We start from the raw sequence: 57,671 nt of genomic DNA on the forward strand, positions 1-57,671 counted from the left end.
TAACTTTTCATATCATCAGGATATTTTTTAGTCGTTTTGGCATTTTTTCCTACATATTTTGATCAAATTTGTTTTAATACGCCTATTCAAAGACCTGTTAATATATTTTATTACGTATTTTTAGCTTTAAGCATCGGCTTACCATAAAGCTCTAGGATTTTTTATGCGTCACTTTCATTATATTTGGGCTAGCTTTTTATCTTTAGGATTAATATCTCCTGTATTTGCACAGGATTCAGTCGATCCTGCTGAGCCTCACGCAACATCGGAGCTAGATTCTACTACAGCGCAAACCTCTCCTACCCACCCTCCCCGTCTTGAAGCTCTCAAAGAATTAAAAAATATTAAAGCCAAAGATTTGAAAGTGGATGCAAGCGCAACTCAACCTGAAAACCAGAAAGATCCTTTACAACCTTTAAATAGACAGATCTTTGCTTTTAATGAGGTATTAGATCGTAACGTTGCCCGCCCTCTTGCGATTCAATATAAGGAAAAAGTCCCTAATGAAGTACGTGGCTCTTATCGCCAGTTTCGTAAAAATCTAGGGGAACCATGGAATGCAGTAAACCAGTTGATTCAAGGCCGTCCACTTCGTGCCGCGGAATCTTTAGGTCGCTTTACCATTAACACTCTAACTACCCTAGGCTTTGCCGACCCTGCTCGTCGTATCGGTTTATATACAGAAGAAGAAAATTTTGGTACCACGCTGGGTTATTACAGTATTCCTTCTGGTCCTTATCTAGTCCTGCCTGTGTTTGGCCCTAGCACTTTCCGTGATACTTTAGGTCTGGTTGTCGATGGTCAAGCCCGTCCCCAAAAGTATATTTTAGAAGATCATGATGAGCTGTACTGGAGTGAGCAAATACTACGCGGTATTGATGCGCGTTCCCAGCTTTTAGACATTGAAGATGTTTTACAAGGTGACAAATATGCTGCAATCCGTGATATTTATTTACAGCGTAAAAGTTTCTCCATTGCTGAAAAGAGAGGTCTAGAACCTGAAACTATGTTCATTGAAGACGATCAGGACAGCAATGAAGATCAAGATCAGCAAAGTAATCCTGATTCATCCAATGATGAAATCCAAGAAGATGACGTAGACACCACAACCAAATAAATCGTATCTATTTAATAGCAATATGATCAGTACAGCATCTTCCTTTGCTGATCATTAGATTGTTATAGTACAACTCTAGATGTTACCCATTTAAGGATCATACAATTTCTTTATGTATTTCATTCAACCGACTCGCAATATTCCTTATTTAGATCAGGTACTCAGTGCACTTCCCGGTGTGCAAATGATTCACATAGATGATATTAATTTATATGATCCGACAATTTTAGCAATTGCTGATGTACAAGACTATCTGACTTACCAATGGTCACTCCCGACCATCGTCCTGGCTTTTGAAAATGAAGGGACGGCATTGGCTCAGGCATGGGAATTGGGTGCTTTAGCCGGCTGGATCTGGAACAAGCTGCCACGTGATCCGGAAGATTCCTTATTAAAAATTGATGCTCAATACAAGCGTAATCAGGATAGTCGTGACCTGCCTTCAGCGGCAGAATTACAAAAACGTTTACTTCCCAACCCCCTAGAATTAATAAATTATAAGGTTGAAACCCTGTTTCAACCTTCTGCCTATCTGTCTGGTGACTGGTACGATTACTGGAAAATCAGCGATAAAGAAATCATGTTTTATCTGGCCGATGTTTCCGGACATGGTGTCACCAGCAGTCTACTGACATCCTGGATGGCGGCTTTTCATGGGCGATCCAAAACACCACGTGAATTAATTAAAAAGCTGAATGGCATGCTGGTTCAGGAAAACATCGAAAAGCACATCACCATGATTGCAGGCGTTCTTAATTTAGAAACCCATCAATTACGCTGGTCCAGTGCCGGACATTATCCACCCGCCATTATCTTTGAACCCAATCAGCCGCCTAAAATTTTAAACACCAGCAGTTTCCCTTTGGGGCTGACTGAAGACCTGGAAGTGGAAGAGTTCGAATGTGTGCTGAATCGACATGCCCGGTTTATTATTTGTTCAGATGGTGCACTGGAACCGTTTGATGGCGGACTAAATGAACAATTTGAAAAATTAGTCTTTCATTTGCAGAATCAATCCTTTCAGGCCCCTGAACATGTGGCAGATGACATTGCTATCTTAAGTTTACGCCGAATGAATTAATCATATAATCAATATGTTAACTTTCAACTAAGTAATATACGACTCTAGGCTACTTGAGTCTATAGTGGCCCTATGTGATAATTTTAGAATCCTTCTCTGCAAATGGCATTTATATGTCAACAGGTCATGTTGAATATGCAAGCTTGAATGGAACGCATATTTTTAAGCTTATTGGCGAAGTGCGTGCCCAATCTTGCATCAGTCTAGACAAACTCCTTAGTAAAATTGAACAGCAATCGAATGTCGTTGGGGCAATTGTAGATTTGACCCAAACCACATTCATTGACAGTACTGTTTTGGGCATTCTGGCCAAGCTTGGTTTAAAGCTGAAACAGACCCATCAAATTCAGGCTGTCATGTTATCTACTAATCCCGATATTAGTACCTTGGCCAATAGCATGGGCTTGGGACAGGTCTTCGTGATTTTAAATTACTGCGGTGATCCGAAAGTATGCACCCGTGAATTAATGGAAGAGCACATTACCCATAACGCCATGTTAACCACTGTTTTAGATGCACATAAAACATTGATGAAACTGAATGAAAGTAACCAAAACATGTTTGAACCTTTGGTGAAACAATTACAAAAAGAACAAGACACCTTAGAACAAGTGTCGCAGCAAAACGCATAAAAATGATGATTTAGAGCTCATACCATGACTTTACTCTCTGTTATACAAATGAATTCCCAGGATGATATTGAAGCCAATTTCATCGTGATCGAGTCATTGATACAACAAAGTAAAGCCGATGGTGCAGAGCTGATTGTTTTCCCGGAAAACTTCATCTGTTTTGCCGGTGGAAAACAACGCGAGACTGCAGCACAGTTTGAAACCCTTCAGCAACGTCTGGAAAAACTGGCCCATCAATATCAGATCTGGATTGTGGCAGGCACACTTCCCTGCCCATTCCGTCCGGATGGCTCCGTCATTACAGATGGTCGTGTACGCACCGTCAGTCTATGTATTAGCCCTGAAGGGACTGAAGCACGTTATGACAAGATTCACCTGTTCGATGTACAAGTGGGTGATGCTGTCGGTGGATATCAAGAATCCCGGTTCTTTGAACCGGGTACCGATGTAGTGGTTGCCAAAACACCATTTGGCAATATTGGGCTGATGGTGTGCTATGACTTGCGTTTTCCTGAACTTGCCTTAACTTTACGTCAGCAAGGTGCAAACATACTGACTGCTCCTGCGGCATTTACCTATACAACTGGACAGATGCATTGGCAATTGCTACTACAGGCGCGTGCGCTGGATAGCCAATGTCAGGTTTTGGGAGCAGCTCAACAAGGCTGGCATGGTGAAAAACGCCAGACTTGGGGTCATGCCGGTGCAAGCAATAGCCGCGGTCAGATTCTAGATATGATTACCCACGAAGGAGCAGGCTTGATTACCGTTCCTTTTGATCTGGCTGAGCAAGAGGCTATTCGTAGCTCCATGCCTTTAATTCAACATCGTAAACTGATCAATTATTAAAATCTCTCATCTTCTACACGAAATTTTTCTTCTATAAAAATTACAAAATCACTGCTTATTCTTTCATCAAAATCCCACACGATAACAGCTCAATTCACTGTACAGGGATCATAACAATGCCTTTAGAAAAAGCGGTCTATACAGCAAAAGCAAAAGCAACTGGCGGACGTGATGGGCGTGCCACTTCATCGGATGGAATTTTAGATGTGAAACTAGCCGTGCCTAAAGAAATGGGCGGTTCTGGTGGCGGCACCAATCCTGAACAACTGTTTGCCGCAGGTTATTCAGCGTGTTTTTTAGGTGCAATGAAATTTGTTGCTAGTCGCGATAAATTGAATATCAGCAAAGATGCCTATATTGAAGGTGAAGTGGGTATTGGCCCTATCCCGACAGGTTTCGGCATTGAAGTGAAATTAAATATTCATTTAGAAGGTATGGATCAGGCCGAAGCACAAAAACTGGTGGATGCCGCACATATTGTCTGTCCTTATTCCAATGCGACACGCAATAATATTAATGTAACGTTGAATGTGATTACGTGATTCAAATACCAATCTATCCTAAAATAAATCGGGTAATTTTAGGATAGAGTCTATTGTTCACCCTCGATTCTCTCATCTACATAAGCTATATCTACAGACCTGATTCAACCAGAAAAGCAGGGTAAATCTCAGGTAAATCTAGCCATTCAGGGTATACTTCAAACCAACTGAAATTTAAAAAATTTTATTAATAAATGCTTTGCTAAAAAAGTTTTAACAGCATCATTAACAGATATAAAAAGCTTAAAATCTAAGATATTTTTACTTTAGAGATGATTCGAACTTGGCAGAAGTTTTATGAAAATGAAACCCAAAGTAATCTGGGTAATCTGACTATCCTATTTCGTGCTCAACTGATAAAAAAATTGCTGAGCTTTACTAAGTTCAGCAATTTATCAAATCATAAACAGAAAACAGAGCTTGGTTTTAGTCCGCCGCTTCATTAGTAACACGCAGCACTTCTTCTAAAGTGGTTTTTCCTGCCAGTACTTTGCGTAAACCATCATCACGAATTGAGCCGGACTGTTTACGTGCATAGCTTTCCAGCTCATATTCAGCCGCATTGCCATGAATCAGACGGCGCATTGGTTCATCCACAGGTACAATTTCATAAATGGCGGTACGACCGATAAAACCGGTATGCGAACAATGATCACAGCCCTTAGGTTGCGGCAACTTCAGTTCAGCACCAACTTCTAAATGACGGAAAATTTCAGTTTCAAAGGCATCTGCTTCATGCCAAGTTGCACAACGTGGACATAAGGTACGAACCAAGCGCTGTGCAATTACTCCGATTAAAGAACTGGCCAGCAAAAACGGTTCAATGCCCATATCTTTTAAACGTGTCACTGCGCCAATTGCAGTATTGGTATGCAGAGTCGAAAGCACCAAGTGACCGGTTAAAGAAGCTTGCACTGCAATCTCGGCTGTTTCCAAATCACGAATCTCACCCACCATCACCACATCAGGATCCTGACGCAGCATGGCTTTTAAAGCACGGGCAAAGGTCATATCTACTTTGCTATTAACTTGAGTCTGCCCAATCCCTTCCAGTTGATACTCAATCGGATCTTCAGCAGTCAAAATATTTTGTGAGCCATCATTTAAATCTGACAAGGCAGCATAAAGTGTGGTGGTTTTACCCGAACCGGTAGGCCCGGTCACCAAAATAATGCCGTGTGGACGATGCACCAAATGAGTCAGTCGCTCATAATCAGCTTGCATCAAACCAAGATGAGTCATATTCAAACGTCCGGCTTGCTTGTCCAGCAAACGCATTACCACACGTTCACCATGCGATGACGGCAAGGTTGAAACACGGACATCCACCTCACGTCCTGCCAACCTTAAAGAGATGCGGCCATCTTGCGGAATACGTTTTTCGGCAATGTCCAGCTTGGCCATAACCTTAATCCGCGAGACCAAAAGTGGTGCCAGTTCACGACGTGGCTGCACAATCTCGCGCAGTTGACCATCAACACGTAACCGTACCGACAATTTTTTTTCAAAAGATTCAATATGAATATCCGAAGCACCGACCCGAATGGCTTCAGACAATAAGGCATTGATCAGTCGCACAATCGGTGCATCATCTTCCTGATCCATCAGGTCTTCAGCTTCCGGCACCGAATCTGCCAGACTGAGTAAATCCGGATGATCTTCCAGACCGGCTGCCACTTGTTGCGATTCACCGGTATCACCGGCAAAACTGGAACTGAGCAGCTGATGAAATTCCTGTTCAGAACACAACTGATGCTGTGCCGGATGGCCTAAATATCGGCGTGCTTCCTGAATAGCCAGCAACGGCGTATTTTCACGGCGCACAATAAAAGCCTGATCACCCTCGTATCGAAGCAACACGCCATGACGCTTGGCAAAACCATAAGGTATTTGTAATTGTTTAAGTATTTGCATCAAAGTTTATAATGATGAATAAATTGATTTGAGTGTACTCTAAGCATCTGGCAGCGTGAAGTCTGTTTTTACTGATTAAGCAATAAAGGAAATGTGCCGTTGTCTAAAAACAATGAATTGATTGAATCAGAACACCCCCATTTGAAATGGTGGGGTGAATATCACTTTGAATTAAATCAGCCCAAAGCCTGGCAATTTGGTTCATTGCTGTTTCGCCTGACCCGTGGTCTGCAAGAATGGCGTCTGGAATATCATCGTCCACAGGTGCAGTATGACTATGAACAAAAATGGCATGAAATTGAAGATCCCAATTTTGCCTTTCCGCAACCGGTGAAAATAGAACGTTACATGTTCAAGTCAACGCAGCATAAAATACAGCTGATGCCGCGTCTGGCTGATCGCTCGGTAGTGATTAAACCGGTCGATCCGATTTATATTCCGGCAGGACAGCGCGGTACGCTGTATATCAGCACCCCGTTATGGATTGCCGGTTTTGTCGAAAGCCAAAAAGACCCGCTGTTTGATATTCCGGTGATTCTGCCCAAAGACACCTGGTTCGGGCCCAATCATCGTCATGGGGAAATTTGCTATGCCACTGCGGTTGATGGCCGTACCGAGTTACATCAGCTAAAACCTCGCGCCTTTCGTGCGGTTACACCGATTGAGTTTCATAATACCAGTCATCAGCAGTTACGCTTTGACCGCATGAATGTACCGGTTTCTGCCCTACCGCTATTTTATAGTGAAAGTACCGGTCGTTTATGGACCTCACAGATTAAGGTACTGCATGAAGGTTTGGATAAACCTCCGCGCATTCGCATTGAAAACCGCACCCCTCCTCATGCGGGTGAAGTGATGTATGTCCATCCACCACGTGAACAGGCAAGTGCATTGTTCAACATGTTTGATTCATTTTTCTAGGGCGGCAATATGGCAGATTCGAATATCCCAAAAGAAATTACCAGCAGCCTCAAAAGTATTTTTACCAATATCAACACAGAACGCCTGACTGAAATTATCGTTGCCATCGTACTGTGTCTTATTGGTTTTTTAATTGCACGTTTTGTCTCCAACACCTTTATCCGCACTGTTGGCTCACGCTTTAATGCCCATCAAAGTCTGGTTTGGCGCCGTGGTATTTTTTATTTCATCTTCCTGATTTTTGTGATGGCGAGCTTAAAAGAAGCCGGTTTTAAACTGAGCGTGTTTTTGGGTGCGGCCGGTATTTTAACTGTGGCGCTGGGTTTTGCTTCACAAACATCTGCTTCCAACCTCATCAGCGGTTTATTCCTCATTGGCGAAGGTTCTTTTGAAATTGGTGACACGGTACAAATGACCTTGATTCGTGGACATACCATTGAAGGTGAAGTGATTTCGATTGATCTGCTTTCGGTGAAACTGCTGACTCAAGACAATGTCTATGTGCGCGTACCGAATGAACAGCTGATTCGTGCACCGGTCTACAACCTGTCCAAATTCCCGATTCGGCGTATTCCAATTACCCTGGCCATCAACTTTCATGAAGATATCATCAAGGTTCGAGAAGTCTTGCTGGATGTTGCCAATAAGTATCCGCTGGTTTTAGCGGATCCGAAGCCGGCGGTGACGGTTACCGCCTTCCGCGAATCATCCATTGAACTGTTATTTGCCATCTGGTGTAACCGTGAAAACTTCCTGAAAGTTCGTGATGAAATGCAGGAACGCATCCGTAACGGTTTTCTGGACAATCAGATTGAAATTCCAGTACCGAAAATGGGCTTTGTCGACCGGCCAGCACCTGCCCAGCCTTTAAGTGATGAAGATATTGACCCGTATGCCAATGCTAAAGAAGTGAAGCGTGAGGAGAGGTTAAAATAATAAAATCCCTCCTAACCTCCCTTTCTTGCACTTCATTTAAAGCGGCGCTTTAAATTTACTCAGGGAGGAAAGTCCCTCTTTTTCAAAGAGGGATTTAGGGAGATTTTATTTATTTGCATCTAAAGAAAAGAAGTTACCTCTCCTTCTCTTGCGCCATATATGGCTCAGGGAGAAGGTCGAGATGAGGGATTCGTATTTTCCCCCTCAGGAATCGGTGCAATATAAGAAATAATCAGCATCACAAAACCTGCGCCTAAAAATGAAATCACCCGGGTTAAGGTGCCGATATGCGACAGGTCGAACAGTACCAATTTCAAGGTCACCATGACCAGAATACTGCCACCCAGAATCCACACTGAACGCAACTGTTTTCGGCTGGCAATACTCATGGTTATAAAAGCCAAACCGACCCAGAGTAAGGTCAGACTCAGTTGAACGGTCGCATTTCCCCATAAAGCCAGTTCATTAAAAGGCGTGCCCAAATATATGTGTAATGCACGCAGCACAATATAACTGCTGAGCCAGAGCAGGCTAAGCACCATCAACACCGCGACAATCCCTTTATCGAGACCGGTTTTAATTTGCAAGGACAACATCCAGATAAAACCCGCCAGCATGGCAATACTGACCAGATCAAAAGGATTAATGATCGGCAAGATATAGCCCTGAAAAGCCTGCTGGGTAAACAGTTGCGAGCAGACAATCCAGATAGCCATCAGCAGCAAACTACTGCGTGCCTGCCAGAATATTTTCCAGTCAGGATTATTCACTTGCCAATAACACCAGGCACAAAAAGCTAAAGGCAAAATCACCACACTGATATAAGGCATGCTCGGTACAAAACTTAAACTGGCCAGCGCCAGACTGGTCAATGTGCCAAAACTCACCCACTCTTTTTCAGTTCGCACACCTAGTAGCGGACGCAGCCACAGCACCGTTAAGATCAAGCCTGATAAAGCAAAGCCAAAGCGGTCAAAAGCCGAATCCCAAACAATCATCCCGTGCTTGCTCTGATCAATCACAATAATCAGGGCAAAAACAAAGACCGGAATCAGCCCCAGCCATTTTGGAAATAGCCAGGTCCAGGTGGCTTTGCAACGCAGTATGACTTCATTCATCAGCAGATATACGCTACTCGCAATCAATAGCGTCATCACCAGTTGATCCGCACTGTCTATTGCATCCAGCAATAAAACCAGCAACATGGTGGTGGCCGAGAGCATTTGCAAACAGTGAAAAGCGATGGTTGAATTACTTAATTGCTGTCTAAAGGATTCCCGACTATTCGCCACCAAGACCACAGCAAAATAACTTAGGCACAATCCCCAGTACATTTCACGTGGAAATTCATTCAGCTCGACCAGGTAATAAAAGCTGGATAAACCGGCCACAATCAGTAAGCCCATGGCAAGATAGCGACTGATCTCCGACTGGCGATACAAGGCATAGAAAAAAATCACCAATCCTTCTACCGCCCAGCCAATCACGCTCCATTGCTCGGTTAAAAGAATAGGCGGAATTAAGGCCAGAAAAATCAGCATTAAACTAAAATAGCTTTGTGAAATCAGCTGTACCGCCTGATTACGTCTAGACAGTTGATACAGGCCTGCATAAACAGCGGCAAAGGCCAAACTGCTACCCGCTTGCCACCACCTTTCTTCAAAATGGATTAAGTAAATAAAAATATAACCAACGATGGGTGCGGCAAAAATCAGGGCAATATCCAATACCGGTTTGAGTTTAAATTGAGCCAGATCTTCTTTGGCCATGAGCTGGCTAAAACGAAAACTCAGCCAGACAAAGATTGCCGTATGCACCCAGACCAATAAGGTTAAAGCATTCTTTTCCTGTTCTTCAGCCTGATAAAATGCATATCCCCCTCCGACAATGATCGTCATTAAAAAGGCGATTTGATTCAGGATTTTCCAAGGACGCAGGGTACTTAACACCACCACAGCCAGATTAATCACCACATAATAAGTCATCAATTCAGTGGCGGTTGCATTACGGACCGGCAAGGTAAAAGGCGCAATATAGGCGATGATCATTGCCATGAGTGCCAGTTCTACCGACTGCTGTTTTAGGCTTAAGATCAAAGTTAGACCCATGATGAGGGCAAAACACAATCCGGCGATGGCTAGCGTCGGGATCACCGCATTGTAATAGGCAAAGAATAGGGTCAAGAACAAGGCTGCTAAACCCAGACCTTCCAAAGCTAGGGCAAAACTGCGATTTTTAGTCTGTAGCCTATAACCCAGTACAGTTACAGCCCCACTCACCCCTGCAACGATGGCCAGTTTCGCAGCAAGACTGAGTTGCCAATGTTCGGTGGCAAAACGTAGCAATAGCACCACCCCAATCACCAGCACCAGGATGGCCACTTTTAAAACCGGATTACCTTGAAAAATCCATTGCTGTAACTGATCCATCAGCCCAGATGCTGGAGATGGCATTTGCGTTGCAGGACGTTGTACAACTGGATTTTGAACAGGCTGAGAAGCTATTGTTTCCGTGGGCTCGGTTTGTACTGAATGAAAACGTGCCTGCACCTGATTTAATAAACCTTCTAAATGGCGTAGCCATCTGAGAAAGAAAAAAATCCAGACGGTAATGCCTAGACCGATAACAAAACCCCAATCCATAACACCGCCAACAATAGCGGTAATAGAAGCCAGATAGAGCGGTACTTTAGAGGTTTCCTGAACAGTCAGATCGGCATTTTCTGCAAGTTGCATTGCCGGTGTCTGGATGGCATCGACATATTGCATCAGGCTCATGGCAAAGGCCAAGCCACAGAGATAGGTCAATAGCTGTGCTTCCAAAAACCAGGCTCCAACACCCACAATAATCAATACCATCAGCCAAATCATCTGGATTTCGCTCTGCTCTTTCCGCATCTTATCTCGATCTCAGTCCCTGTTGATTTGATGATACAACAGCTCTGCCCTTGATTTTTAAGCATTCATCAGATATTCGGTAACATGCAACTTTGATCAGGTGTCTATGTTCAGGTGAAAAATCACGTACAATAAGGCCGATATTTGAATTAGGAATCTTTCAATGCCACCATTTGTTTTGGTCGATGGCTCATATTTTTTATTTCGTGCGTACCATGCACTGCCACCACTAACCACTTCTACGGGTTTACAGACCAACGCAATTCGTGGTGCCATTTCTGCTATTCAAAAATTGATGCGCCGTATCCAGCCTACACATATGGCAGTGATTTTCGATACGCCTGAACCGACGTTCCGTCATGCACTTTCACCAATTTATAAAGGTGACCGTCCGAGCATGCCGGATGAACTGTCGCAACAGATTCCCTATCTTCATAACCTGATTCGTGCTTTGGGCATTCCTTTACACACCCTTCCAGGCGCCGAAGCAGATGACGTCATCGGCACCCTGGCTAAACGTGCAGAAGCTAAAGGTTATCAAGTGCTGATTTCTACCGGCGATAAAGACATGGCTCAATTGGTCACCGACAAAGTGACTTTGGAAGACAGCTTTAAAGACAAGCCGATGGATGTCGATGGCGTGTTTGAGAAATTTGGCGTATGGCCAAACCAGATTATCGACTATTTGACCTTGATGGGCGATGCTTCGGACGGTATCCGTGGCGTACCGGGTGTGGGTGCGAAAACCGCTGCCAAACTGTTAACTGAATACGGTTCCATTGGTGGCATTTTAGAAAATGTCGATAAAATTAAAGGTAAAGTCGGTCAGAGCATTAAAGACAATGTTGAAGGTATTACCCTGGATCATCAGCTGGCCAGTATTGTCTGCGACCTGGAAATGGGTCTTTGTTATGAAGATCTGAAAATTTGCGATCCGAATGTGGAAGAACTGCGCCGACTCTATACCGAGCTTGAATTCCGTAACCAGTTACAGTCACTCGACCACCCCAACAATCCAAACAGTTCAGTTTATAAACAAACCTCTAAAGTGATTGAAAAATCTGCGCACTCAGAAGTCGTAATTGAAACTGAAGATGAGGCAGAGCTGACCAGTGTAGATGATCAACTCGGCAAAGCCACTTATCATACCGTTTTAACTCAGGCTGACTGGGATCAGCTTTTCCAGCGTTTAAGCAGCAGCAAACGTTTTGCCTTTGATACCGAAACAACAAGTCTGGATTATCGTGTGGCGGAAATGGTCGGCTTTTCACTGGCTTTTGATGCCAATGATGCCTATTACATTCCGCTGACCCACGACTATGAAGGTGCACCGGAACAGCTCAACCGTGAAAGCATCCTGGCGCAAATCAAACCGATTTTAGAAAATCCTGCGGTTGATAAAATTGGCCATCATTTAAAATATGATGCCCATATTTTGCAGAATCACGGCATTGAACTGCAAGGCTGGTATTTTGATACCATGCTGGCATCCTATGTTCTCAATTCTGTGGCGACCCGTCATGGCATGGATGATGTTGCTCGTGTGTATCTGAGCCATTTGACCACCACCTTTGAACAGATTGCAGGCAAAGGTGTTAAACAGAAGACCTTTAACCAGATCGAGATTGAAACTGCGGCACATTATGCTGCGGAAGATGCACATGTGACTTATCGTCTATACGAGGTATTGTCGAAAAAGTTACAGGCCATCCCTGAGCTAAACAATATTTTGCATAATATTGAAATGCCGGTAGCCCGTGTGCTGACCATTATGGAAGAAAATGGCATTGAACTGGATCTGAAGTTTTTAGATCAATTGAGTGTGGATTTTTCCAATACCATTCAGAATCTGGAAAACCAGATTACCGAATTGGCAGGTCAGCCGTTTAATGTCAGTTCACCGAAACAGGTCGGTGAAATCCTGTTTGATAAACTGGGGCTCAAAGGCGGCAAGAAAACTTCGACCGGCCAATACAGCACCAGCGAAAGTATTCTGGAAAAAATCGACCACCCGATTACCGATTTAATTCTGCAATACCGTGGTCTGTCCAAACTGAAAAGCACCTATACCGATGGTCTGCAAAAACAGGCCAATAATGACAGTGGTCGTGTGCATACCAGCTATCATCAGGCTCTAACTGCAACCGGACGTTTGTCTTCAACCGATCCTAACCTGCAAAACATTCCTGTGCGTGAAGAAATTGGCCGTCAGATTCGTAAAGCCTTTATAGCGCCTGAAGGTCGGGTTTTACTGGCTGCCGATTATTCACAAATTGAATTGCGTTTAATGGCACATCTTTCCCAGGATGAAGCCTTGGTTGATGCCTTTAAGCATGGTCAGGATGTACATCGCCGTACCGCTGCCGAGGTTCTGGGTATTGCGCTGGAAGATGTGACCAATGACCAGCGTCGTCAAGCTAAAGCTGTAAACTTCGGTTTACTCTATGGCATGTCTGAATTTGGTCTGATTCGTCAATTGGGCTTTACTCGGGAAGAATCACAAAACTATATCAAGCAATATTTCCATCGTTATCCGGGTATTTATGAGTATATGCAACGTACTCGTCAGGTGGCGCTGGAACAAGGTTTTGTGGAAACTATTTTAGGCCGTCGTCTGTATACGCCTGATATTGATGCGCGTAACATGATGGTACGTAAGGGTGCCGAACGTGCTGCCATCAATGCGCCATTGCAAGGAAGTGCAGCCGACATCATTAAACTGGCCATGGTTGAAGTGGATAAAATGTTGCCTAAAGACCAAGCCAAAATGTTACTGCAAGTACACGATGAATTGGTGTTTGAAGTCGATGCAGATATTGCCGATGAACTAGCACCGAAACTGGCTGAAGTGATGCAATCGGTGGTGAAACTTTCAGTACCATTAATTGTAGAAGTCGGTAAAGGCAATAACTGGGATGAGGCGCATTAAAGAAATAGAGATTTCCCTCTCCTTTTAGGAGATGAAGACTCTCGGAAATATATTTCGAGTCTGCAAGGGAGAGGTTAAATTTTATAATAGCCCTCTCTCTTGCGTAGCCGTGCTACTCATCTCCCAGAGGGAGAGGAACTGTCAATATTTTCCATAGCGCGTTTTAACAGACAATAAAAAAGGACTCAATGGAGTCCTTTTTTATTGTCTGGATTTTACTGTCTAAACTTTAAAGCCCAGTCAAAAGCACAATCGCCACTTCATTCATAATAATTTCAGCAATATACAATGCCAGGAATGCTACGATTGGCGACAGGTCAATCATGCCCATATTCGGTAAAATACGGCGGAACGGTGCCAATAATGGTTCTGCCAGTTCCTGAATTACTTCAATATAGGGTGAGCGAGATTGGGTAAACATCACCACCCAGCTTAAAATAATCGTTGCAAAAATTAAGTAACGACAAAAACGGATCAGGTCCTGAATCATGGTGACAAAGGTTAAAATCACCAGATGCACCGGACTGTTCGGCATGGCACCTGAAAGATACATCACCCCAAAAATTTTGAGTAAATATAAAATCACCACCAAGGCCAAGGCTGCCAAATTGACACGACCTTTTGCCACCGTGGGGAAAATACGCCCAAAAACATCGACAATTTTCGTTGCTTTCACCGTAGACATCACTACCGGATTATAAGCGTTCACTGCTGCAAGTTGCATGAGAAAACGGAAGAATACGAGCAAAATCGCTACGTTAATGATAATGCCAAAAATCAGCGCCGAGTTTGCACCCATACTGGAACTTTCCTAAATAAAAACGAGTTATTTGCTACTTTCACTTAGCTCTTGAGCAAGTTCTTGACTGCGCTTTTGGGCTGCAGCCAAAGCGGCCTGAATATTTTGAGAGATTTGCGCACGATCGAATACTTCAAGTGCAGCTTGAGTTGTGCCGTTTGGAGAAGTCACATTTTTACGCAATTCAGCTGGTGAATTTGCACTGGTAATCGCCATTTGTGCAGCACCCAAAGCTGTTTGCAGCGTCAAAGCAGTGGCCACTTTTTCATCCAGACCTAGGTTTTTACCTGCGCGAATCATGCTTTCCATCATATAGAAGAAATATGCCGGACCCGAACCAGACACCGCAGTGACTGCATCAATCTGTTCTTCGGAATTGACCCAAATGGTTAAACCTGTTGCCGCTAAAACCTGGCTGGCAAGTTCACGGTCTTGGGCATTCACAGCATCAGTCGCATATAAACCATGCGCTCCGGTTTGAACCAAAGCCGGTGTATTCGGCATCACCCGGACAATTCGATTTGTATCTAATAAATTGGCAATCGTGGCAATTTCAGCCCCCGCCACAATCGACATCACCAGTTTGCCTTCAAACAAACCTTTAAGCGGTTTTAATACACTCGCCAATACTTGCGGCTTCACTGCGAAAAGTACGATATCGGCATCACGAATGGCTGCAGCATTGTCATCGGTTACGTGTAGATCTTTTTCTGCTAATAAAGCACGTACTTTTTCTACCGGATCTGAAACTGTAATACGAGTTGGAGGCAAACCGCGCGAAATAAGTCCGCCAATCAAGGCTTGCGCCATATTGCCGCCACCAATAAAACTAATATTACAATTTAAAGCTGCACTCATTAATCATACTCGACTTAGAATTTTTTAACTAAGAGATCAAATTTGGTTGCCAACCACCGACTTCACAATATTCAGAGTGAGCTAACCAAAACCCTTTCGGTGTAAAAACACCAAGCATAACATTATCTATGCTTAATATTTGAATTCTATGACGCTGCCAAGGAAAAATTTGTGCTTCCTGAATGGCTTTTTTTAACGGCCAGGCTCCCACCCGCCCATATAAATGGATTTTTTCTCCACCTTGACGCATCACCAGATCCAGTTTTTTACCGAGCAATAATGCTGACAAGCCTATTGCTGCAGTTTCAGGAAAATATTGACCTGAGAGAACGTCAACCTTTTGCCCCAATTCCAGCTGGATTGTTTGTTCTGAAAGATGGCTTGCATTTTTTTCAGCCAGATATTCTTCAGCACTTAAACGGAAAAGTTTTTGCTGATAACGCACATAATAAAACTGGTTCCAGTGCAATGCAGCCTGTGCATCAGATTTGGATTTAATTACTTCTTGCAACAAGCGTTCCACCATCTCAAAGCTGGGGCGATAGGTATCCTGTCCTTTCATCCATACCGATAAAAGCTGTCTTTGCCGTGCTGTGGATAGTTGGGATAATTCTGTTAAATCCAGTTCAGTGGCCGATCCACAAGCAATTAAATCCTGCTGTAGCACATCCAGCAAAATGTCTTCTGCATCCTGCATTAAATAGCTAGTTCGGCTGAGTGCCTGCTGCATTTTCGGATAGCGTTTTTGCAACATAGGCCACAGCTCATGACGACACCAAGCCCGATCATAATGGGTATCTAAATTGGTGGGATCTTCAATATTTTGCACATCAAGCTGTGCCGCCCATTGGCAAATCTGCTCACGCGAAATATCCAGCAGCGGTCGCCAGATGGTGAATTGCTCACGGACATCAAGCTGTTTCATGGCAGCCAAGCCATGCACCCCAGCACCAGAAAGCAGTCGCAAGATTAAGGTTTCCGCCTGATCTTGCTGATGATGGGCCAGAACCAAAATTTCATGGGGCTTTAAATGCTTGGAATAACCCTGATAACGTGCGTTGCGTGCCTGATGTTCCAGGTTCCCCTCTTGCACTTCAACTGCTTCAACAATACAGGGTACATTCAGCACTGCACATTGATCAGACACAAACTGACCCCAATCTGCACTGATACTTTGCAATTGGTGATCAATATAAATGGCACGGATTTTTTTGGGAAATAAATCAGACATTAAATGCAGCAGCAGCATGGAATCCATGCCACCACTACATCCAATCAAGAAAGTGCTCTCTGGAGGAAAGCACTGAATTTGCTTTAAGACGCTAGACCGGAATTGTCGCTGCCAAACTTCATTAAACGCTGGTAACGTGCTTCGCATCTTTCATTCACATCCATCGATTGCAATTCTTCTAAAGCTTGTTGTAACACATCTTTAAGATTTTGCATCACTTGTTCAGGCTGTAAATGTGCACCTTCACCTTCATCCACTACATATTCAACAATACCCATTTTTTTTAGTTTTTCAGCAGTCAATGCCAAGGCTTCACTGGCTTGTTCAGCTTTTTCAGCTGTTTTCCACAAAATGGATGCACAACCTTCAGGAGAAATCACTGAATAAATACTGTGAGATAGCATGATTACACGGTCTGCTACACCAATACCGAGTGCACCGCCTGAACCACCTTCACCAAGTACGGTTGCAATTACCGGAACTTTCAGGCTTGAAAGTTGTGCAAGGCTAGTGGCAATGGCTTCTGCCTGACCGCGTTCTTCCGCACCTACACCTGGATATGCACCCATGGTATCAATGAAAGTAAATACCGGCAGGTTGAAACGTTCAGCCATGTCCAGCAAACGCTGCGATTTACGGTAGCCTTCAGGATTACTCATGCCGAAGTTGTGTTGCAATTTTTCACGAGTGCTGCGACCACGATGTTGCCCCACAATCATCACCGGCTGACCATTAAAACGTGCCAAGCCACCGATCATTGCACCATCATCACCAAATACCCGATCTCCATGTAAAGCATCGAATTCAGTGAAGATTTCACCAACATAATCCAAGAATTGCGGACGTTCTGGGTGACGTGCAATTTGAACCGTTGTCCATGCTTTAGATTGAGCAGCTTTATTTTTCATAGGTCGACCATTATCCCTAAATTAACAATAACTTGTTAACCAATCACTTGTTAATAGATAAATTGTTCCGACTGAATATTCAATTCAATATCCCAATGCTTAAACTGCACCTGTTCATCATGCAAGTCTGCTACAAGCAAAGGCCATTGTTTGGCATCGCCAGAAACGCTGAGTTGCCATTGTTGCTCATTGATGACACTTAATTCAATGGCAGGAAGCATCTCATCGCTACGACTATGATTCAGCAAAACGGCTAATCGTAGCAATAGACATAAGTACACAAGTTTGCTACCACCGACTTTTGAGACATCCACACGGGCATCGCCACGAAGTTTACGACGATGATGAGCGACCAAATGTGACAAATGGTTTTGGTCAATTTGCGAGAAACCCGGAATATCCGAATGCTGCAGCAAATAAGCCCCATGGCGATGGTAACCACTGTGGCTGATGGCCAGACCAATTTCATGCAGACATGCAGCTCGACGCAGTAAGTCACTGTCATCATTGGTTAAATTTAGAGATTTCGCGACACCATTAAACAATTGCTGCGCCGTATTGACTACACGTTCGGCCTGTTTGGCATCGGCGTTATAGCGTCCTACTAAGGCATGCACAGAACGGTCACGAACGTCTTCATGCTGGAAACGCCCTAGCAAGTCATACATGACCCCTTCACGTAGCGCGCCATCTGAATACACCAGTTTATTCAAACCCAGCACTTCAAATACAGCATATAAAATGGCAACGCCTGCTGGCAAAACTGCTCGACGGTCTTCTTTTAAACCATCAAATTCCATTTCAGTAACATGCTTATATTTAAGCAGCTTATCTTTTAGTTTTTCCAGGCCTTCACGGGTGAGCTCTTCTTTTTCATTACTCCAGCCCATATTGACGGTAATTTGACGACAAGCCTTAATGGTTCCGCTGGAACCGACCACGGTATCCCAGCCTGCTGCTTTATAAGTATTGGCAATACCGGATATTTCCTTGCGTGCTGCAGTCACGGCTTTGTCAAAACTTTTCTGGTTGATCTCACCATCCATAAAATAGGCTTTGGTAAAGGCCACACAGCCCATTTGGACAGATTCAGTGTGAATCGGCTCGAAGGCTTCACCAATAATCAGTTCAGTTGATCCACCACCAATATCAATCACCAGGCGACGGCCACTATTGGCCATGGTATGTGATACGCCCAAATAAATCAGACGGGCCTCTTCACGACCGGCAATAATTTCTATCGGTTTGGGTAATATTTCTGCTGCTTTTTGAATGAACTCATGGCCGTTTTTGGCCTGACGCAGAGCATTGGTGGCTACAATACGCAACCGGTTGGGCTGTACAGAACTTAAACGCCCGACAAAGCGTGCCAGACAGGCTAGACCCCGTTGCTGCGCCGCCTCAGTCAAATTTTTATTTTCATCTAAACCAGCGGCCAATTGTACTTTTTCTGACATTGAAGCCACTTTTTTTACTTCGCCATGATCTACACGTGCTATGGCAAGATGGAAACTGTTCGACCCCATATCGATGGCAGCAAGTAACTCTTCATCAATCAAAAAATCAGACATTATTCAAACAAACCTATAAGAATTGTGCTTAGAGTAATTCACATGCATGCAATTTAAAAGCCATTTATCAATTCAACTGAAGCAGTTTTTATTTTTTACCGATGCAATAATTGCTGGATACGATGCTCAATATCGTGAGCATCAATTAGACAAACTTAAGATAATCACGGAAAATTTACATATCCCCCTACATAGTTAAACCAGGCTATGTAATACTTATAGATATAAAACTATCTTAAAATTTTATCTGGAGCATATCCATGTCTGGCAATATCGTAAACACAACTGATGCGAACTTCGAAGCTGACGTTTTACAATCTGACGTACCTGTACTTGTCGATTTCTGGGCAGGCTGGTGTGCGCCATGTAAAGCGATTGCACCTGTACTAGAAGTATTGTCTGCAGAATTTGAAGGCAAAGTAAAAGTTGTTAAAGTTGACGTAACTGCTTGTGAAGCGACTGCAGTAAACTACAATATCCGTAACATTCCTGCACTATTGATGTTTAAAAATGGTGAAGTTGTAGCACAACAAGTCGGTGCTGCACCAAAATCTAAATTGACTGCTTTTATTGAAGAAAACATCTAATTTAAAGCAGAATGATTGAATCTAATACGCTATCTCCAAATAGCGTATTTTTTTCGTCTATAAATTGACAAAAGCTTGATTAGCTCTTATATTGCATGTTCAAGGAATAAAGGATTTTTAATCCGCCATTTTCTTACAAGACACAACACATAAGATCGCCGCTCGGCAACAGAAATTGTTTTTACACTTTTCTCTTCGAAACAATGTATCAGACCTCTGAATTGTTATTGTGCAAATACAATTGCGTTACTTTTATTGCGTGTAAGCGGCTAAATGTTGCTCCCTTTTCTCATCTATATCCCAGAATTTTGATTCTATCTGATCCCCTATGAATTTAACTGAACTCAAGAAAAAACCGATTGGCGAACTCATCAAGATTGCCGAGTTTATGGGCCTAGAAGGAATGGCTCGTAACCGCAAGCAAGACATCATTTTTGCCATCTTAAAACGCCATGCAATGAATGGCGAAGAGATTTTTGGTGATGGTGTTCTGGAAATTCTGTCTGATGGTTTTGGTTTCCTACGCTCTGCAGCAGGTTCTTATCTTGCAGGCCCGGATGACATTTATGTCAGCCCATCGCAAATTCGCCGTTTCAACTTACGCACTGGTGATACCATTACCGGCACAATTCGCCCACCTAAAGAAGGCGAACGCTATTTTGCACTTTTAAAAGTTAATCAAATTAACTACGACACGCCTGAAAACTCACGCAACAAAATCTTGTTTGAAAACTTAACCCCATTGTTCCCGACTGAACAATTGGTGATGGAACTTGGTAACGGTACCACTGAAGATTTGACTGCACGTGTAGTTGACCTAGTGGCTCCGATTGGTAAAGGTCAACGTTCGATAATTGTTGCTCCGCCCAAAGCCGGCAAAACAATGTTGTTACAAAACATCGCGCAATCGATTGTACGTAACAATCCTGAATGTTTCCTCATTGTGCTTCTGATTGATGAACGTCCAGAAGAAGTGACTGAAATGGAACGTACCGTTCGTGGTGAAGTGATTGCCTCAACCTTCGATGAATCCCCTGCTCGTCACGTACAAGTGGCTGAAATGGTGATTGAAAAAGCCAAACGCCTGGTTGAACACAAAAAAGACGTGGTCATTCTGCTTGACTCGATTACCCGTCTGGCACGTGCCTACAACACTGTGATTCCCTCTTCAGGTAAGGTGTTAACCGGTGGTGTGGATGCACATGCGTTAGAGCGTCCAAAACGTTTCTTTGGTGCTGCCCGTAATATTGAAGAAGGTGGTTCACTGACCATTATCTCTACTGCATTGATTGAGACAGGCAGTAAGATGGATGAAGTGATCTATGAAGAATTCAAGGGTACCGGTAACCAGGAAATTACGCTTGATCGTCGTATTGCAGAAAAACGTGTGTTCCCTGCAATGAACATCAAGAAATCCGGTACACGTCGTGAAGAACGTCTCATGAGTGAAGATAACTTACGTAAAGTTTGGATTCTACGTAAGCTGCTGCATACCCAAGATGAATTGGCAGCAATGGAATTCTTGCTAGACCGTATGAAAGAAACCAAAACCAATGATGATTTCTTTGATCAAATGAAGCGTAAAGCGACTAACTAAACTGGTTATTATTCTTTTTTTCTCTAAAAGGCTATCTTTAACGATAGCCTTTTTATTTGGTTGACTTTATTTACATAAAGCTACAATCAACCATTTTCTTTGTAAACTTTATATGCAAGTTAAAAACTCTTAAAAATATTAACTTTAAAAAACCATAATTTTTAGCGAGTTATTTAGTATTTATCCAATATAAACCCTCCTATTGATTGTTATTTTCTGTTAAAAAAATGCTCATTTTTTATCTTTTTTTGCATTTTTTAACGGTGCCCTAGTAGTAATTCAAAATGCGCAGTGATAGCATATTCGCAGACCAGTTAGACTGCCTCTGCATTGTTACTGCCTAACAGATTTTAGGAAGAATAAAAGCACTCAACAGGCTAACATAGGTTTTTTTTAATCTCATATTTTAGAGAGTGATGCCATGTTATTCAAAAAAATCGCTATTGCTGCTGCAGTTGCTACTACTTTAGCTTTCGTTGGTTGTGCTAAAAAAACTGAAGAAGCTCCTGCTGCTGATGCTGCTGCATCTGAAGCTACTGTAGCTGCTTCTGAAGCTGATGCTGCTGCTTCTGCTGCTACTGTTGAAGCTGCTTCTGCTACTGAAGCTGCTGCTTCTGCTGTTGATGCAGCTGCTTCTGAAGCTGCTGCTTCTGCTGCTCAATAATCTTTACGATTATTCAGTAAAAAAAGAGAGCCTTTGGCTCTCTTTTTTTATGACCAAAATAAAGGTCAATCAAAATACTGAATGAAAATATCTAATCTTCAAACAACACTCTTCCTTATCTGTTCAAAATAGAAAACAATCTTAAAAACTCAAAACAAAAAAAAGCAGATCAATCGATCTGCTCATTTCCTACGCGCTGACGGAATTTCTGTCCTGCGCGGAATGTGACTACACGGCGTGCTGAAATTGGAATTTCCTCGCCGGTTTTCGGATTTCGACCTGGACGCTGACGTTTATCACGCAACTCAAAGTTACCGAAACCCGAAAGTTTAACTTGTTCACCTGAGATTAGCGCTTGGCTAATCTCATCAAAGAACAACTCGACCATTTGTTTAGCTTCACGACGGTTTAAACTCGTGAGCTCACTTAAATGATCAGCCATTTCTGCTTTTGTTAGTGCTGTCATGAAGCCCTCAATGTCGCTTGGTAAGTGTTTTCCAACACTTGAAGGATATTATCCATACCTGATTTAATTTCAGCATCTTCCAATGTACGGCTTGGATGCTGCCAGAGAAGGGCAAATGCCAGTGAGCGTTTCCCTTCTTCTACCCCTTGTCCAGTATACACATCGAATAACCAAGTCGAGTCTAACAACTCTCCACCCGTTTGTCCGATAAGTTGCTGAATTTCACTAACATTAATCTTATCACTAATTAAAAGCGCAATATCACGTCGAACCGATGGAAAACGTGATAATTCTGTAAAATTAGATACATAAGTTTGCAAAACAGCCTGTTGATCAAGTTCTGCCACCCAGGTGATCCCCAAATCGAGCTCATCTTCCAAAGATGGATGTAAGCGACCGAGGTAACCAATAGACTTGCCATCAACTAAAATTTCAGCAGATTGTCCAGGATGTAACCAGCTACGCTCTGAACGCACATATTCAACTTTGACACGTCCTGCCGCTAAAATTTCTTCAACCTCACCTTTCAGGTCAAAGAAATCGATTGGCTGTGCTTTGCCATGCCAAGATTCAGCGGTTTTCGCACCGACTGCAATTAATGCCAAAGTCGGAATCTGTTTAAGATCATGAATGCTTTGTGCATCTTGATAATCAAAACGTAAACCGAGTTCAAAGAAACGCACACGGCTTTGCTGACGGTTGATATTGTATTGCACACATGGAATCAAGCTGGATAACAAAGTTGAACGCATTGCAGCCAATTCGCTTGAGATTGGATTGGCCAACATCAATGGATTTACCGCAGGATTCAATTGCTTTTCAAGTTTGGCATCGGCAAAGCTAAAGCTAATTGCTTCCTGATAACCTAAAGTCACCAAGGTTTGACGAAGTTGCGGCAATTCAAACTGATCTTGATATTTAGCAAGTTTCACATCAATTACAGGCAAACTGATCTGGATGTTGTCATAACCGTGAATACGGACAACTTCTTCAATCAAGTCCTGATAAATGGCCATATCATAGCGATGTGATGGAGGAACGACAGTCCACTCACCTTGTGCTTTCACAGTCACCACACAACCTAGGCGTTGTAGTGCATCACTGATAAAGTCACTTTCAACTTTGTAACCGAGCAATTGATCGACTTGAGCCTGATTCAGCTCAATCGCTTCACGTTTTGGTAAAAGCTCAGTTTTTTCTGCAACCGTGATTGGACCAAATTCACCACCTGCAAGATCAGCAATCAGCTGTGATGCACGGTGCATGGCCATCATTGGCAATTCAAAGTCTACGCCACGTTCATAACGCTGTGAGGCATCGGTATGCAAACCATAACGACGTGCACGACCAGCAATGTGCAATGGTGCAAAGAAAGCAGATTCCAGGAAGATTTCCGTGGTTTCATCGCTTACAGCCGAAGATAGGCCACCCATGATACCGGCAATAGCAAGTGCTTTTGTATCATCTGCAATCACCATCACATCTTCAGTCAATTCAACTTCTTGTTCATTGAGCAGTACCAGTTTTTCAGCTGCAGTCGCTTGACGTACATGCACTGAACCCTGAACTTTAGCACCATCAAAAGCATGTAGCGGCTGACCAAGCTCAATGAGCACATAGTTGGTAATATCTACCAAAATGCTGTGCTGACGAATACCTGAACGCGCTAAAGCACGTTCCATCCATTCCGGAGTCGCTGCTTTGGTATTGACGTTCTTGATCACACGACCTAAATAACGTGGGCAACCCTCAGTATCCACAACCACTTTTTTCTCATCAGCAATGGTCGCAGCCACTTCCTTGATTTCGGGTGCAGTTACTTGAAGTTGATTGATTACCCCAATTTCCCGGGCAATACCGCGGATACTGAAACAGTCACCACGGTTTGGCGTGATACTGATATCAATAACGTTGTCATCTAGATCTAAATATTCACGGATGTTGACGCCCACAGGTGCATCTGCAGGAAGTTCTAACAGGCCATCAATCTTGTCTTCTAGATCGATTTCAGACGCGCCGCACAGCATACCTTGTGATTCTATACCACGAAGCTTGCCTTTCTTGATTTTGAAATCGCCCGGCAATACTGCACCAATGGTGGCTACAGGCGCTTTCATGCCTGCACGTACATTCGGTGCACCACAAACAATTTGTAAAGGCTCACCTGAACCAATATTTACTGTAGTCACACGTAAACGGTCTGCGTCGGGATGTTGTTCTACAGTGAGTACTTCACCAACAACCACACCTGTAAATGGTTTTGCCGCTGGCGCCAGTTCATCAACCTCTAAACCCAGCATAGTAAGTTGATCTGATAAAGTTTCGCTATCAACTGTCGGGTTTACCCATGCGCGTAACCAATTTTCGCTAATTTTCATTTCTATAAAAACCTGTAAATCTAATTTCTTGAATTCCTCTCCCTCTCTTTCCTAAGGAGGAAGAACCCCGAGTCATACATGGACAACCCCTCTCCTTTTTTAGGAGATGAGAAGCACTGCTTCGCAAGAGAGGTTAATAAATTCGTTTAAGCAAATTGGCGTAAGAAACGCACATCATTTTGGAAGAACATACGTAAGTCATTCACACCGTAGCGAAGCATCGCAAAACGTTCTACACCTAGACCAAAAGCAAAACCTTTATATTTTTCAGGATCAATGCCGGCAGCTTGAAGTACATTTGGATGCACCATACCGCAACCCAAAACTTCTAGCCAGCGACCGCGTTCATCCATAATATCCACTTCCGCACTTGGTTCAGTGAACGGGAAGTAAGATGGACGAAAACGAACGGTTAAGTCCTTTTCGAAGAATTCGTTCAGCAAGTTCACCAACAAACCTTTCAGTTCTGCAAAGCTGGTATTTTCCGCAATGTATAAGCCTTCAATTTGATGGAACATTGGCGAATGGGTTTGATCCGAATCACAGCGATAGACACGGCCTGGGCAGACAATGCGAATCGGCGGTTGTTGTGTTTCCATAGTACGAATCTGCACGCCCGAAGTATGGGTACGCAATAAATGATTCACATCAAAATAGAAGGTGTCATGCATGGCACGCGCAGGGTGATGACCTGGAATATTTAAGGCTTCAAAGTTATGATAGTCATCTTCAACTTCAGGGCCGGTAGCCACAGTAAAACCGGCTTTGGTAAAGAATTGACAAATGCGTTCTTGCACTTGGGTTACAGGGTGAATGCTACCCACACTTTGACCACGACCTGGCAAGGTAATGTCGATCATTTCGCTAGCAAGTTTTTGTTCTAGTGCAGCTTTTTGTAATTCTGCCTGGCGTGTCGTTAATGCGCCAGTGATCGCTTCACGAACCGCATGAATTTTTGCCCCGAAAACTTTACGTTCTTCAGGATCCATTTTACCAAGCGCCTTCGATTGTTCCGCGAGCTGGCTTTTTTTCCCTGTAAATTGCACCCGTACTTGATCGAGTGTAGCAAGGTCTTGAGCTGCTGCAATCGCAGCGAGCGCTTCAGTGGTCAGGGCTTCCAGTGACATAGTAACTCTCAAAGCAACAATTTAAAAATATAATAAAACCCCATATTCTAACAGTTTTTGAACGTGTTGATGAAGTTCCCTGTAGAGGAAAAATTAGATTGGCATCCAGATTTAGAAAAAGTATAAGATAAAGCCAATATTTATGAGATAAATAACAATGGCACTTGATCAGATTTGGAAACAGCAGCTTACTTTGGTGACCTATGGCAATGAATATCTCAGCCAGAATCTGAGCTTTAATCATTGGGTACAACATGCCATTTTTAACCAGCACAATTTGCGTTTCCGAGATCTGCTGTCACAACATTTATTGGCACAACATTTTCAAATCTGGCTGGAAGGTCTAAAAAAACAGGGAACGCTTCGTATTAGCCTGCATAGTTCCAGTCTGTTAAGTGATGAACAGAATCCAAATGCCAATGTTGAACTGCTGGCCATTCCGCATTTTATTGTCAGCCATAAACACAATAAAAAGACTGCTTGGATTTTCGGCAAGGAATTGGCTGAATGGTATAATGCCGATAATGATTACGAAGTGCCCAAGCCACAGCAGGAACAATGTCGCCAGGAAACCTTCTGGCGTTTTGAGCTGAATTCAAAACTAGCCAAACGTATCGATGCCGATTTGCAACAGCCGAATTGGGATGACATTCAGATTTATACCAATAACGAATTATTTGACAGCAAGTTTGCCGGTGGATTTGTTGAACCTGTCCATCGGGATTTTCCTTATTATGGGATGACTCAGGCTGCGACAGAAAATGCAGATGGCTCTCCTTTGCCGGAAAGTAAATATCTGCCTTTACTGCCAAGTGAATATCAGGCGGATTATGCGCATACCACGCTACATCGCTTGGAAGCATTATCCAGTTATATTGAGCAGAAGCAGCAACATCCCTATCATGCGGATGGCGGTGAACTCAGTACTGATGAACGGCTGAATTTACGTCATTTTTCGCAAAAAATGGATGATTTAACAGCAAAATTTATCGTCAAGGTAGCCAATCATTATCAGTCAGCAAAACTGAAAAAAGTTGAAGTGGCCAATCCACTGGATGGTGCAACTAGCACTCCACATATCGCCCCACATGTAAAAAGCCATCCTACCCATGCTTCGCACAAGGTCGGTACATCGGGCGTTATCAAACTGATTCTACTGACCATTGTAATTTGTCTTTTGGCTTATTATTTTGGACTTTAATTCTTATAAAGATGCTAAAAAATTCAGCTCAATAGATATAAAAAGAAGAACAGGTATTTTTATCTATACGTGTTCTTCTTAATCTCTTGTTCTTCATCACCCTAAAAATAAAATGAATGAAAATCCTAAACACTTAGCCTATCTTTTAAACAGCCTTAAATATAAGCAGATTATAAGTCGAGTTTTTTGTGATCCGCTTCGACTCCGCCAGCATGGCCAGTAAGACTGCCTTTAAGGAGTTTAAATAGCTGAGTCACTTTATTGTCAGTCACGTTCCAATATTCTGCACTGACTGCTGCAGCCACCAAGATGCGTACACTCGGATCTTCCTTTCCTTCAAACCAGTTTTCAGCCCACGGGTTCCAGAGCTGATCAATCAAGGTTGGATCTGTGCTGATACGGGCATGTGCACTAATCGAGACATAAATGCTGTCAGAGGGCTTGGCAAAAGATAATCCAATTTTATTACGACCGGAATTGACTGCATTCACCAGATCATTGCTATCACTCAAGATAAAATACAGATTGTGACTTTCACTCATCTGCTCAGTCTTCTCAGAATTCAGCATGGTCATGGGTTGTGAATGTAATTCCTGTGTTTCAGTCGTATGACTGATCATGGCATATCGTACTTCCTTGATCAGTTGCCATAATTTTTCGCGATTATGATTATCCGTCATTGCTCTTCTCCTGAAGCTAAACTTTAGAAATAAGAAATTATTTAATTTGTGCATTCACTTCTTTTTTAGAGTAGTGATATTTTTCGCTTTAGATATCTCACCTTACTCAACTTATACATTTGAATAATAAAAGATTGGCTTAAAGATCATAAGAAACAACGAAAAAGAATTTGCTTATAAAGAGAGTTAAGAAGTCGAATTTATCTTTAGATTTATTAAATGCTCATTAACGATAAATTTTACAGTTGCTCAAATACCTGAACTATTTTTAACTTGGTTAAATGTCTCTGCTTCAATTGTTTTAATTTTTATGAATAGCAGTAATAGTCTGCTGAAATTTAACAGGAGCATCCAAATGTATTTAGTACTCAGCTTAAAGATCAACAGACTCGGGTTTACATCATGATTTTAATGCTTCCGTTTTTGCTTTTTTAACCGTCAGCTTTTTCAATACCTCTGACACCGCCACCATGGCGAAACTTGAAGTCACCACTACTGCTGAACCATAACCACCACAGCGCAGGCCGGCGCTGGCACAGACCTCTGCACCTGAAAATGGGTTATCGATAGAATAGACACAGCTAATACCAAATTTTTCTTTCGGCTTTTTGCAAATGCCTTTGGCACGTAACTGACTACGCAATTTGGCCAGCATCGGATCCTGTTCAGTTTTAGACAAGTCTGCGACACGAATTTTTAAGGGATCGAGCTTGCCGCCTGCCCCGCCCGATACAATCAAAGGAATTTTATTAAAACGACAATGCAGCATTAAGGCCAGTTTAGCTTTAACATCATCAATGCAATCGAGAACCACATCAGGTTTATTTGCTAACAGCTCTTTGACATTATCAGGCGTTAAATAGTCATCCACCAGATTGATCTTGATACGTGGATTAATCGAATAACAACGCTCGGCCATCACTTCAATTTTTTCACGTCCCAGAGTTGAAGTCATGGCAGGCAATTGACGGTTAATATTAGAAGCGGCAACCACATCCATATCAATCAAGGTCAGTTCAGCAATACCGGTACGTGCCAAAGCTTCAACCGCCCAAGAACCGACTCCGCCAATGCCGATTACCATCACATGACTGTGTTCATACTGACGAAAGGCTTCATCTCCATAAATTTTCTCTACACCCGCAAAGCGGCGGTCATATTCATCATCTTCAAGGAGATCAGTCATTCGTCATCTGGCATCTAAAAAACACCGAGGCATTTTATCAAATCCCAGCTCAATCCGATAATCTATATCTTTCGCATCCTTCAGCAGTTGTGACAAAGATAAAAAAAGAGGCTTTCGCCACTACTGTCCCATAATTTAAATTTTATTTTAGTACTGAATCAGCACGATGATTTGTGATCTTTAAATATTTGATATTTATATTTTTCACAGCCTTGTCTTTTCTTTAAAAGTTTAAATGGCTTTGTGTAGGCTAAACCCTACTTTTGACAGACCAAAAGTAGGCAAAAGTCTTTATTCCCCATACACGACATCCTGTCGTGATGTGGAATGTGTGACATCCCTGCCACACTCGCGAATCTGACACATGGACTTCAACTATGGTACAGCAGTGAGGCTTTCGCCCCTTTTTTCAATTTCTATAAATCAATCATTCTTTACTTATTGGTAATAAAGAAATACTCACGATAATATTTGAGTTCAACAATCGAATCACGAATATCATCCATGGCTAAATGTGAGGCATTCTTTTTCAGGCCGCTCATAATTTCTGGACGCCAGCGTTTCGCCAACTCTTTGACTGAAGATACGTCAAGATTACGGTAATGGAAGTATTGTTCCATTTCCGGCATTAAACGGTGCAAGAAACGGCGGTCTTGGCAAATCGAGTTACCACACATCGGTGATGATTTTGGATTGACCCATTTTTTCAAAAATTCCAGCGTCTGCTGTTCGGCATCTTGTGCGGTCAATTTACTGCGGCGTACCCGCTCGATCAGACCTGATTGTCCATGTTGACGCGTATTCCATTCATCCATCGCATTGAGCACGCGATCTGATTGATGAACAGCCAGCACCGGCCCTTCCGCCAGAATATTCAGGTTATCGTCAGTCACAATCGTTGCAACTTCAATAATTTGATCGTTATCCGTATCCAGACCTGTCATTTCCAGGTCAATCCAAATCAGGCGGGTATCAGGGGTGCTGCTCATAAATGTGCAATCTTATTAGGCTTAAAAACAGCTATAGTAGCAAATTTATTGCAACTTGGCTGTAACTCCTACCCTGCTTCATGCTATTTTTGCCTTACTTAATTCATGGTTTTTCTAGGATATGAATGGCTTTAATTCGTAAACGTCGTTTAACTGAACAGCAGCAGCGCCGCATTCAGAAACAACATCAAACACGTCAAGAAGAACTCGACACTTCAAATGATCTGGAAGGCTTAGTGGTTCAACATTATGGCCGTCAACTTGAAGTGCAAGCCCTCTCAGCGCCCGAAACCCATCCCACCAAACCTATCGTTGCAGCAGGTGAACCCGAACCGTTCTGGAAACCGATTGAAATCGGCAGTGTATGGCGATGTCATACCCGAACCAATCTGGAAGCACTGGTCACAGGTGACCGGGTAAAATGGCAGGCTGATCCAAATACCGGACTCGGCATTATTACTGCGATTCATCCACGTCAATCCCTGCTAACCCGTCCTGACCGCTACCATAAAGTTAAACCTGTTGCGGCCAATGTCAGCCTGATCGTGATTGTGTTTGCCTCCTTTCCGGAAGTCGCTCCCAGCTTAATCGACCGTTACCTTGTGGCCTGTGCCGATGCCGACATTCCTGCTCTATTGGTACTAAATAAAGCAGATTTAATTCAGGAAAATGATCCAATTTTGGCCCTGATGCAAGAATATCAAGCTTTAGGCTATGAAGTGATTCAAACTCAATCTGATGGTGATTTAACTGAACTAGCGAAACGTTTAGCTGGTGAAACTGTTGCCTTTGTGGGCCAGTCCGGGGTCGGAAAAAGCTCGCTGATTAATGCCATGGTTCCCGATGCAGCGCAAAAAACCAATGTGATTTCGGAAAACTCGGCACTAGGTCAGCACACCACCACCTCTACCCGTTTAATTGCCTTTGGTGAAGGAGCCGCACTGATTGACTCCCCGGGGATTCGTGAATTTGGCTTGTGGCATTTAGACCTGGACAAGGTTCAACACGGTTTTCCTGAAATTGAAAATCTGTTGGGGCATTGCCAGTTCCGTAACTGTACCCATAAGCATGAAAAACAGTGTGCTTTACGCCAAGCCGCCGCAAGCGGTGAAATTTTGCAACGCCGTTTGGACAGTTATTTGCGTTTAATTGATGAAATTACAGAAGCACAGCAAAAAAATTAATTTTTCTTAACCCTTAGCACTTGAAGCGGTGATTTTGATCGCCATATTTATAGGCTATACTCTACGCAATTTTGAAATTGTAATTAGGTGACTTGTGGAACGTTGGTTCGAATTTATGGGGAATCACCCCTTCTTGTTTGGAACACTTGGGGTGTTGATTGTTTTGTTCTTTATTTTAGAAGGACAACGCAATGGTCGTAAAATTTCACCACAATCTTTAGGTATTTTAGTGAAAGCTAAAAATGCCATGCTGATTGATTTACGTGATGCAAAAGATTTCCGTGAAGGTCATATCAGCGGCAGCCGTAATATTCCATATAGCCAGATTACAAGCCATGTTGAAGAGTTAAAATCTGCGGATCGACCACTGGTGTTCATTTGTAACCTGGGTCAAATTGCAGGTACCGCTTTACAGCAAGTGGGTCATGCCGACAGCTACCGTCTGGACGGTGGAATTAACAACTGGAAAGTGCAAGGCTTACCGCTGATTAAAAGCAAATAATACGCTTGGAGATTTTGAATGGCTGAAGTAACAATTTACTCAACTACTGTATGCCCTTACTGCGTTCGCGCGAAACAACTTCTTGAGCGTAAAGGCGTTGCATATAAAGAAATTAATTTATCTAACGAAGCGCCTGAAGTACGTGTTGAACTGATGCAACGCACCAATCACCGTACTGTTCCACAAATTTTTATTAACGACCAATTCATCGGTGGTTTTGATCAACTTTATGCTTTAGAGCGTGAAGGAAAACTCAACGAATTATTGGCTTAACACTTTTATTAAGTCACCCTCATATTAAGGATTAAAAAATGAGTGAACAACAAGCTCAACCGCAATTAGCGCTAGAACGTATTTATACTAAAGATATTTCTTTTGAAGTACCTGGGGCTCAAGTATTTACCAAAGAATGGCAGCCTGAATTAAACATCAACCTGTCTTCTTCTGCAGAAAAAATTGATGCAACCCATTATGAAGTTGCATTACAAGTTGTTGTTCAAGCGAACAACGCGGGTGAAACAGCATTCATCGTTGATGTAACCCAATCAGGAATTTTCTTGGTTGATAGCGTTGAAGAAGAACGTCTTCCATATATTCTTGGTGCATATTGCCCAAATATCTTGTTCCCATTCTTACGCGAAGCTGTAAATGATATGGTAACGAAAGGAAGCTTCCCGCAATTGCTTCTTACACCAATTAACTTCGATGCCGAATTCGAAGCCAATATGCAACGTGCTCAAGCCGCTGCTGCTGAAGGTCAAGCTTAAGCAAGCTTTAGACTGCAATAAAAAAGACCGCAAAAGCGGTCTTTTTTATTGCCATATTTCCCCCTTCTCCCTTTGGGAGAAGGTCGGGATGAGGGAGAAAAAGCAATCCCTCACCCTAGCCCTCTCCCACGGGGAGAGGGAACTGAAAATGATTATTCCGCATCCGCCATCAAATCAGCGCTCATACCTACAGTATTGAAGCCAGCATCAACATACATGATTTCACCGGTAATACCATTTGCCCAAGGCGAGCATAAGAATAATGCAGCATTACCGACATCTTCAATGGTCACGTTACGTTTCAGTGGTGCAACTTTTTCATTCAGGTCTAACATTTTACGGAAAGACTTGATGCCTGAAGCTGCAAGAGTACGGATTGGACCTGCTGAAATAGCATTTACACGAATGCCTTCGCTACCCAAGCTAGATGCCAAATAACGTACACCCGCTTCCAACGATGCCTTCGCCATACCCATGACATTGTAATTTGGCATTACACGTTCAGAACCTTGGTAAGTCAACGTCAGCAAGCAACCTTGGCGAACTTTTAACAAAGGTTTTGCAGCACGTGCCATCGCAACAAAGCTATAAGCACTGATGTCATGCGCAATATTAAAGCCTTCACGGTCAGTAATATCGGTAAAGTCGCCATCTAAAGTGTGCGCTGGTGCAAAACCAATTGAATGAACTACGCCATCCAAACCATCCCAATGTTTTGCCAATTCGACAAAAGCCTGGTCAATTTCAGCATCTACAGCCACGTCACAAGGGAAAACCAGAGTTGAACCGAATTGTTCAGCAAAGTCATCAACACGTTTTTTTAATTTTTCATTCGGATAGGTAAATGCCAGTTCCGCACCTTCACGGTGTAGGGCTTGAGCAATACCAAATGCAATGGATAACTTACTTGCAATACCCGCGATGAGAAAACGCTTACCCGCCAATAGTCCTTGTGCCATGTGAATCTCACTCAAAATAATTTACAAGCATAATGCCAAGTCTGAAGCATTTGCGAAATTGCATAATGCGCCTTTTTTTAACATGTTGTGTAAAAATCATAAAAAATGCTCCGCCATTGGGGGAGCATTTTTGAATTGATCACGCTATTTAATTAGCTGTCATTGTTAAGCGGATTAATCATCCCCTTGTAACAACCCCAGCAAGCGCAGGAATGAATAATACATCCACACCAAAGTCGCTAATAACGCAATACCACACAACCATTCCATCGCTTTCGGTGCATATTGTGCAGCGGCAGATTCAATCAGGTCAAAATCGAGAATCAGGTTTAAAGAAGCAATCACCGCAACAAAAGCAGCAAAGCCAATTCCGAGCCAGTTGCTTTCAAAAATATAAGGAATACTGGAACCAAAAGCCAAACTCATCACCATTTGCACCACAAATACCATGGCAATAGCAATAGAAGCCGACATCAGCACAGCTTTAAATTTTTCTGTGGCACGAATAATCTGGAAATGATACAGGCCAAACATCACCAAGGTAGTGATAAAGGTCGCAAGCAAGGCCTGCAAAGGTACTCCAGGAAATTTCAGCTGAAACAATACCGAAATCCCGCCTAAAAATGCACCTTCAAACAGCGCATAAGGAATGGCCAATACCGGTGCAGTATTCGGTTTAAAGGTGGTGATGAGTGCCAGGATAAAGCCGCCAATTGTCCCCACGATTGCAGCGGAATAGGCAATCGAGATATTCAGGGTCAAGAAGCTATATAAAAATAACGATAAACCGACTACAGCAGCAATCACGGTTAATAACACCGACTTTTGGATAGCGCCTTGCACCGTCATGGTCTGGTTAAAATCACTCTGGGTTTCTACCCGGGTCAAAATAGGATTATTACTTTGCATAATTCACTCATTATTGTCATTTAGATTTTTAAGTAGTATAGACAGCATTTAAGAACAGAAAATGAATCTGTGCAACATTGCATAAAATATCGGTCACATAGCACGACCGACTCTAGGCAAATTATCCAGTTAAAAACCCAATATTGAGCGATAAAAACTGGTTTTACAATATTTTTTTAAGATGTCAGCCTTAAGGCATCTAGGGAGTTTTTCCAGAGTTTTGCCGCAAGCCTAGTCTGATCCAGATTTAGCGATTGTGCCAACCCATCCAGCACATAAGGTAAATTGACTGGCGTATTGCGGGTGCGATGTTCAGTAGAACTTTGACAACATAAAGGCGTCATATCGGGACAATCAGTTTCCAAAACCAGATGCTCAGCACCAATGGCCTGAACCACGGCATGTAATTTTTTGGCATTGGGATTGGTAATTTGTCCGGTCACCCCAATTTTAAAACCCAGTTTAATAAAGGCCTTGGCTTCCTCTATCCCGCCACTAAAAGCATGCGCAATCCCACCCAAGCTAAATTGCTGCTGTTTTAATATAGCCAGTGTTTCGGCATGCGATTTTCGGATATGCAATAACACGGGTTTATCAAACTGTTGCGCCAATTCCAGTTGTGCTGCAAAAAAATCTTTTTGCTTCTGAAAAATTTCCGGCTGCTTGTGATGTTTTAAAAAGGTATCTAAACCAATTTCTCCAATCGCGACACAATCTTCAGTTTTTAAAAGTTGTTCCAGATCGGCCAGATGTGATGTTTGATGCTGTTCAATATAAAAGGGATGCAATCCCGGAGCTAAGTAACTTTGCGGAGCATCAGCCAATTGATTTAAGAACTGGTGACTTTGCAATAAATCCTGAAACCGCGACTGGATAAAACCAATCAAAATCAGGCGTTCGATCCCCACCGCTTTGGCCGCATGCGCCAGTTGTTCCCGATCTGCATCGAAATCAGGAACATCAAAATGGGTGTGAGTATCAAACAGTGAACAAGACATTAAGATTGGGCTTTAGTGTCACTGGCTGCACTTACAGCTGCTTGATTTTTTACTTCAGCTTGAGGCAGATAGGCTTTCTTCAGTACCGTTTGCAGCTGGTCATAAGGAATAGTTAAACGTGGCAATTCCACCACATAAGGTCCAATTTCATATTCCCCATATTGCAAAATCAAACCTTGAGTCGATAAATAGAAATTATCCGACAAGCTAAATTTCCATGCCTGTTCGTATTCATCGACACTGTTTGCCAGCTTGGACTCAATCACCCAGTTTTTAAACACTTCATGGGCTTTCTGTTCCAGTACAGCTTTCTGGTTTGGCGCCAAAATATCATCCAATTTAACGAGTTTTTTCTTCTTCAGGTCAAAATTATAATAATACTGTGAGGATGAACCATGTGCCCCGCCCAGATAGCTGCTCGAATTTAGCACCACGGTTGCCAAAGGCTGTCCGGCATTGAGAATCTTCGGTTTAATCATCAGACTAATCTGATGATTGGCACTTAAGGCCTTCAGCTCTTTATCCAGCGATAAAAATGTATACAGATAAGGGGCAACCTGTTTTTCCAGTTTTTGTTTCGGTGTTTCAATAGCTGCCGATGCCGCTGGTTCATCTGCCTGAGCTGGATTTGAATCTTTCGAATTTCCGCTCGCAGTGGTCGCATGCTGGTTTGCATTCAACGATTTCGGCGAAATATCTACAGTATGATCCAGCTGTTTTAAAATCTGCTGATCGATAAATTCATCAATAAAAGTCTGGTTAGTGGAAAGACGCTCGATGCTTATTTCAGGACAGCTATTCCCATCACATTCAGGCAAATCTAAACTTAACTTTTCAGTATCTCCGGCCAATTTTAAAACTTCCAGTTGAGCGGTTTGGGCAGGTTTTGTGTGTTCTTCTTTAGGCTCAGCTTGTTTAGGTTGGCATGCACTCAATGCAATTGCTGTAGCAACAAGGCTTAGGGTAAATATTGTTTTATTTTTTAGCATCATCTGACCTATAACTTGAATCTGGTAAATGGACGTTCACTCGATGTCGTATGGATTACGGCTTACTAAAACATATGCTGATAAGCATCAGCTTTCAATATCTGTTGGGTTTGTGCTTTGGTTAAATAAATATCCAACTGAGCGCCATCTTTAACAATTTCATGGGTACGATAATGTAAACCAACGCCTTCTTGATCAAAGAACCAGTCTGCCTGTCCCCAATACAGCTTTTTCGGGGCTTTTTGTTTTACTTCAGCCTTTTGCTGTTTTAACCATTTTTGATAAGCCTGTTGCACAATGTCATTCATGACCGTTTGCTGCTTGGGCTCCAGAATATCCAGTAAAGTCACTGCTTTCTGTGTTTTACGATCAGCCACAAAGAAATAATAGCGTTCTTTCACTTTTACTTCTTCTTGTTTTGTATCGACTCCTAGCTGCATCAATACGTACTGATTACGCTGATAGGCAATACGGGTATACATTGCCAGTTCATAGGGCTTATTTTTGGAAAATTCGGCTTGCCAGGCATCAGACTTTTTCACATAGGCATTAATAGCCTGTTGCAAGCTCATATCCTGCTTTAGACCAATTTGATCTTGAATGACCTTGGCCTGACTCTTGGCAATCCAGTCATTTAACCAGGCATCTTCGGTATGGACTGTTTGAATATTCAGATCAATACAATTCTTGGTTTCACAAAAAGGCAAGGCAATTTTTGCCTCTTGCTCCTGAATATTTAAATATGGCAACACCTCGGCCTGCTCGGTTTTAAAGACCGATGCAGGAGACTGTTCCTGCTCTTGTTGTTTCGATTCTTGTTTTGAAGCATCACAGGCACTGAGCATCAGAGCAATGGCGATTATGGATGCAGCCCTTATTTTCCCGTTCATGCTGACCACTCTTTTTTCTCAAGTCATTCATCTATGTTAATGATTCTAATGGGGTCTGTTAACACTTCATCTATGTTTGCGACGACACATATTTTTTACTGATATGAGGCACGAAGCAGGAAATTTAGTCATTCTAAATAACTGCTTCGTAACGACATAGCAGCAAAAAATATGCTAGTCCCTTGCGCTAAAAACAAAGCAGTGCTTCGCTTTTGCTCATGTGGCTAAAATTTTCTCAGATTTCGTTACGAAACTTAAAAATAGTCTCGCTATTCTTTGCGTTTCATGCCTTATCTGCTTAATTTTAGCCCACAGCGCAAACTATTTATGAAGGGTTAATAGCCCCCTAATTAAAACAGCTTCATAAAGAAGCTGTTTTATTTTTGCTTATTTTAGTGTTCGCGTGTGGCACGGAACTGGATATCCGGATAACGCTCTTGCATCAATTGCAAATTCACACGACTTGGTGCCAGATAAGTCAAATGACCACCGCCATCTAGCGATAACTGATCATGTGCCTTTTTCTTAAATTCATTGAATTTCTTTTCATCATCACATGAAACCCAACGCACAGTATTAATGTTTACAGGCTCGTAAACACAATCAACTTTGTATTCTTCTTTCAAACGATACGCTACCACATCAAACTGTAGCACACCGACTGCCCCCACAATCAGATCATTGTTGATTTGCGGCATGAATACCTGAGTTGCACCTTCTTCTGAAAGTTCTTTTAAACCCTTTTGCAGCTGTTTAGATTTCAAAGGATCTTTCAAACGCACACGACGGAACATTTCCGGCGCGAAGTGTGGAATACCGGTGAAGTGCAAATTTTCACCTGAAGTAAAGGTATCGCCAATCTGGATGGTGCCATGGTTATGTAAACCAATGATATCCCCCGGCCAAGCTTCTTCTAGCTGTTCACGCTCACCCGCCAAGAAAGTCAAGGCATCACTAATCCGTACATCTTTACCCAGACGGACATGATTCATTTTTAAGCCTTTTTCATACTTACCCGAACAGATACGCATGAATGCAATACGGTCACGGTGTTTTGGATCCATATTGGCCTGAATTTTGAAAACAAAACCGGTAAAGCCTTCTTCATTCGCCTCTACAGCACGTTCATGAGTAGGATGTGCTTTAGGTTTTGGTGCCCATTGAATAAAGGCATTTAACACATGATCGACTGCGAAGTTACCCAATGCAGTACCGAATAGTACCGGTGTTTGACGGCCTGCCAGGAATTCTTCAGGGTCTAATGGATCATTGGCCATTTGCACCAATTCCAAAGATTCTTCAAAGGCAGCAAAAGCCAGCTCACCCACTTTTTCACGCAAGTCAGCATGGTCATAGCCATCACGGACTTCAATGTCGGTAATGGTTGAGCCAAAACCGGCTTTGTAAACGTAGAATTTTTCTTCGAGGATGTTATATACGCCAGCAAAATCACGACCTGTCCCCAGTGGCCAGGTAATGGGTACACAGCGGATTTTCAGGACATTTTCAATTTCATCAAGCAATTCTAATGGTTCACGGATTTCACGGTCCATTTTGTTGACGAAAGAAATAATCGGAGTGTCGCGCATACGACACACTTCCATTAATTTAATGGTTCGTTCTTCGACCCCTTTTGCACCGTCAATCACCATCAATGCAGAGTCAACCGCAGTTAAAGTACGGTAAGTATCTTCAGAGAAATCTTCATGCCCCGGGGTGTCGAGCAAGTTGATCACATGATTTTTATAAGGGAACTGCATAACCGAAGTGGTAATGGAAATACCACGTTCTTTTTCCATTTCCATCCAGTCAGACGTTGCAGCACGATCTGACTTTCGACTTTTGACCATCCCTGCAACCTGAATTGCCTTACCCCATAACAATAGTTTTTCTGTCATGGTGGTTTTACCAGCATCGGGGTGGGAAATAATCGCGAACGTCCGTCGCTGTGCGACCTGCGCCGCTAATTCGTCTTTAAAACTCATGAAAGATACCTACTGCAGAATGGCAGTGAAAAAGATCAGAACTGATCAATATAAAAAATTGGCCATATTGTAGCAGATCATAAAACTTTTGAAATGAACTAAACTTGTTCGGTTCGCACCAATCTTAAGTAAATAATGCCTTGTCCATCTTTTCCAAACGGTTCACATCCATCGGCATTCCCAACAGAAAGCCCTGCAATTGCTGACAGCCTAAACGGGTCAATATGTCTGCCTGTAAAGGTGTTTCAACCCCTTCTGCAGTAACCACCAGACCCAGTTTTATAGCCAGCTGGATAATACTTTCTAAAATCATTTCATCTTTTGAACCAACTGCCAGATCACGGATAAATTCCCGATCTATTTTCAATTCATCTACCGGTAAGTTCTTCAAATATAAAAAGCTGGAATGACCTGTTCCAAAGTCATCAATCGCCAGTTTAATGCCCATCTGACGCAGCTGCTCAAAACACCGAATTGTAGAATCCACATGATGCATGGCGGTCGATTCGGTAATTTCGATGGCTAAATGATTGGGATTAATCTGATATTTATCAAATAAATTTTCCAGTGTTGAAAACAGGTGCTTATGTTCAAATTGTACAGCGGATAAATTTACTGCGACAGGAAAATAGTTGGAACCATTTTGCTCCCAGATTTGAATTTGTTTACAGGCCTGTTCAAGTGCCCAATAGCCCATTTGAATAATCAGTCCGGTTTTTTCCGCGCCACCTATAAACATGTTCGGCGTCAACATTCCCAAGCTTGGATGATTCCAGCGGATCAGGGCTTCTACGCCGCAAATTGCATAATCCCGGGTGGTAAATTTGGGCTGGTAAAATAGAACAAATTGTTTTTCTTCAACGGCTTTATATAGATCATTGATCAATTTGGTCTGACTTTTGGTCTCCTGCTGATCAGCACTGTAACTAAACAGGGAATAGGTGTTTCTACCTTGATATTTCGATGTCAGCATGGCTGCATCGGCATTAATCAGCAGATCTTGCAAATTATTGCCATGATCTGGGTACAGGGCGATACCAATACTGCTAGAAATGTTGATCTCTTTACCGGCGATCAAAAAGCTGTCCTGAATTTGCCCCAACAGCTGTTCTGCTTTTGCAATGGCATGTTCAAGGGTGGCCTGTTCCAGCACCATCAAAAACTCATCTCCACCTAAACGAAGCAGTTTTTCATTTGGTTTCAGCTTGTGCTGAATACGGCTGGCCAGTTGCACCAGCAACTGATCACCGATATGATGCCCAAATACATCATTCACCGCTTTAAAACGATCTAAGTCGATATAGAGAAAGGCAATTTTATCATTCCTGTAACGATGATCGGTAAATAAAAAATGTGAATATTCCGCAAGGAATAAACGATTGGGTAATTGGGTTAAATTGTCCTGCACGGCCTGATTGGCCAATTCACGATTGGCTTTAGAGAGCTGTATATTCCGGACTTCGAGTCTTTGTTCCAATATAGCGACACAAAATGCTGCGAGAAAAATTAAACTGGTGACTAAAATAACACTTAATAAAATTAATCCTTGCCCGGTTTGATAATGTGTAACCATCCGATCTGCAGCAATGGCATGAAAAACAATTGCCCCCATACCAACATAGTGTATCGCGACAATGGTCAGCGCCATCATACCTACCAAAGAAATCTTGATCAGCAGCTTTTTCTGTGCTGCATTTTTATATTTAAAAATGAGCCAGAACGTTAAACCTGAACCAGCGATTGCAATTAAAACGGAAAAAATCGTCAGCAGAGGATCATAATAAATTTGGTGCTGATTGAGGACCAGTGCCATCAGGCCGGTATAGTGCATTCCGGCAATACCCATTCCCATCAGTACCGCCCCTAAGACAAGCCGGCCAAAGGGTAAGGTTTCCCGCGTGGTCAGCCAAATCGCAAAGGTCGATGCAATAAACGCAATAAGATACGAAACAAAAGTAAGACCATAATCTAAAGAGTAATCTACCGGCAAATGACAAGCGAGCATACCGGTGAAGTGCATACACCAAATTGCAGCTCCGAGCGTGAGACCACTAATGATGAGAAGCATTTTTTCATATTTCTGACCCAAGCCACGGAATAATAATTGTTCGAATGAAACTGTAAAATAACAGGCCAAAATAGTAATAATTATTGAAACAATTACCAGGCTAAAATCATAATGCATATGAACCATATGAAGTTCCGTATAGGTTATCTTTCTTGTTTTAATCCACGTGATTAGTACTCTTTATACTGTCTAAAAATTTTCATCTTCAAAAGAGTGGTTATAAAAACAATCAATTAAAACAAGAATCTAATACTATTCTATTTTGGTCAAGTGTTAATTGCTCTATTCATTTTTATTTCTAATTTATTCATCTTGCAAAATAAACATCGTTCAACATTTTATCATTATTCCTACACCGTTCATATTTTTAAAAGTAGCGTTAAACATGAATTCCCCCATTCGCTCATGCATAAATAAAAAACCAGTCAGATCAACTGACTGGTTTTTTAAATAGATAAAAGCTAAATAATCATTCTATCTGGCAGAAGCCTTAGCTGACTGTAATTTCGCATAATCCAATAAAATATTGGCAGACTCTGTCACAAATGTTTCTTCTTCAGCTAATGCAGGTCGTTGAGTTGCCTTCATTTTTGCACGAGATTCAATCAGGGCATCTACAGAAGCCTGATAACTTTCCCAATTGGTATAAGGCTTTTGACCCGTCATGCTACGGCGTTGATTTTCCGCCTCTAAAGTTTTCTGCTCAAGTGCATTCAACTCGGCTTTACGCTGATCAATATCCAGTACCACACGCTTTTGCTCATCGGTTTTTTTCGCAATGGCTTTACGCTGCTCCAGATATTTAAATTGCGGATCAGCAACGACGCGTTGCTGCGACATTTGTGCCAGATTTTGCACATATGGCTGTACCGAACCTTCACGCTTAAATGGTGCGGTTGGAATGGTATCCCATTTCAAGGCATTCTTGGCTTTACGCTCGCCAAACTCTTCGTTGTAGATATCAACCAGTTTGATGTCAGGTACTACCCCTTTATTTTGTGTACTTCCCCCAGTCACGCGGTAGAACTTACGCTGGGTCAAGGTTGCCTGACCATAGGCCAAGGTATCAAGCTGAACCTGAGCAGTTCCCTTACCGGTGGTGGTACTGCCAATCACAATCCCGCGCTCATAATCCTGAATAGCGGCAGAATAAATCTCACTGGCGGATGCTGAAGCCAGATTAATCATAACCGCCAATGGACCGGCATAGGTTTGTGCACCACCGTCATCATCTTCAAACACACTGACATTGCCGTTACCATCGCGAATTTGCACCACTGGACCCGACTTGATGACTTGTCCTAACATACGCGCAACTTCTTCAAGCGAACCACCCGGGTTATTACGCAAATCGATAATAATCCCTTCTACTTTCTTGGCTGCCAGACTTTTTAGGGCATTGTTGGTATCTTCAGAAACAGAACGATAATCCGTACCGGCACGACGCGCACGATAGTTCAAATAGAATGATGGAATTTCAATCACACCAAAAGTATGATTTTTACCATCGCGCTTGATCTCTACGGTACGTGAACGAACTCCAGCATCTTCTTCTTGAATCACATCACGCACCAGGCTAACTGTACGTGCCTGCCCCATAGATGCGCCTGCACCCAATAAACGTAAGCTTACCTTGGTTCCGCGCTTGCCACGTATCAGACCCACTACTTCATTGCTGGCCCAACCGATCACATCCACCATTTTATCGCCATCTTGGGCTACGCCAATAATGCGGTCTCCAGGTTTGATCTGACCTGATTTACTGGCAGGACCACCTTCCACAATAGTTTCAATTTTGGTGTAATCTTCATTGCCGCGTTCAGGACGAATCGACACCCCAATCCCTTCTAATTGCAGGGTGGTTTGACGGTTCAACTCCATTGCATCAACAGGCGGGAAATAGTTGCTGTGCGGATCATAGGTCAACATCATCGCATTTAAGGTCTTGTCGAGGACATCATCACTTTTTACACGGCTGACACGCTCAAGCTGACGGGTATAACGCTTGGTCAGGGTTTGAACTGGAGTTAAATCTTCCGGACTTGCCAGATCCTGACCATTAGCCAGAGTTGGATCATCTTTTAAGGCTTTTTGCTTCGCAGACTCTTCTTCTTTACTAATATTCAAGTTAATCAGCTGCGATACCAACATTTTTTGCCAATGGGCACGTTGTTCTGCTGCAGACTTGAAATAAGGTGCTTTTTCACGATCAGTATCAATATAAACATTGGTTTGTTTCAAGTTTTGCGGTTTTTTCAACTCAGCCAGCATGAACTCATAAAACTGTTTTAAGCGTTCACGGTATTGGGCATGAATTAAATATGGACCCGATAAATCCCCGGCTTTTAATGCGGCACCGAAATTTGCACCATAATTTTTCTTATATTGTTCCACTTCAGGTGCTAAAAATAATGTGTGGTCTGCATCTAGGCTATCTAGATAAAAATCGAGGATACGATTGGAAGTCGCCGCATCTAAACGCTGATTTAAATAATGCTGACGGTCAACCAGAGTTGCCAATTGGCGTGAAACCAACGCCTGTTCCTGCGTGGGTTGAATCGATTGAGAAACTGCCTCTGTATTATTAGCTGCAATTGCCTCGTTCATTACATGAGAAAAGAAAAATCCTCCAGTCGCGATTGCAACTGCACAAGCTAATGTCTGAAGTTTCATAAATAATTCGTACTTCCTTGGTCTTGGACCAATATTGCATCGTCGTTTTTTAACATGAATTGAGTATATTCAAAATCTTAAACAACTTAATATGTATGTCGTGTAGTTTTATCATATTCTGTACTGTCAAAATGTAGCAAATCATTGCAAAATTCGGGTATTGTTTTTCTTTATAAAATTCCAACACGGACACCGATATGATTGGCGCATTGATGCTAGACATCGCTGGCACAGAACTTACTCAAGAAGATATTGAACTATTACGGGCACCGCAAGTAGGCGGCATGATTTTATTTTCACGAAATATACAATCACCACAACAAGTTCGCGCCTTAACCGATCATATGCGTCGCATCAGACCTGACATTTTAATCGCTGTGGATCAGGAAGGCGGCCGGGTACAGCGCTTGAAACAAGGCTTTACCTTACTGCCTGCGATGGGCCGTTTAGGTGAGCTTTATTCAACTGACCCGGAAAAAGCCGTGGATTTGGCCGAGCAATGCGGCTGGCTGATGGCCACTGAAGTGCTTGCCGTTGGGATTGACTTCAGTTTTGCACCAGTACTGGACTTGAATGATGTCAGTGATGTGATTGGCGATCGTGGTTTTGCCAAAAACATTGATGATATTGTCCCTCTTGCCAGTGCTTTCATCAAAGGGATGAAACGTGCAGGCATGGCCAATACCGGTAAACATTTTCCGGGTCACGGTTCGGTCAAGGCAGACTCCCATGTTGCAGCACCCGTAGATTCACGTTCTTATGATCAAATCTATCACAAAGATATGCAAACCTTTATCCAGCTCATACCACAGTTGGATGCATTGATGCCTGCGCATGTGATTTATGACCAGGTCGATCCGAACCCTGCCGGCTTCTCGCCTTATTGGATTCAGAACATTTTGCGTCAACAATTAAACTTTGATGGCGTACTATTCTCTGATGACTTAACCATGCAAGCCGCATGTGTTGCTGGTGGCGCAGATGCACGTATTCAGGCTGCACTCAAAGCCGGATGTGATATGGGCCTGGTTTGTAATGACCGCTCAGCCGCTTGTACCGCACTCGAAGGGATTCGCGATTTACCTTTACCCAATCAACAGCGTCTGCAGCGTATGCGCGGTAAAATTCCAGAAATCACGGTTGGGCAAACGCTGAACTTGGGGGCAGAATGGCAAAAAGTTCGCGATAGCATCGAAAACTTTAAAAAATCATTTAATTAATGCGACAAAAGGAACACGACAAGGTGTTCCTTTTTCTTTATGATAAATAAAAATAAAATGCACTTACTTCATTCAGCTCATTGTGCTTTGCGTCAAAACTAAAAATAAGCTGAGCTGGCAATGTAAGAAACTCAACCCATAAACAACCAACGTTAAAAACTAAAAAAACAGATAAGGTCAGGATGACATGACACAACAGCTTTCAGAACATCGACATATTTCATTTACTGCCCATTACACCGGATACATCTGGTACACCATGGGAATTTCTCACCCCGTTTTTGCGACCTCTAAAGGGAAAATGTTAGCCAAACTGGTGCATCCCTTAGAAAGCTGGGCTGAAAAATTTGTCGGCGGCAGTATGCGTACGACCTTAAAACAACGCCACCGCATGATTGATCAGCATCTCACGCAACTGATTGAACAGCACCCGGATTTGCAGGTACTTGAAATTGCCAGCGGGCTTTCCCCACGCGGCTGGAATTTCCGGCAGAAGTTTCCCCATATTGATTATCGTGAACTTGATTTACCCGATATGGCGAAAGTAAAAACCAAAGCCCTGAAACAGATTGATGCCAATAGCCCGGAAGTTTTATCAGTCGATTTATTCACTGCTGATTTTGCACAGGCTTTTCAGGTCTTTGACCAGAATCGGCCCTTGGTAGTCATTAGCGAAGGCCTGATTAATTACTTTAACAAAGACATGTTATTGCAATTACTCAAAGCAATTCATCATTATGGGCAGAACTTTAAAGAACTGCATTACCTTACCGATATCTATCCAGAACCGGTGAAAAACAAACTGGCCAATTTTATTTGGGCATGCAGTAAATTATTGAAATGGATGTCTAAGAGCGCATTTAGTTTCCATTTTATTGATCCGCAGCAAGCACAGGAATTTTTCCAGCAAGCAGGTTTTGAACAGGTCAGTATTGTGCAACCGCAACAGTATTTTCAAAATCCAGCTGTACCTTTCACCTCGAACGAGGAACATCTGGGTGATCTGGTCTGGATGATTCATGCAAGCAAAAAAAACAGCGTTATATAACGCTGTTTTTTAGATCTGGCCCCCACATTAACTGACCGATTCCAATACTGTCATCACTTCTTTTTGTCGTTGTACATAACGCAATAAACGCTCTGCCACATCAAAACTGCCATGCTTGAATAAGGCACGAACTCGTGTTGAATTGACTTCAAAAATTAAGCATTCAATTTTAAATTGACCTTCTTCATCTTCCAGGTGTAGAGCCAAATCACGTGGATATTGTGCAGCTTTTTCTGTTAAGCCTTCGGCAAACTCAAGCAAAACGCCAAAGAAATTTAGATCCACTATATGAGTAGGCAGTTTTAACGGTGAATGACGATGAGTTAATACGGTCATCGGTTTTTGTACAGCAATACGTTCTTCGCCACGGCGCTCTAGAGTCAGTAACTGAGCACGTGTCATCGGGATAATCCCTTCTACATTTTGAATAGGCTGACCCTGCAAGAAGGTGGCAAACAGACTCATGGTTTCTTTACGACGCTGTAATTGCGGCACATGATCAGCATTGGCAATCATGGCGAATTCCATATCTGGACATTGCAAGGCAAAATTGGCATTTTCATGTGGCAAGGTAAAACTGTCATATTGCCCACATGCAACCAGTACTTTACATTGCGGAATAGGTACATCAGTTAAACGCAATAATCGGCTACAGTTGATTTCATAACGATCTTGCTCAGTTGCCGTAAATTCAGCCATCTGTCTGAAGAACAGACGCTTTGCAGTCGGTGACATGCGGGTTTGATCAATTTTGGCATGATTGACCAGATACAGAATCACCGCCTGACCAAACTCATCCATGCGCTGTTCATTCATTAAATGCAAAGATTCTTCCAGCAACATACGCCAGCTTTTACGCGTTTTTTGCATCACGCCCATCAAAATCATTCGGTCAATCAGTTCAGGGCGTTGATGTGCCAAACCTGAAGCCACCACCGAGCCTAGAGACATCCCCATGACCGAAACTTTGGGAAGTTTTTCTACATCCAGCCATTCACCGAGCATACGTGCCAAGTCCGGCAATTCTAGAGTTCCCGCAGAAACACCGCTATCACGATTGGCAATTTGCTGATTGGCCCCCATTGAAGGCAAATCAATCAAGATAATTGGACCTGCACTCAGCAGCTGTTCAACGCAATATTTATAAGAATTAAAATTTTGAAATGCCCCACCCACAATGACAACTGGCGTGTTGTGGATAGTTTCAGGTTGAGCAATTGCCATATACTCAATTTTCCAACCATTAATCCATGTCGTTCGTGCCGGTTCTTTAAAACTGTTCCTATGGTAAAGATTAAAAAAACCAAAATCTGCGTTTGATTCTTCTACTTCCGAGTCCATTTGGATCATGGAATTCATATCCCTTCCTCCATTCTTGCCTTATTGTTATTTTGCAAGAAAATAAATTTAGAATTTCTGCGCCACACTGCTTCCATTCTTCGCTGTAATTATCGGACGTCACTGTCCTTATATCCTTTCATAATATACAGAGGATGAATACTCAAGCAACTGATTCTATGACCACTTATCTAAATTTACCCAGAAAAGGATTTCAAAATATTAACAGCCTGAAAGTTTCAGGGACTTTTTTCAGGTCAGATGCTTCATTGTCGGGTTCCAGACTGTTACTATCAAAGTGTAATTTCTAAGTGATCAAACCGCTATGCAAGATTCAATTGAACAATATATGCAAACGGTAGGACAACAGGCACGCCAAGCTTCTCGCGTGTTGGCAAGCGCTTCTACCCAAACAAAAAACAATGCCTTATCTGCAATTTACACTGCATTACAAGACAGTGAAGCTGCGATTCTGGCTGCCAACCAAATAGATATGACCAAAGGTCGTAACAACAATTTGGACAGTGCATTGCTTGATCGTTTAGAACTTACCCCCAGCCGCTTTAAAGGCATGCTGAACGGCTTAAAAGATGTGATGAATCTGGTCGACCCGATTGGAGAAATTACCGACCTTGCTTACCGACCTTCAGGCATTCAGCTAGGGAAAATGCGGGTTCCTTTAGGTGTGGTCGGCATGATTTACGAATCACGTCCCAATGTCACACTGGAAGCGGCTTCTCTGGCACTCAAGTCTGGCAATGCCATTATTTTGCGTGGCGGTTCGGAAGCGTTGCAATCCAACAAAGCCATTGCCGAAGCGATTCAGCATGGTTTAAAGACTTCAGGTTTACCAGAAACTTCGGTGCAAGTGATTAACACGACAGACCGTGCCGCAGTCGGACACCTGATTACCATGTCTGAATATGTGGATGTGATTGTTCCACGTGGAGGCAAAGGCCTGATTGAACGTGTGAGCAACGAAGCCCGTATTCCGGTCATTAAGCATTTAGATGGTAATTGCCATGTATTTGTTGAGGCACAAGCCGACTTGCAAAAAGCCCTGCCAATTGCACTAAATGCCAAGACCCATCGTTATGGTGTGTGTAATGCCATGGAAACCTTGCTGGTAGATGAGAAAGTTGCTGAACAATTCTTGCCAAGCATTGCTGAACTGTATGCAGAAAAACAGGTAGAACTGCGCGGCTGCCGTGAAACACAGCGCATTCTAGGTTCAAACGTTAAACCGGCCAGTGAAGAAGACTGGTATACCGAATATCTAGGTCCAATTTTGGCGGTAAAAGTAGTCAGCGGGATTGATGAAGCCATTGAGCATATTAACAAATATGGCTCACACCATACCGATGCCATCATTACCGAAAACTTTAGCCTTGCGCGTCAGTTCTTGGCACGTGTAGATTCAAGTTCAGTGATGATCAATGCCTCTACCCGTTTTGCCGATGGCTTTGAGTATGGTCTGGGTGCAGAAATCGGCATTTCTACCGATAAAATTCATGCCCGTGGTCCGGTTGGACTGGAAGGTTTGACCTCACAAAAATGGGTCGTGTTTGGTGATGGTCAAATTCGCCAATAAATCAGCACTGCCCTGTAATTAAAAGCATGCGTTGTTCAGCTTCAAAATTGGGGCTGAACACAACAATCTCATCACCTCCCTGAGTGAAATGTCGTAACATCATCAAAACAACGATAAAAGGGAAAAGACTATGTTTTATTATTTAATCATTTGTACATTTATATTGGCATTACTGGTTTCTTTTACCGTAATGAAAATTTTTTCCAATTCCATTAATCAAATTCTTGCCCGAATTATTAATGATCCCATTCATAGTGCCTGGGCCAAATACACCAAGTTTGCCGGTATGGTGGTCGGAACATCTTCCGGTATCCGTATTTACGATATGGAAAAATACATTACTCCGCTGACCTATAGCGATAATGAAAAAAAAATTGTGATCGAATTAACTCAGGAACGCTGGGTGCTGGAAATTTACCGGACTATTATTGAAACCTTACAAGGACTTGCCTGGATGATGCTGGTTTTTTTTATGGTGGCATTACTGGCTTATGTGATTGTACGCTGGTCAGAAATAAAGTATCAAAAGTAAATATTAAAACAACGCTTATGCCCTGCTCAAAATTGATTTCTCATGCTAGGGTTAAAGGCGTACAGGAAGGAGCGTTTATGCTTGAGTACTATTTCATTAATAAATGAAAACCATCAACCAATAAATTCTATTTATTATTATTTCACTGGTCGATAGTGCTTAAGTCTAATCTCCTAAAGTCTATCTAGGACAGAAAATCAACACATGATACAACATGCAGACTGATCTGAATTGCATTGAAATGTACTGCATAAAGATCACTTTAGGGACGACTTATTTCAATTAAAATTCGGGTATTAAAACGTGTCTACATCAGTATTAGTTATTAACTGCGGCTCATCTTCTATTAAATATGCACTCGTTTCAGAACGTAGCGAAGATCGTATTTTTGGTTTAGCAGAAAATTTAGGTTCTGCTGAAGCACGCATTAAGGGTGTCACTGTTGGTGGCGCGCCACTCGAACTGTCTATTCCACATGCCGATCATGAAAAGGCTTTGGAAACCATTTTAGAACGTCTTTCTCATTATAATCCTCAAGCGATTGGGCACCGTGTCGTACATGGTGGCACATTGACCAAAGCTGAGTTATTAACACCAGAAATCATTGATCGTATTCGTGAAGCGACGCCACTTGCACCACTTCACAACCCTGCTCACCTTGTAGGAATTGACGCGACCATGCGTTTGTTCCCGGAACTTCCACAAGTGGCAGTATTCGATACAGCATTCCACCAAACCATGCCAGCACATGCTTACCGTTATGCCGTACCAAAATTCTTATATACCGAGCATAACGTGCGTCGTTATGGCTTCCACGGTACCAGCCATGCTTATGTGTCTGAACGCGGTTCAGAATTAGCAGGCAGCTTAAAACAAGGCGGCTGGTTAACTGCACATTTAGGTAATGGTAGCTCGACCTGTGCGATCTGGAATGGTCAAAGTGTAGATACTTCAATGGGCTTAACCCCGCTTGAAGGCATTGTTATGGGTACCCGTAGTGGTGATGTCGATCCAAGTTTGCATAGCTTCTTGGCTGCCAACTTGGGCTGGGATGTCTATAAAATTGACAAGATGCTGAACAAAGAAAGCGGCTTGCTCGGTTTATCAGACAATCTTTCAAACGACATGCGTACATTGATTGAAGCATCAGAACAAGGCAATGAAGATGCAACCCTGGCCATTGAAGTATTCTGCTACCGTTTAGCTAAATCTCTGGCTGCGTTAAGCTGTGGCTTGCCACGTCTGGATGGCCTGTTCTTTACCGGCGGTATTGGCGAAAACTCGGCTTATATCCGTGAAAAGACCATGGCTTACTTACCTCACTTCGGTTTCAACTTAAGCAAAGAACAAAACGATAATTTGAAACGCGGTACAGAAGGTCGTATTGATGCCGGCACAGGCCCTCAAATCTGGGTTATTCCAACCGATGAAGAAGGCCGTATCGCCAAAGAAACAGCACATGTTGTACAAGGCGAGGTGAATCAGTCAGCTGCAAAAAAGCCTGAATGTGAGTCTACGATTGCTTAAGCAATCGTAGTCTACGTATGCTTTCAATAAATCCCTTTATGATTTAGAAAAAATTATGAAAACAATACTTTTGGTTCCCACAGAAATTGGTGTTGGCTTAACGTCTGCATGTCTTGGTTTAATTTATGCACTGGAATGCCAAGGCGTAAAAGCAGGCTTTCTAAAGCCTTTCTCTCAAGAATTACAGCCTGAAGCAGACCGCACCACCGCACTGTATCGTCACCTGTTCAAGCATGAAACCGTTGAACCGATTTCCTATGCGGTGCTGACTGAACGTTTAAAAAATGATGAAAATGACGAGCTGCTTGAAGATGCAGTACGTTTACACCGTGAAATTTCCAAACATCATGATGTCATTATTGTAGAAGGCGTGCTACCAAACGGACGCGATCCTTTTGCGACAGAACTCAATGCCACTCTGGCAAAAGCGCTTGATGCCAAAGTGATTATTGTCAGCAATGCCGACATTAACAACGCAGCAAAAACCGCGGCAAAAGTTGATAACCAGTTACGTTTCTTTGGTGGTGCGACTTGCGAGCGTACTGCAGGCGTATTGTTCATGCGTACCAAAGGCTTGCCGGAAGATTCTGCACAAATTCCTGTTACGCTTGATCCAAACCTGCGTTTAATTAGCGATACCAACCGATTTGTGAGTGCGATTCAAACCACGCACCCAATGATTGGTAAAGACTGTATGCCAGTCATTGGCTTAGTTCCATTTAGCAACACTTTAAGTGTGCCACGCATGTCTGACTTGGCTGTGCATATTTCTGCAGAATGGATTAACCAAGGTGAAGCAGCTCAACGCCGTGTATTACACAGCAGCTTAATTGCATCGAATATTGAACACGAAATGCATAAATTCGTGGCAGGTGAACTCATCATCAGCGGTTCTGATCGTGTTGATGTTTTGCTTGCAAGTAGCTTGGCAAGCAGTAATGGCATTCCACTGGCAGGCTTGGTTTTAACTGAACATCAGGCACCAAGCACTCAAGCTTTAGAATTCTGTCAAACAGCAATCAAAAATGGCTTGCCAATTTTACACACCAAATTGAGCACTTTTGACACAGCACAACAATTGCTGAATTTAAGCAATGAAATTCCGGTAGATGATACCGAGCGTGCTGAGCAGGTGACCCGTTTCGTGGCCAGCCACATCAATGCAGACTGGTTAACGCAGTTAATCAGCGATACACATAAACCACGTTTGTCTCCTTCTGCATTCCGTCATGAACTGGTGCAAAAATCAATTGCAGCGAAAAAGCGCATTGTTCTTCCTGAAGGGGATGAACCACGCACCATTCAGGCCGCAGCAATCTGCCAATCTCGTGGAATTGCCCACTGTATTCTGCTGGCAAAACCTGAAGCTGTGGTTGAAGTAGCAAAAGCACGTGGAATTGAATTACCGCATGATTTAGAAATTCTTGACCCAGACCTGATTCGCGAAAATTATGTCGGAAAAATGGTCGATCTACGTAAAGGCAAACTCAACGAGTTACAAGCGCGTGAACAGCTACAAGACACGGTAGTCCTAGGTACCATGATGCTGGCTCTTGATCAGGTGGATGGCTTGGTGTCTGGCGCAGTACACACGACGGCCAACACGGTTCGTCCTGCATTCCAGTTAATCAAGACTGCACCGGATTACTCACTGGTATCTTCAGTATTCTTTATGCTGTTACCGGATGAAGTCTATGTCTATGGTGACTGTGCGATTAATCCAGATCCAGATGCAGAACAACTGGCTGAAATTGCCATTCAATCTGCAGACTCTGCTAAAGCGTTTGGTATTGACCCGCGCATCGCGATGATTTCTTATTCAACCGGTACTTCAGGTGCAGGGGCAGATGTAGAAAAAGTAGCCAAAGCGACTGAAATTGCCAAGCAACGCCGTCCAGACTTACTGATTGATGGTCCATTGCAATATGACGCAGCTTCGGTTGAAAGCGTAGGTCAGTCTAAAGCACCTGGTTCACCAGTTGCAGGTCGCGCGAATGTATTTATTTTCCCTGACCTCAACACAGGTAACACTACTTATAAAGCAGTACAACGTTCTGCCAATGTGGTGAGTGTTGGTCCAATGTTACAAGGCCTGAACAAACCTGTGAATGACTTGTCACGTGGTGCATTGGTCGATGACATCGTGTTCACGATTGCACTGACTGCCATTCAGTCAGAGCAACAAGCGGCTCAATAATTCGTAAATTAAAGTTTTCCAAACCATCTGATTGAAAAATTGGGTGGTTTTTTTAATTAAAATTATTTTAGATTATAAAAAATTAGAGGAACAGAATGGCTGAATTTTTCCATGTATCACGGACAGATATTTCATTTCTTGAAGAATTTAAATTATTTCCTCATGAAGGTGGTATAAATGCAACTTCCCTTCATATAGCAGAAGAGTTCAATAATCTCAAATCATATTTATATCCCAATGGGATTTCTAGCCATGGGCAAAATTATCTTCAACGCCCTTATCAATCATGTGGTCCAAATAATGCATTTTGTCCAAATAAATTAGTAATTGAAACAACATTTGAGCTCATCAGACAACTAAATTTCCCTCAAAAAAAATCTAGATTTTAATGTTTTTTTGGTTGCACAACTATTGATGATGCAATTCAAATTAAACAAACCACTTTTAATAATCAAGGGAAGATTTATAAAGTATCTTGTGAAAGCTATTCAATATATGACATGAATTTATTAAGACAAGCTGGCAGTGTTATTGGTCTCAAAGTAACTGCAAATAAGTATTGGGGTGGTCAATCTACTGAAAATCCTTTTTGGGAAGTCTTAATGGAATCACCAGTTAAAATTCTTGAAGCAGTGAACTAATAAGGCTTTAAAATTGCGCCAACCACACCGTATGTCCGGCACAGTCGGGATCTTCCGCGACCATCTTTATTACTTCAAAACCATGCTGTTTCAATAAAGCTCGATATTCTTCTTGCGACAAACTGGCATGATAAAGAGCATCGCCAAACAGATCCCCTATCACTTCGCCATGACTTGGCCCACTGGTAAACATCAAAGCCGTACCTGTTTCAGCCAACTTTGAAAACTGAGCAAACATCTTGCGCTGATCATCTTGAGTCAAATGAAAAAAACTGTCCCACGCTAAAATACCCTGAAACTTTTGTCCTAAATCCAGCTGGCGCATGTCTGCCTGAATCCAGTGCTGTTCAGGAAAGTTGTGTGCTGCCATTTCAATCATGACCTCAGAACTATCCACTCCTGCTACAGCATAGCCCTGTTCAATCAGATATGCCGCAACCGGTTTTCCCGAGCCACAACCTAAATCCAGTATTTGAGCATGTTCAGGAATCAGCGAAAGAAAATGATTGAGCCAGGTTTTTTCATACAGAAACTGACCGCGTAATTCCGTCCATGCACGTGCATGTTTTTTATAAATTTTAATAATATTTTTCGCAAACTCAGATTGATCTTTCATAAGCGGTTTTTTCTAAATGTGCCTTTCAATAGTATAGGCAGATTTAGATCGGGATTTGAAGATTTGAAGATTTGAAGATTTGAAGATTTGAAGATTTGAAGATTTGAAGATTTGAAGATTTGAAGATTTGAAGATTTGAAGATTTGAAGATTTGAAGATTTGAAGATTTGAAGATTTGAAGATTTAGAATGTTTTTATTTTGAGAAAATTTAAAGCAAATCAATTAATATTTTAAGTGTCATATTCATCTAAAATGATGATTGCCCTTTGTCATCTTTATGACAGAAATCACTCAAAAAACGACCATTCATTTGTGCTGAAATTTACCATTAAACTTTCGGCCAAAAAGCATTCAAAATACCCACAAAACCTGCTTTTTATCTTATAATTTAGCCCGCTAGCTAACAGCCCGCTCAAGAGATATTTGATATGACAACTATTATCAAGCAAGATGACTTGATCACATCGGTAAAAGATGCGCTTCAGTTCATTTCTTACTATCATCCACAAGACTTCATCCAAGCGATGAGCCGTGCCTATGATCGTGAAGAGAACAAAGCCGCAAAAGATGCTATTGCACAAATCTTAATTAACTCTCGTATGTGTGCAGAAGGTCACCGTCCTATCTGTCAAGATACCGGGATTGTGAACGTATTTCTTGAAGTGGGTTTAGACGTTAAATTTGATTTAACCATGAGCCTGGATGATGCAATCAATGAAGGTGTACGTCAAGGTTACCTGGAAAGCTCTAACGTACTTCGCGCATCAGTTTTAGCGGATCCTGCTTTTGGCCGTAAAAATACCAAAGACAACACGCCTGCGGTCATCCATTACAAACTCGTACCAGGCAACAAAGTCGACATTACTGTTGCTGCCAAGGGCGGTGGTTCAGAAAACAAATCTAAACTTGCCATGTTGAACCCATCTGATTCAATCGTGGACTGGGTACTGAAAACTGTTCCAACCATGGGTGCAGGCTGGTGTCCTCCAGGTATGCTCGGTATCGGTATTGGTGGTACTGCTGAAAAAGCCATGATGCTTGCCAAAGAAGCATTGATGGAAGAGATCAACATGGACGAATTGCTTCGTCGTGGTCCACAAAGCAAAATGGAAGAACTCCGTATCGAGATCTTCGAAAAAGTAAATGCCTTAGGTATTGGCGCTCAAGGTCTTGGCGGCTTAACCACTGTTCTTGATATTAAAATCAAAGATTACCCATGCCATGCTGCGGGTAAACCCGTTGGTATGATTCCGAACTGTGCTGCAACTCGTCACGCACACTTCCAGTTAGACGGTTCAGGTGTTGCGCATATTCAAGCACCTAAACTTGATGACTACCCTGCTGTAACTTGGGATTCTTCATCTTCTAAACGTGTTGACCTGGACAACATTACTCAAGAAGAAATGAACTCTTGGAAACCAGGTGATACTTTATTGCTTAACGGTACCATCTATACCGGTCGTGACGCTGCGCACAAACGTATGGTTGATATGTTGAATAACGGTGAAGAACTTCCTGTAGACCTTAAAGGCAAGTTCATTTACTACGTTGGCCCTGTAGATCCAGTGGGCGACGAAGTGGTTGGCCCTGCTGGTCCGACGACTGCAACACGTATGGACAAATTTACTCGTCAAGTGCTTGAAGCAACTGGCCTGTATGGCATGATTGGTAAAGCTGATCGTGGTCCTGCTGCGGTTGAAGCAATCAAAGACAACAAAGCAACTTACCTGATGGCTGTGGGTGGTGCTGCTTACCTAGTATCTAAAGCAGTACGTGAAGCTGAAGTTGTCGCTTTTGCTGACTTGGGTATGGAAGCAATCTACAAATTCAAAGTTGAAGATATGCCTGTATCTGTAGCGGTTGATGTCAATGGTACATCTATTCACGCGACTGCACCAAAAATCTGGCAAGCAAAAATTGGGAAAATTCCAGTGGTTGATGCTGCTGCGAACTAATTAAATTTTGCTGTAAAAATAGCCGAATCCTTGTATTCGGCTATTTTTTCTCAGATAATCGATAAAATTAAAACTATAAATTTCAAAAACTGGCATTCACTATGTTTATTTATACAAAAAAAATTATCCTAACATTCTGTTTAACAATTACCTTACAGCAAGCTTCTGCGTCACCAGCAAAAATTGAGTCTGTAAAAAAATTATTAACATTAGTAAATATACAAAATGTATTACAAAATGAACTCAATGAAATACAGCCTGTCTTGGATCAGCAAGCTGAAAATATACTCAAACATGAACTCAATAAACCCAAATTAACAACAACAGATGAAGTATTGGCCGTTTTAGAAATCAGCCAAATTCTAAAAACAATCCATAGCCAAGCATTTAAAACACCCGCGATGTTAAATGGAATCGAACAAATTTATGCTCAGACATTTACAGAAGAAGAAATCCAAACTTATATACGCTTTTTAACAACCAATGAGGGGCGTTCTATTCAACAAAAACATGCAAAACTTCAGGTACGTTTGATTCAGAATTCTCGAGAATCCATTCAAGATTTTTTAACCCCTCAAGAAGACAAAAAGTTGAAGGAACAAGTTAATCAAGTAATTCAAGCTCTGCTCAAAAAATAAGAAAGAGCATAGCTCCTTCTTACTCTCCTCCAATTACCAGGTTAAAGGATTCCAAATCTTAAACGGCTGGGTCAGTTGCACATCTTCTGCAGGATCATATTTTGCAGGTTTCAGTTTTTGCGCTTTCTTGCGCTGCTTCCCGGTATTTTGATCTAGAGCAACAAAGTTATAACTTTCGGACTTCAGTTGAGTATAAGCAATTTCATTTAAGCCAGATTTTTCGGGTACCAAGATTAAAGGTCCAGAAACTTCACGACGAGTACTTAAGTTTTCTTCATCATACTTAATGAAATAAGACTGTCCTGCTTGCACAGTAAAATCCAGATATTTTGGCTTTTGGAAATGCTGCACACCCAAAGGCCGACTGGTAGATATGCGATAGG

51 protein-coding genes (1 of these 51 running past the window's edge) are annotated in these 57,671 nt (G+C 42.5%); 27 read left to right on the forward strand and 24 right to left on the reverse strand.

Annotation, left to right across the window (positions count from 1 at the left end; genetic code table 11):
- Positions 1-163 precede the first annotated feature (163 nt).
- From LZZ98_RS11435 to LZZ98_RS15565, 6 genes are all read left to right on the forward strand, one after another.
- Complete coding sequence (locus tag LZZ98_RS11435) at positions 164-1,117, forward strand: MlaA family lipoprotein (RefSeq protein ID WP_237787955.1); 954 nt, start codon at positions 164-166, stop codon at positions 1,115-1,117.
- A gap of 112 nt (positions 1,118-1,229) precedes the next feature.
- Positions 1,230-2,198, forward strand: a complete 969-nt coding sequence (gene gigA / locus LZZ98_RS11440) for an RsbU family protein phosphatase GigA (RefSeq protein WP_237787956.1) — start codon at positions 1,230-1,232, stop codon at positions 2,196-2,198.
- Positions 2,199-2,311: 113 nt separating this feature from the next.
- Positions 2,312-2,830, forward strand: coding sequence for an anti-anti-sigma factor GigB (gigB, locus tag LZZ98_RS11445; protein ID WP_086175766.1), 519 nt, complete (start codon positions 2,312-2,314; stop codon positions 2,828-2,830).
- A 24-nt stretch (positions 2,831-2,854) separates the two neighbouring features.
- Positions 2,855-3,679, forward strand: a complete 825-nt coding sequence (locus LZZ98_RS11450; protein ID WP_237787957.1) for a carbon-nitrogen hydrolase family protein — start codon at positions 2,855-2,857, stop codon at positions 3,677-3,679.
- A 116-nt stretch (positions 3,680-3,795) separates the two neighbouring features.
- The gene (locus LZZ98_RS11455; RefSeq protein ID WP_237787958.1) at positions 3,796-4,221 is read left to right on the forward strand and encodes an organic hydroperoxide resistance protein; all 426 of its coding nucleotides are present in this window, start codon (positions 3,796-3,798) and stop codon (positions 4,219-4,221) included.
- Between the two features lie 272 nt (positions 4,222-4,493).
- On the forward strand, positions 4,494-4,667 hold the full coding sequence (locus LZZ98_RS15565) for a DUF4951 domain-containing protein (protein ID WP_330848225.1): 174 nt from the start codon (positions 4,494-4,496) through the stop codon (positions 4,665-4,667).
- Here LZZ98_RS15565 and gspE read toward each other — a convergent pair.
- On the reverse strand, positions 4,648-6,135 hold the full coding sequence (gene gspE / locus LZZ98_RS11460) for a type II secretion system ATPase GspE (RefSeq protein ID WP_237787959.1): 1,488 nt from the start codon (positions 6,133-6,135) through the stop codon (positions 4,648-4,650). The genes LZZ98_RS15565 and gspE overlap by 20 nt on opposite strands.
- A 99-nt stretch (positions 6,136-6,234) precedes the next feature.
- Between gspE and LZZ98_RS11465 the strand changes: the two genes are divergently transcribed.
- Together LZZ98_RS11465 and LZZ98_RS11470 are read left to right on the forward strand one after the other, a co-directional pair.
- Positions 6,235-7,056 carry a hypothetical protein gene (locus LZZ98_RS11465; protein WP_237787960.1) on the forward strand — a complete coding sequence of 274 codons (822 nt, stop codon included), beginning with the start codon at positions 6,235-6,237 and terminating at the stop codon, positions 7,054-7,056.
- 9 nt (positions 7,057-7,065) lie between these two features.
- Positions 7,066-7,992, forward strand: a complete 927-nt coding sequence (locus tag LZZ98_RS11470; RefSeq protein ID WP_237787961.1) for a mechanosensitive ion channel family protein — start codon at positions 7,066-7,068, stop codon at positions 7,990-7,992.
- 164 nt (positions 7,993-8,156) lie between these two features.
- Here the strand turns inward: LZZ98_RS11470 and LZZ98_RS11475 are convergent, their stop codons facing one another.
- Positions 8,157-10,889 (reverse strand): DUF2339 domain-containing protein, encoded by a 2,733-nt coding sequence (locus LZZ98_RS11475; protein ID WP_237787962.1) that lies wholly within the window; start codon positions 10,887-10,889, stop codon positions 8,157-8,159.
- A gap of 163 nt (positions 10,890-11,052) precedes the next feature.
- On the opposite strand from LZZ98_RS11475, the gene polA reads away from it, so the two are divergent.
- Positions 11,053-13,818 carry a DNA polymerase I gene (gene polA, locus LZZ98_RS11480; RefSeq protein ID WP_237787963.1) on the forward strand — a complete coding sequence of 922 codons (2,766 nt, stop codon included), beginning with the start codon at positions 11,053-11,055 and terminating at the stop codon, positions 13,816-13,818.
- A 229-nt stretch (positions 13,819-14,047) separates the two neighbouring features.
- On the opposite strand, the gene LZZ98_RS11485 is transcribed toward polA, so the two are convergent.
- From LZZ98_RS11485 to ppx, 5 genes are read right to left on the reverse strand one after another with little or no spacing between them, the layout of a single operon-like run.
- Positions 14,048-14,617 carry a YggT family protein gene (locus LZZ98_RS11485; RefSeq protein ID WP_237787964.1) on the reverse strand — a complete coding sequence of 190 codons (570 nt, stop codon included), beginning with the start codon at positions 14,615-14,617 and terminating at the stop codon, positions 14,048-14,050.
- A gap of 27 nt (positions 14,618-14,644) precedes the next feature.
- On the reverse strand, positions 14,645-15,475 hold the full coding sequence (gene proC, locus LZZ98_RS11490) for a pyrroline-5-carboxylate reductase (protein ID WP_237787965.1): 831 nt from the start codon (positions 15,473-15,475) through the stop codon (positions 14,645-14,647).
- Between the two features lie 28 nt (positions 15,476-15,503).
- A complete protein-coding gene (gene tilS, locus LZZ98_RS11495) occupies positions 15,504-16,853 on the reverse strand; it encodes a tRNA lysidine(34) synthetase TilS (protein ID WP_237787966.1) in 1,350 nt (449 codons plus the stop codon).
- Complete coding sequence (locus LZZ98_RS11500; protein ID WP_237787967.1) at positions 16,790-17,614, reverse strand: acetyl-CoA carboxylase carboxyltransferase subunit alpha; 825 nt, start codon at positions 17,612-17,614, stop codon at positions 16,790-16,792. The genes tilS and LZZ98_RS11500 overlap by 64 nt, the downstream gene beginning before the upstream one ends.
- Before the next feature lie 50 nt (positions 17,615-17,664).
- The gene (gene ppx / locus LZZ98_RS11505; protein ID WP_237787968.1) at positions 17,665-19,185 is read right to left on the reverse strand and encodes an exopolyphosphatase; all 1,521 of its coding nucleotides are present in this window, start codon (positions 19,183-19,185) and stop codon (positions 17,665-17,667) included.
- A gap of 260 nt (positions 19,186-19,445) precedes the next feature.
- On the opposite strand from ppx, the gene trxA reads away from it, so the two are divergent.
- The 3 genes from trxA (at position 19,446) to LZZ98_RS11520 (ending at position 22,033) form a co-directional block, all read left to right on the forward strand.
- On the forward strand, positions 19,446-19,772 hold the full coding sequence (gene trxA, locus LZZ98_RS11510) for a thioredoxin (RefSeq protein WP_067721833.1): 327 nt from the start codon (positions 19,446-19,448) through the stop codon (positions 19,770-19,772).
- A 328-nt stretch (positions 19,773-20,100) separates the two neighbouring features.
- Positions 20,101-21,369, forward strand: a complete 1,269-nt coding sequence (gene rho, locus LZZ98_RS11515) for a transcription termination factor Rho (protein WP_005007569.1) — start codon at positions 20,101-20,103, stop codon at positions 21,367-21,369.
- Between the two features lie 421 nt (positions 21,370-21,790).
- On the forward strand, positions 21,791-22,033 hold the full coding sequence (locus LZZ98_RS11520) for a hypothetical protein (RefSeq protein WP_237787969.1): 243 nt from the start codon (positions 21,791-21,793) through the stop codon (positions 22,031-22,033).
- Positions 22,034-22,202: 169 nt separating this feature from the next.
- Here the strand turns inward: LZZ98_RS11520 and LZZ98_RS11525 are convergent, their stop codons facing one another.
- The 3 genes from LZZ98_RS11525 to pheS form a co-directional block, all read right to left on the reverse strand.
- The gene (locus LZZ98_RS11525) at positions 22,203-22,499 is read right to left on the reverse strand and encodes an integration host factor subunit alpha (protein WP_004649746.1); all 297 of its coding nucleotides are present in this window, start codon (positions 22,497-22,499) and stop codon (positions 22,203-22,205) included.
- Positions 22,496-24,877, reverse strand: coding sequence for a phenylalanine--tRNA ligase subunit beta (pheT, locus tag LZZ98_RS11530; RefSeq protein ID WP_237787970.1), 2,382 nt, complete (start codon positions 24,875-24,877; stop codon positions 22,496-22,498). Before pheT ends, LZZ98_RS11525 begins: the two co-directional genes overlap by 4 nt.
- A gap of 146 nt (positions 24,878-25,023) precedes the next feature.
- Positions 25,024-26,004: a phenylalanine--tRNA ligase subunit alpha gene (pheS, locus tag LZZ98_RS11535; protein ID WP_131267062.1), complete on the reverse strand. Its 981-nt coding sequence runs from the start codon at positions 26,002-26,004 to the stop codon at positions 25,024-25,026.
- A 157-nt stretch (positions 26,005-26,161) separates the two neighbouring features.
- On the opposite strand from pheS, the gene LZZ98_RS11540 reads away from it, so the two are divergent.
- Entirely contained in the window at positions 26,162-27,205 is a 1,044-nt protein-coding gene (locus LZZ98_RS11540; RefSeq protein ID WP_237787971.1) for a hypothetical protein, read from the forward strand.
- Positions 27,206-27,375: 170 nt separating this feature from the next.
- Here LZZ98_RS11540 and LZZ98_RS11545 read toward each other — a convergent pair whose 3' ends face one another.
- The 3 genes from LZZ98_RS11545 to orn all read right to left on the reverse strand — a co-directional run bounded on the left by LZZ98_RS11545 (position 27,376) and on the right by orn (position 30,060).
- Positions 27,376-27,885 carry a pyridoxamine 5'-phosphate oxidase family protein gene (locus LZZ98_RS11545; RefSeq protein ID WP_237787972.1) on the reverse strand — a complete coding sequence of 170 codons (510 nt, stop codon included), beginning with the start codon at positions 27,883-27,885 and terminating at the stop codon, positions 27,376-27,378.
- 400 nt (positions 27,886-28,285) lie between these two features.
- Positions 28,286-29,071 carry a tRNA threonylcarbamoyladenosine dehydratase gene (locus LZZ98_RS11550; protein ID WP_237787973.1) on the reverse strand — a complete coding sequence of 262 codons (786 nt, stop codon included), beginning with the start codon at positions 29,069-29,071 and terminating at the stop codon, positions 28,286-28,288.
- 434 nt (positions 29,072-29,505) lie between these two features.
- Positions 29,506-30,060, reverse strand: coding sequence for an oligoribonuclease (gene orn / locus LZZ98_RS11555; protein ID WP_237787974.1), 555 nt, complete (start codon positions 30,058-30,060; stop codon positions 29,506-29,508).
- Positions 30,061-30,185: 125 nt separating this feature from the next.
- On the opposite strand from orn, the gene rsgA reads away from it, so the two are divergent.
- From rsgA to secB, 4 genes are all read left to right on the forward strand, one after another.
- Positions 30,186-31,244, forward strand: coding sequence for a small ribosomal subunit biogenesis GTPase RsgA (rsgA, locus tag LZZ98_RS11560; RefSeq protein ID WP_237787975.1), 1,059 nt, complete (start codon positions 30,186-30,188; stop codon positions 31,242-31,244).
- A 94-nt stretch (positions 31,245-31,338) separates the two neighbouring features.
- On the forward strand, positions 31,339-31,746 hold the full coding sequence (locus tag LZZ98_RS11565) for a rhodanese-like domain-containing protein (RefSeq protein WP_086175787.1): 408 nt from the start codon (positions 31,339-31,341) through the stop codon (positions 31,744-31,746).
- Between the two features lie 18 nt (positions 31,747-31,764).
- Entirely contained in the window at positions 31,765-32,019 is a 255-nt protein-coding gene (gene grxC / locus LZZ98_RS11570) for a glutaredoxin 3 (RefSeq protein ID WP_086175788.1), read from the forward strand.
- Between the two features lie 38 nt (positions 32,020-32,057).
- Complete coding sequence (secB, locus tag LZZ98_RS11575; protein WP_086175789.1) at positions 32,058-32,513, forward strand: protein-export chaperone SecB; 456 nt, start codon at positions 32,058-32,060, stop codon at positions 32,511-32,513.
- A gap of 152 nt (positions 32,514-32,665) precedes the next feature.
- Here secB and LZZ98_RS11580 read toward each other — a convergent pair whose 3' ends face one another.
- The 8 genes from LZZ98_RS11580 to LZZ98_RS11615 all read right to left on the reverse strand — a co-directional run bounded on the left by LZZ98_RS11580 (position 32,666) and on the right by LZZ98_RS11615 (position 43,984).
- Positions 32,666-33,472, reverse strand: a complete 807-nt coding sequence (locus LZZ98_RS11580; RefSeq protein WP_237787976.1) for an enoyl-ACP reductase FabI — start codon at positions 33,470-33,472, stop codon at positions 32,666-32,668.
- Positions 33,473-33,646: 174 nt separating this feature from the next.
- A complete protein-coding gene (locus LZZ98_RS11585; protein WP_237787977.1) occupies positions 33,647-34,381 on the reverse strand; it encodes a Bax inhibitor-1/YccA family protein in 735 nt (244 codons plus the stop codon).
- Between the two features lie 176 nt (positions 34,382-34,557).
- A complete protein-coding gene (locus tag LZZ98_RS11590; protein WP_237787978.1) occupies positions 34,558-35,379 on the reverse strand; it encodes a TatD family hydrolase in 822 nt (273 codons plus the stop codon).
- Positions 35,379-36,368 (reverse strand): RsiV family protein, encoded by a 990-nt coding sequence (locus tag LZZ98_RS11595; RefSeq protein WP_237787979.1) that lies wholly within the window; start codon positions 36,366-36,368, stop codon positions 35,379-35,381. Before LZZ98_RS11595 ends, LZZ98_RS11590 begins: the two co-directional genes overlap by 1 nt.
- 65 nt (positions 36,369-36,433) lie before the next feature.
- A complete protein-coding gene (locus LZZ98_RS11600; RefSeq protein ID WP_237787980.1) occupies positions 36,434-37,258 on the reverse strand; it encodes a hypothetical protein in 825 nt (274 codons plus the stop codon).
- A gap of 392 nt (positions 37,259-37,650) precedes the next feature.
- Positions 37,651-39,243 (reverse strand): peptide chain release factor 3, encoded by a 1,593-nt coding sequence (locus tag LZZ98_RS11605; protein WP_237787981.1) that lies wholly within the window; start codon positions 39,241-39,243, stop codon positions 37,651-37,653.
- Positions 39,244-39,367: 124 nt separating this feature from the next.
- Positions 39,368-41,437, reverse strand: coding sequence for a putative bifunctional diguanylate cyclase/phosphodiesterase (locus LZZ98_RS11610; protein ID WP_237787982.1), 2,070 nt, complete (start codon positions 41,435-41,437; stop codon positions 39,368-39,370).
- A 348-nt stretch (positions 41,438-41,785) separates the two neighbouring features.
- Positions 41,786-43,984, reverse strand: a complete 2,199-nt coding sequence (locus tag LZZ98_RS11615; RefSeq protein ID WP_237787983.1) for a carboxy terminal-processing peptidase — start codon at positions 43,982-43,984, stop codon at positions 41,786-41,788.
- Positions 43,985-44,181: 197 nt separating this feature from the next.
- Between LZZ98_RS11615 and nagZ the strand changes: the two genes are divergently transcribed.
- Positions 44,182-45,204: a beta-N-acetylhexosaminidase gene (gene nagZ / locus LZZ98_RS11620; RefSeq protein WP_237787984.1), complete on the forward strand. Its 1,023-nt coding sequence runs from the start codon at positions 44,182-44,184 to the stop codon at positions 45,202-45,204.
- Between the two features lie 187 nt (positions 45,205-45,391).
- Positions 45,392-46,252 (forward strand): class I SAM-dependent methyltransferase, encoded by an 861-nt coding sequence (locus LZZ98_RS11625; RefSeq protein WP_237787985.1) that lies wholly within the window; start codon positions 45,392-45,394, stop codon positions 46,250-46,252.
- Between the two features lie 27 nt (positions 46,253-46,279).
- On the opposite strand, the gene LZZ98_RS11630 is transcribed toward LZZ98_RS11625, so the two are convergent.
- Complete coding sequence (locus tag LZZ98_RS11630; RefSeq protein ID WP_237787986.1) at positions 46,280-47,611, reverse strand: alpha/beta fold hydrolase; 1,332 nt, start codon at positions 47,609-47,611, stop codon at positions 46,280-46,282.
- A 304-nt stretch (positions 47,612-47,915) separates the two neighbouring features.
- Here LZZ98_RS11630 and LZZ98_RS11635 point away from each other — a divergent pair, with 304 nt between their 5' ends.
- The 6 genes from LZZ98_RS11635 to LZZ98_RS11660 all read left to right on the forward strand — a co-directional run bounded on the left by LZZ98_RS11635 (position 47,916) and on the right by LZZ98_RS11660 (position 54,078).
- Positions 47,916-49,181 (forward strand): glutamate-5-semialdehyde dehydrogenase, encoded by a 1,266-nt coding sequence (locus tag LZZ98_RS11635; protein ID WP_237787987.1) that lies wholly within the window; start codon positions 47,916-47,918, stop codon positions 49,179-49,181.
- 130 nt (positions 49,182-49,311) lie between these two features.
- Positions 49,312-49,713, forward strand: a complete 402-nt coding sequence (locus LZZ98_RS11640; protein WP_086175802.1) for a hypothetical protein — start codon at positions 49,312-49,314, stop codon at positions 49,711-49,713.
- A 303-nt stretch (positions 49,714-50,016) separates the two neighbouring features.
- Positions 50,017-51,240, forward strand: coding sequence for an acetate/propionate family kinase (locus tag LZZ98_RS11645; RefSeq protein ID WP_237787988.1), 1,224 nt, complete (start codon positions 50,017-50,019; stop codon positions 51,238-51,240).
- Between the two features lie 55 nt (positions 51,241-51,295).
- On the forward strand, positions 51,296-53,437 hold the full coding sequence (pta, locus tag LZZ98_RS11650; protein WP_237787989.1) for a phosphate acetyltransferase: 2,142 nt from the start codon (positions 51,296-51,298) through the stop codon (positions 53,435-53,437).
- 95 nt (positions 53,438-53,532) lie between these two features.
- Positions 53,533-53,826 (forward strand): hypothetical protein, encoded by a 294-nt coding sequence (locus LZZ98_RS11655; RefSeq protein ID WP_237787990.1) that lies wholly within the window; start codon positions 53,533-53,535, stop codon positions 53,824-53,826.
- 111 nt (positions 53,827-53,937) lie between these two features.
- Entirely contained in the window at positions 53,938-54,078 is a 141-nt protein-coding gene (locus LZZ98_RS11660) for a hypothetical protein (protein ID WP_237787991.1), read from the forward strand.
- A 7-nt stretch (positions 54,079-54,085) separates the two neighbouring features.
- Here the strand turns inward: LZZ98_RS11660 and LZZ98_RS11665 are convergent, their stop codons facing one another.
- Positions 54,086-54,694 (reverse strand): class I SAM-dependent DNA methyltransferase, encoded by a 609-nt coding sequence (locus LZZ98_RS11665; protein ID WP_237787992.1) that lies wholly within the window; start codon positions 54,692-54,694, stop codon positions 54,086-54,088.
- Between the two features lie 429 nt (positions 54,695-55,123).
- On the opposite strand from LZZ98_RS11665, the gene LZZ98_RS11670 reads away from it, so the two are divergent.
- Both LZZ98_RS11670 and LZZ98_RS11675 read left to right on the forward strand, forming a co-directional pair.
- Positions 55,124-56,650, forward strand: coding sequence for a fumarate hydratase (locus LZZ98_RS11670; protein ID WP_237787993.1), 1,527 nt, complete (start codon positions 55,124-55,126; stop codon positions 56,648-56,650).
- Between the two features lie 101 nt (positions 56,651-56,751).
- Positions 56,752-57,288: a DUF2059 domain-containing protein gene (locus LZZ98_RS11675; RefSeq protein ID WP_237787994.1), complete on the forward strand. Its 537-nt coding sequence runs from the start codon at positions 56,752-56,754 to the stop codon at positions 57,286-57,288.
- Between the two features lie 33 nt (positions 57,289-57,321).
- On the opposite strand, the gene LZZ98_RS11680 is transcribed toward LZZ98_RS11675, so the two are convergent.
- A protein-coding gene (locus LZZ98_RS11680) for a DUF2846 domain-containing protein (protein ID WP_237787995.1) crosses the window boundary here: on the reverse strand, positions 57,322-57,671 show its 3' end. The gene runs 364 nt beyond the window's last position; 350 of the gene's 714 nt are visible here — the last part of the coding sequence; the start codon falls outside the window, past its right edge; it ends in the stop codon at positions 57,322-57,324.

The organism is Acinetobacter sp. SM34 (assembly GCF_022012365.1).
In the GTDB taxonomy this organism is placed as follows: Bacteria; Pseudomonadota; Gammaproteobacteria; order Pseudomonadales; family Moraxellaceae; genus Acinetobacter.

Coding starts and splice junctions, on each gene's coding strand:
- rsgA (WP_237787975.1), top strand. CDS start 30,186: ATGGCTTTAATTCGTAAACGTCGTTTAACTGAACAGCAGCAGCGCCGC.
- LZZ98_RS11550 (WP_237787973.1), bottom strand. CDS start 29,071: ATGACTGATCTCCTTGAAGATGATGAATATGACCGCCGCTTTGCGGGT.
- pheT (WP_237787970.1), bottom strand. CDS start 24,877: ATGAAAATTAGCGAAAATTGGTTACGCGCATGGGTAAACCCGACAGTT.
- secB (WP_086175789.1), top strand. CDS start 32,058: ATGAGTGAACAACAAGCTCAACCGCAATTAGCGCTAGAACGTATTTAT.
- LZZ98_RS11435 (WP_237787955.1), top strand. CDS start 164: ATGCGTCACTTTCATTATATTTGGGCTAGCTTTTTATCTTTAGGATTA.
- LZZ98_RS11585 (WP_237787977.1), bottom strand. CDS start 34,381: ATGCAAAGTAATAATCCTATTTTGACCCGGGTAGAAACCCAGAGTGAT.
- LZZ98_RS11520 (WP_237787969.1), top strand. CDS start 21,791: ATGTTATTCAAAAAAATCGCTATTGCTGCTGCAGTTGCTACTACTTTA.
- LZZ98_RS11665 (WP_237787992.1), bottom strand. CDS start 54,694: ATGAAAGATCAATCTGAGTTTGCGAAAAATATTATTAAAATTTATAAA.
- gigA (WP_237787956.1), top strand. CDS start 1,230: ATGTATTTCATTCAACCGACTCGCAATATTCCTTATTTAGATCAGGTA.
- LZZ98_RS11670 (WP_237787993.1), top strand. CDS start 55,124: ATGACAACTATTATCAAGCAAGATGACTTGATCACATCGGTAAAAGAT.
- LZZ98_RS11605 (WP_237787981.1), bottom strand. CDS start 39,243: ATGAGTTTTAAAGACGAATTAGCGGCGCAGGTCGCACAGCGACGGACG.
- LZZ98_RS11595 (WP_237787979.1), bottom strand. CDS start 36,368: ATGCTAAAAAATAAAACAATATTTACCCTAAGCCTTGTTGCTACAGCA.
- LZZ98_RS11600 (WP_237787980.1), bottom strand. CDS start 37,258: ATGAACGGGAAAATAAGGGCTGCATCCATAATCGCCATTGCTCTGATG.
- polA (WP_237787963.1), top strand. CDS start 11,053: ATGCCACCATTTGTTTTGGTCGATGGCTCATATTTTTTATTTCGTGCG.
- LZZ98_RS11630 (WP_237787986.1), bottom strand. CDS start 47,611: ATGAATTCCATGATCCAAATGGACTCGGAAGTAGAAGAATCAAACGCA.
- LZZ98_RS11525 (WP_004649746.1), bottom strand. CDS start 22,499: ATGACAGCACTAACAAAAGCAGAAATGGCTGATCATTTAAGTGAGCTC.
- gigB (WP_086175766.1), top strand. CDS start 2,312: ATGTCAACAGGTCATGTTGAATATGCAAGCTTGAATGGAACGCATATT.
- LZZ98_RS11590 (WP_237787978.1), bottom strand. CDS start 35,379: ATGTCTTGTTCACTGTTTGATACTCACACCCATTTTGATGTTCCTGAT.
- LZZ98_RS11470 (WP_237787961.1), top strand. CDS start 7,066: ATGGCAGATTCGAATATCCCAAAAGAAATTACCAGCAGCCTCAAAAGT.
- tilS (WP_237787966.1), bottom strand. CDS start 16,853: ATGCGAAGCACGTTACCAGCGTTTAATGAAGTTTGGCAGCGACAATTC.
- LZZ98_RS11615 (WP_237787983.1), bottom strand. CDS start 43,984: ATGAAACTTCAGACATTAGCTTGTGCAGTTGCAATCGCGACTGGAGGA.
- LZZ98_RS11660 (WP_237787991.1), top strand. CDS start 53,938: ATGAATTTATTAAGACAAGCTGGCAGTGTTATTGGTCTCAAAGTAACT.
- ppx (WP_237787968.1), bottom strand. CDS start 19,185: ATGTCTGATTTTTTGATTGATGAAGAGTTACTTGCTGCCATCGATATG.
- LZZ98_RS11475 (WP_237787962.1), bottom strand. CDS start 10,889: ATGCGGAAAGAGCAGAGCGAAATCCAGATGATTTGGCTGATGGTATTG.
- LZZ98_RS11580 (WP_237787976.1), bottom strand. CDS start 33,472: ATGGCACAAGGACTATTGGCGGGTAAGCGTTTTCTCATCGCGGGTATT.
- LZZ98_RS11500 (WP_237787967.1), bottom strand. CDS start 17,614: ATGAAAAATAAAGCTGCTCAATCTAAAGCATGGACAACGGTTCAAATT.
- rho (WP_005007569.1), top strand. CDS start 20,101: ATGAATTTAACTGAACTCAAGAAAAAACCGATTGGCGAACTCATCAAG.
- LZZ98_RS15565 (WP_330848225.1), top strand. CDS start 4,494: ATGATTCGAACTTGGCAGAAGTTTTATGAAAATGAAACCCAAAGTAAT.
- LZZ98_RS11540 (WP_237787971.1), top strand. CDS start 26,162: ATGGCACTTGATCAGATTTGGAAACAGCAGCTTACTTTGGTGACCTAT.
- orn (WP_237787974.1), bottom strand. CDS start 30,060: ATGAGCAGCACCCCTGATACCCGCCTGATTTGGATTGACCTGGAAATG.
- LZZ98_RS11655 (WP_237787990.1), top strand. CDS start 53,533: ATGGCTGAATTTTTCCATGTATCACGGACAGATATTTCATTTCTTGAA.
- LZZ98_RS11455 (WP_237787958.1), top strand. CDS start 3,796: ATGCCTTTAGAAAAAGCGGTCTATACAGCAAAAGCAAAAGCAACTGGC.
- LZZ98_RS11545 (WP_237787972.1), bottom strand. CDS start 27,885: ATGACGGATAATCATAATCGCGAAAAATTATGGCAACTGATCAAGGAA.
- trxA (WP_067721833.1), top strand. CDS start 19,446: ATGTCTGGCAATATCGTAAACACAACTGATGCGAACTTCGAAGCTGAC.
- LZZ98_RS11640 (WP_086175802.1), top strand. CDS start 49,312: ATGTTTTATTATTTAATCATTTGTACATTTATATTGGCATTACTGGTT.
- nagZ (WP_237787984.1), top strand. CDS start 44,182: ATGATTGGCGCATTGATGCTAGACATCGCTGGCACAGAACTTACTCAA.
- proC (WP_237787965.1), bottom strand. CDS start 15,475: ATGAGTGCAGCTTTAAATTGTAATATTAGTTTTATTGGTGGCGGCAAT.
- gspE (WP_237787959.1), bottom strand. CDS start 6,135: ATGCAAATACTTAAACAATTACAAATACCTTATGGTTTTGCCAAGCGT.
- LZZ98_RS11450 (WP_237787957.1), top strand. CDS start 2,855: ATGACTTTACTCTCTGTTATACAAATGAATTCCCAGGATGATATTGAA.
- pta (WP_237787989.1), top strand. CDS start 51,296: ATGAAAACAATACTTTTGGTTCCCACAGAAATTGGTGTTGGCTTAACG.
- LZZ98_RS11485 (WP_237787964.1), bottom strand. CDS start 14,617: ATGGGTGCAAACTCGGCGCTGATTTTTGGCATTATCATTAACGTAGCG.
- LZZ98_RS11625 (WP_237787985.1), top strand. CDS start 45,392: ATGACACAACAGCTTTCAGAACATCGACATATTTCATTTACTGCCCAT.
- pheS (WP_131267062.1), bottom strand. CDS start 26,004: ATGTCACTGGAAGCCCTGACCACTGAAGCGCTCGCTGCGATTGCAGCA.
- LZZ98_RS11675 (WP_237787994.1), top strand. CDS start 56,752: ATGTTTATTTATACAAAAAAAATTATCCTAACATTCTGTTTAACAATT.
- grxC (WP_086175788.1), top strand. CDS start 31,765: ATGGCTGAAGTAACAATTTACTCAACTACTGTATGCCCTTACTGCGTT.
- LZZ98_RS11635 (WP_237787987.1), top strand. CDS start 47,916: ATGCAAGATTCAATTGAACAATATATGCAAACGGTAGGACAACAGGCA.
- LZZ98_RS11610 (WP_237787982.1), bottom strand. CDS start 41,437: ATGGTTCATATGCATTATGATTTTAGCCTGGTAATTGTTTCAATAATT.